The sequence below is a fragment of the Klenkia soli genome (assembly GCF_900103975.1).
Classification (GTDB): domain Bacteria; phylum Actinomycetota; class Actinomycetes; order Mycobacteriales; family Geodermatophilaceae; genus Klenkia; species Klenkia soli.
This window is the reverse complement of sequence record NZ_FNIR01000012.1, coordinates 109,887-167,091: the sequence shown is the minus strand read 5'-3', so window position 1 is coordinate 167,091 and position 57,205 is coordinate 109,887. Positions and strand designations below refer to the sequence as shown.

The following is a 57,205-nucleotide window of genomic DNA, read 5'->3' as shown; positions in this document are numbered from 1 at the left end:
CCGGCTGTGCCGTTCTCGGATCCGGGCCGATGGGAGGGGGAGACCCCGCCCTCCCGGGCCGGGCGTGCGGCGATGGGGAGCCACGTGCAGGGGACCGTCTGGGTGCTGGCGTTCGCCCTGGCCCCGGTCGTCACGGGTGCCGTGGCGGTCGCCGCCTGGCGGCACCGCCACGGCAACCCGCCGGCGCGCGCACTGGCCGTCGTGCTGCTGGGCATCAGCGGGTGGTGCCTGGCGGTCGGCGTCGTCCTGGCGCCGTCGGCCCCGGCGGTACGAGCCGCCGGGTTCCCGCTGATCTTCCTGTCGGTGGGGGCGACGGCGGCCGGCTTCCTCGCGCTGTCCCGCCTGCTCGCCGAGCCGACCTGGCGCCCCCGTCGCCACCTGGTGCTGCTGGCGTCGGTCGAACCGGTCCTCCTGGCGGTGACCAGCGTCCTCCCGGCGACGACGGACCTGGTCTTCGGGCGCACGGACCTCACGGCGCCGGCGGGCGCGGTGCAGATGGTCGGCGGCCCGCTGTTCCTGCTGCACTCGCTCTACAGCTACGCGTTCATCGCCTGGGCCCTCGTGCGGCTGGTCCGGCTCGGGCGCCGCGGCCAGCCGGTGGTGCGCCGGCAGGCCCGGGTGCTGCTGGTCTCCGCGCTGCCGCCGACCCTGGGCAACCTCGTCTTCACCCTCGGCATGCGGGGTGAGGGGGTCGTCGACCTGACGCCGCTGTTCTTCATCGTGACCGGTCTGGTCGCCGGGTGGGCGATCCTGCGCACGGGCCTGCTGGAGCTGGTGCCGGTCGCGCGGGACCAGGTGGTCGAGACGATGACCGACGGCGTGCTGGTCACCGACGAGGTCGGCCGGGTGATCGACCTCAACCCCGCCGCCCGCCGGATGCTCGCCGCGCTCCGCCCGGGCGCCGGCCCCGCCGTGCTGGGCCGTCCCCTGGCCGAGCTGGCCGGTGCGGACCTGCTGCGCACGGTCCTGCCCGACGGCCCGGCCGCCGACGGGACCTACGAGACCGGCCGCGCCGTGGTCGAGGCCGCCCCCGGGTGCTGGCTGGACGTCCAGTCCGTGCCGGTGGCCTCCGCCGGCCGTCGGATCGGGCGGGTCACCGTCGTCCGCGACGTCACCGAGGCGCAGCTGCGCGAGGCCGACCTGCGCCGGCTGGCCCAGCAGCTCGCCGAGCAGGTCGCCACGGTCGACCGGCTGCGGGCGGCCGTGGCAGAGGAGGCCGTCCGCGACCCGCTGACCGGGCTGCACAACCGCCGGCACCTGGACCGCACCCTCCTGCACGCGCTGGCCCGCTCGGTGGACGACGGGTTGCCCGTCGCCGTGGTCCTGGTCGACGTCGACCGGTTCAAGTCGGTCAACGACCGCTTCGGGCACGCGACCGGCGACGCCGTGCTGTGCGCCGTGGCGGCGGAGCTGAGGGCGGGCACCCGCTCGGGGGACACCGTGGCCCGGGCCGGCGGCGAGGAGTTCGTCCTGGTGCTGCCCGGGGCCGACGAGGCCGAGGCCCTGGCGCGGGCCGAGACCGTGCGCGCCCGGGTCGGTGCACTCGTGCACGTCGTCCCGGGCGGCGTCCTCACCGTCACGCTGAGCGCGGGGGTCGCGGTGGCCCGGTCCGGTGGCGACGGAGCTGCGGAGCTGCTGTCCCGGGCCGACCGCGCGCTGTACCGGGCGAAGAGCGGGGGCCGGGACCGCGTGGTGGCGGCCGGGGTCGCCGGTGCAGACGTCAGCGACGTCTTGTCGACCGCCTGACCTGCGAGGACGGGCAGCTCTCGCGTCGTCGGGACGGGCCGCTAGGGTTCGGGGTGAGGCGGTGTCGTGCGCCCTGCGCGACCCCCGGGAAGCACCACCACATTCCACCCACGGAGGTCCCAGTGACGGTACGGGTCGGCATCAACGGGTTCGGTCGCATCGGCCGCAACTTCTACCGCGCGGTCGCCGCCAGCGGCCAGGACATCGAGATCGTGGCGGTCAACGACCTCACGAGCAACGACGTCCTCGCGCACCTGCTCAAGTACGACTCGGTCCTCGGCAAGTTCCCCGAGGAGGTCTCCTCGACCGCCGACGGCATCGTCGTCGGCGGCAAGACCATCACCGCGCTCGCCGAGCGCGACCCGGCCAACCTGCCCTGGGGCGACCTGGGTGTCGACGTGGTCATCGAGTCCACCGGCTTCTTCACCAAGGCCGCCGACGCCCGCAAGCACGTCGAGGCCGGGGCAAAGAAGGTCATCATCTCCGCGCCCGCCACCGACGACGACATCACGATCGTCATGGGCGCCAACCACGAGCTGTACGACGGCTCGCAGACCATCATCAGCAACGCGTCCTGCACCACGAACTGCCTGGCCCCGCTGGCCAAGGTGCTCAACGACGCCTTCGGCATCGAGCGCGGTCTCATGACCACGATCCACGCCTACACCGCCGACCAGAACCTGCAGGACGGCCCGCACAAGGACCTCCGCCGCGCCCGCGCCGCCGCGCTGAACATCGTCCCCACCTCGACCGGTGCGGCCAAGGCCATCGGCCTGGTCCTCCCCGAGCTCAAGGGCAAGCTCGACGGCTACGCGCTGCGCGTCCCGGTCCCGACCGGCTCGGCCACCGACCTCACCGTCACGCTGTCCCGCGAGGTCACCGTCGACGAGGTCAACGCCGCCTACAAGGCCGCGGCCGACGGCCCGCTGGCCCCCTACCTGGTCTACACCGACGCCCCGATCGTCTCCTCGGACATCGTCACCGACCCGGCGTCGTGCATCTACGACTCGGGCCTGACCAAGGTCTTCGGCGACCAGGTCAAGGTCGTCGGCTGGTACGACAACGAGTGGGGTTACTCCAACCGCCTCGTCGACCTCACCTCGCTCGTCGGCTCGAAGCTCTGACCATGCGGACCGTCGACGAGCTGATCGCCGAGGGGGTCCGGGGGAAGCGCGTGTTCCTGCGCGCTGACCTGAACGTGCCCCTCGACGACACCACCGGCGAGCGGATCATCACCGACGACGGCCGGATCCGGGCCAGCCTGCCCACCCTGCAGGCGCTCCGCGACGCCGGGGCCCGCGTCGTCGTCGCGGCGCACCTGGGCCGGCCGAAGGGCGCGCCGGACGACCGGTACTCCCTGGCCCCGGTCGCCGCCCGGCTGGCCGAGCTGCTGGAGGTGCCGGTGCCGCTGGCGGCCGACACCGCCGGCCCCGGCGCCCAGGCCGCGGTCGCCGCCCTCTCCGACGGCGACGTCTGCCTGCTGGAGAACGTCCGCTTCGAGGCGGCCGAGACCAGCAAGGACGACGACGCCCGGGGCGCGCTGGCCGACCGGTTCGCCGCGCTGGCCGACCTGTTCGTGGACGACGCCTTCGGGGCCGTGCACCGCAGGCACGCCTCGGTCTACGACGTCGCCACCCGGCTCCCGCACGCGGCCGGCCGGCTGGTCGCCCGCGAGCTCGAGGTGCTCACCCGGCTGACGGGTGAGCCGGAGCGCCCCTACGTCGTCGTGCTCGGCGGCTCGAAGGTCAGCGACAAGCTGGCCGTCATCGAGTCGCTGCTGCCCACCGTCGACAAGCTCCTGGTCGGCGGCGGCATGTGCTTCACCTTCCTCGCGGCCCAGGGCCACGGGGTGGGCGACTCGCTGCTCGAGGCCGACCAGGTCGACACCTGCCGCCGGCTGCTGGCCGACGCCGGGGACAAGATCGTGCTGCCGGTCGACGTGGTCTGCGCCGAGGCGCTGGTCGCCGACGCCCAGGTCAAGGTCGTGCCCGTGCAGTCCATCCCCGACGGGCTCAAGGGCCTGGACGTCGGCCCGCACACCGTCGAGCTGTTCGCCGGTCACCTGGCCGACGCGCACACGGTGTTCTGGAACGGGCCGATGGGCGTGTTCGAGCTGGCCCCGTTCACCCACGGCACCCGCGGGGTGGCCCAGGCCGTCGCCGCCGTCGTCGGGTTGTCCGTCGTCGGCGGGGGCGACTCGGCCGCCGCCGTCCGGCAGCTGGGCCTGGACGAGGACGCCTACGGGCACATCTCCACCGGGGGCGGTGCGTCCCTGGAGTTCCTCGAGGGCCGCGAGCTCCCGGGGCTGGCCGTCCTCGCGGACGGGGCAGCCTGATGGCCCGCACGAAGTCCGGGAAGGTGTACGAGGGCCGGCGCCCGCTCATCGCGGGCAACTGGAAGATGAACCTGACCCACCTGGAGGCCATCGGCCTGGTCCAGAAGGTCGCGTTCGGCCTGAAGGAGCCCGAGCTGGAGGCGGCCGAGGTCGTCGTCGTCCCGCCGTTCACCGCGATCCGCAGCGTGCAGACGCTGGTGCAGGGCGACAAGATCGAGATCGGCTTCGGCGGGCAGGACCTCTCCGTCGCCGACTCCGGTGCCTACACCGGTGAGGTCAGCGGCGCGCAGCTGAAGGCGCTGGCCTGCACCTACGTCGTCGTCGGCCACTCCGAGCGGCGGGCGATGCACGCCGAGACCGACGAGGTCGTGGCGGCCAAGGTGCGCAAGGCGATCGAGCACGAGCTGGTGCCGATCCTGTGCGTGGGGGAGGGGCTCGACGTCCGCAAGGCCGGCGAGCACGTCCCGTACACCACCGCGCAGCTCGACGCCGCGCTCGAGGGCCTCGACGCAGCGACCGTGGCCGGCATCGTGATCGCCTACGAGCCGGTCTGGGCGATCGGCACCGGCGAGGTGGCCACCCCCGACGACGCGCAGGAGGTGTGCGGGGCGATCCGGGCCCGGCTCGCCGAGCGTTTCGGGCCGGAGACCGCCGACGTCGTCCGTATCCTCTACGGGGGTTCGGTGAAGGCCGGCAACACCGCGGGCATCCTCGCCGGATCCGACGTGGACGGGGCACTGGTGGGCGGCGCGAGCCTGGACGCCGACGAGTTCGTCTCCATCTGCCGCGCCGCAGCCGAGAGCCGCTGACCCGCAGGGGCGGCGGCCCACCCACCGGAGGACCGCCGCCCCCGTGAGGCCCCACCCGCGCCGCTCCCGCGCCGCCGTCCCCGCCCTGGTCCTGCTCGTGCTGGCCGCGCTGCTGGCCGGCTGCAGCGGAGGTGACCCCGCGGACACCGCGGTGCCCACCGTGGGCGGCACCGCCGACGGCGGTCTGGACGGCGTCCGGTCGCCCTCGGACGCCACCGGCGGCACGCTCCGGCTGGTCGCCGGGCAGCTGGACAGCCTCGACCCGCAGCGGTCGAGCCTGCCGGCGGTCTGGAACCTCATGCGGCTCTACACCCGCACTCTGGTCACCTACTCCAGCACCCCGGGCAGCACCGACCAGCTCGTGCCCGACCTGGCGAACGACCTGGGGACGACGCCGGACGGCGGCCGCACCTGGACCTTCACCCTCCGCCCGGGCGCCACGTTCGAGACCGGCCGGCCGATCACGAGCCGGGACGTCAAGTACGGCATCGAGCGGTCCTTCGCCGTCGACGTGCTCAGCGGCGGGCCGAACTACGTGCTGGACCTGCTCGACCCCGACAGCCTCTACGCCGGGCCGTACCAGGACGAGTCGCCCGACCGCCTGGGGCTGAGCACCATCGCCACCCCGGACGACACCACCATCACGTTCACCCTGTCCCGGGCGGACCCGGACTTCCCGTTCGTGCTGGCGCTGCCGTCGGCGTCCCCGGTCCCCGCGGAGAACGACACGGCCGCCGACTACGGCGCCGACCCGATCTCGTCCGGGCCCTACGCGATCACCTCGGTGGACCCCGAGACCGGGATCGTGCTGGACCGCAACCCCGCCTGGGCGGCCGACAGCGACCCCGTGCGCACGGCGCTGCCCGACCAGGTCGTCGTCCGCACCGGGCTGACCGGTCTGGACCGCGACCAGGCGCTGCTGGCCGGGTCCGCCGATGCCGACCTCTCCGGGAGCGGGGTGCAGGAGGCCACGGTCGCCCGGTTCGGCGCCGACGACGGGCTGGCCGGCCGGGCCGACGAGCTCACCACGGGCACGGTGCGCCTGCTCGCGCTGCCCACGACCGTAGCCCCGATGGACGTGCCGGACTGCCGGGCCGCGGTCGCCGCGGTGGTGGACCGCTCCGGCGTCCAGGAGGCGCTGGCCGAGACCGGTGACTCGGTGCGGAGCTCGGTGCTGTGGCCGAGGTCGCTGGCGGGTGGGCCCGACGACCCGGACCCGGCGGCCGACCCGGACGCCGCCCGCCAGGCCCTGGCCGCCTGCGGGCAGCCCGACGGGTTCCCCGTCACCATGGCCGCCCCCGACGTACCCTCCACCCTCGCCGTCGCCCAGGCGCTCGTCGACCAGTTCGCCGCGGTGGGCATCGTGGTCACCGTCGTCCCGCTGCCCGCGGCGACCTACTACACCGCGGGCATCGGCTCGCCGGCGGCGATCACCACCGGGGGCTACGGCATGGTGCTGGCCAACTACTCCAGGGACCTCCCGACGCCGGCCGCCTTCCTCGTCCCGCTGGTCGACAGCCGGTCGATCAGCGACGGGGCCGGCAACGCCAACTACGCCCTGCTCTCCGACCCCGGGGTGGACGCCGCCGTGGACGCCGCCGTCGGTGCCGGGGACGTCGCGGCGTGGGCGGCGGTGGCCGACACCGCCCTGGCCACGCACGCCTTCGTGCCGCTGGTCGAGAACCGGGTGCAGCTGCTGGCCGGTCAGCGGTTGCACAACGGGGTCGTGATGCTGCCCTACAACGGCTACGACGTGGCCACCGCCGGTGTCGCCGACGGCTGAGCGACGTCCCGTAGGCTGGTCCGTCGGCTGCCCGTACTGCTTGGAGAACCCGTGATCGAGATCGTCCTGAACGTGCTGCTGACGCTGACCAGCCTGCTGCTGATCGTGCTGATCCTGCTGCACCGCGGCAAGGGCGGCGGGCTCTCGTCGATGTTCGGCGGCGCCGCGTCGTCGTCGCTGTCCGGGTCGTCGGTCGTGGAGAAGAACCTCAACCGGCTCACGGTGTTCACCGCGGTCATCTGGGCCGTCTGCATCATCGGCCTCGGCATCCTCCTCAAGGTCTGACGCTCGCGATCTGGTCGCGCGATACCCATCTGACCAGCGGATTCGTCCCGGGATCGTGACCTGGGCGTCACCTGGGTGCGCCTAGACTCTGCCCCGCGGGGGTTCGGTCGGGGAACGTCGAGGGTGGGAGCGCACGTGGCTGGTGGGAGCGCGATCCGGGGCAGCCGGGTCGGGGCTGGTCCGATGGGTGAGTCCGAGCGCGGCGAGTCGGCGCCGCGGGTGCGGGTGGTCTTCTGGTGCGCCAGGCGGCACGACACCGCGATCGCCTTCGCGCACGACGTCGAGGTACCCGAGACGTGGGACTGCCCGCGCTGCGGGTTGCCGGCCGGTCAGGACGAGCAGAACCCGCCCCCGCCGCCGCGCAACGAGCCCTACAAGACCCACCTGGCCTACGTCCGCGAGCGGCGCACCGACGCCGACGGCGACGCCCTCCTCGAGGAGGCCCTCACCAAGCTCCGCGCCCGCCGCGGAGCCTGACGAACGGCCCTGTCGCCCCCCGACCCGCGCGGGCCGGGGGCGGCCACGGGGCCGTTCCAGCAGGTCAGGTCAGCTGCGAGGCGGCCTCGGCGTCGAGCAGCCAGCGGGTCGCGGTGCGGCCGACCGCACCGGCCGCCGGCAGCGTCGTCGCGGTCTCGCGGCCGGACAGCGCACGCGCGACGGCCTCGGCCTTGCCCTCGCCGGAGACCAGCAGCCAGACCTCCTCGGCGCCGGTGATGACCCCGTAGCCCAGGCTCACCCGGGTGGGCGGTGGCTTGGGGCAGTCGCGCACGGCGACCACCGGGCGCGGGTCGTCGACCGCGGGGGAGTCCGGGAAGATCGAGGCCACGTGCCCCTCGGGGCCGACCCCGAGCAGCAGGACGTCGATCCGCGGGAGCGCACCGTCCCCTACCCGGGTCAGCTCGGCCGCGTAGGCCGCCGCGGCGTCCTCGGGCTCGGCGAACCCGGCGTCCGACGCCGGGATGGGGTGCACCCGGTCGGCGGGGACGCCGACGACGTCCAGCAGTGCCTCGCGGGCGCCCTTCTCGTTCCGGTCGTCGTCGGCTGCGGGCACCCAGCGCTCGTCACCCCACCAGACGTCGACCCGGGTCCAGTCGAGGTCGCCGCCGTCGGCGGCCACCGCGCGCAGCACGGCCGTGCCGATGCCGCCGCCGGTCAGCACCACCGAGGCGGTGCCGTGCTCGGCCTGCGCGGCGGTCAACCGGGCCACCAGCTCGCGGGCCACCGTGGCGGCCAGGTCGTCGGCGTCGGGCCGGACGACCACCTCGGGGGCGGTCACCCCTGCTCCGGCGAGTCGTCGCCGCCGTCGTCGTCCCCGGGGCCGGTCTCCGCGACCTCGTCGTCCTCGACCGAGTCCGCGGGTACGTCCGGCGCCGCCGGCGCGGGCCGCATCGGGTCGAACCACACGTGCTCGCGCACGGGTGCGCGGTCGGCGAGACCGGTGACGCCGGTGGCGGCCTCGAGGGCCTCGCGGTAGGGCTCGTCGTTGTCCAGCCGCTTCATCTCCTCGCCGATCAGCTCGCCGAGGGTGCGCTTGGGCAGGGCGACCGTCGCGTCGGGCCGGTAGGGCTGGCTGATGACGGCGCCGCCCTTGCGGTCGTCGGTCAGCCGGACCTCCTCGTCCTGGTCGAGGGTCAGCACGACGGTGTCGATGCCCTTGGAGCCGGTGCTGCGCTGGCCGGCCTCGACGGTGACCGAGCAGCCGCAGCGGGCGCTGATCCAGCCGGCCACCAGCTGCGCGGTCGGGTTCTCGGGATCGCCGACCACCTGGCCGCCGAGCACCTGGACCGCCCCGCCGCGACGACCGACCACGGCGTCGAGGGTGGAGGCCAACGTCGAGCGCCAGGGGGTGCTGCGGGTCCAGGCCAGGTCGGTGTCGCCGGGGGCGAAGTCCTCGGCCCGGCGGCGGAGGGCGGCGACGCCGTCGGCGGCCATGAGGCTGTCGGTGACCCGCCGGTTGGCGATCACGCCCAGGGCGTCGGTCTCGATGCGGTCGGGTGCGGCGTCGAACCACCAGGTGACCACCGGCGCGTCGGCGGCGAGCAGGGGGAGGACGACGGACTCGGCGTGCAGCCCGAGACGGCCGTACATGCGCATGACGACGGCCTCACCGGGCCCGAGCCGGCCGCCGATGATGACCTCGGCGTCCAACCGCGGGCTGGGTGCCTCGACCTGACGACGGACCACGACCAGCAACCGGCAGGGGTGCACCTCGGCCGCGGCGGCCGCCGCGGCCTCGGCCTCGACGACGCGGTCCTCGTCGGCGATGACCACGAGGGTCAGCGCGACGCCGCTCATCACCGCACCGCCGGTGCGGCGCTGCTCGGTCAGCTCCTTCACGATCGCCGAGCCGTTGGTGTCCCACAACGTGCTCACTTCGGGTCCTCCGGGGATCGGCGGGATGGGTCGCAGGATGTCGTCACGGTCGGCGCCACGCCCGACCCTCGGATGCCAGCATCTCGTCGGCGGCGCGGGGCCCCCACTCGCCGGCCCGGTACGAGAACGGGGTGGTGCTGGCCCAGTACTCCTCCAGCGGGTCGATGACCGCCCAGGAGGCCTCGACCTCGGCGTTGCGGGGGAACAGCGTCGCGTCGCCCAGCAGGACGTCGAGCAGCAGCCGCTCGTAGGCCTCGGGCGAGGCCTCGGTGAACTGCTCGCCGTAGAGGAAGTCCATCGACACGTCGCGGACCTCCATGACGCTGCCCGGGACCTTCGACCCGAACTTGAGGGTGACCCCCTCGTCGGGCTGGACCCGCACGACGAGCTGGTTGTGACCGAGCTCCTCGGTGTCGGTCGGCGCGAAGGGCAGGTGCGGCGCCTTGCGGAACGACAGCGCGATCTCGGTGACCCGGCGGGGCAACCGCTTGCCGGTGCGCAGGTAGAACGGGACGCCGGCCCAGCGGCGGGTCTCGACGCCGAGGCGGACCGCGGCGTAGGTCTCGGTGCGCGAGTCGTCGGCGACCTTGTCCTCCTGCCGGTAGCCCTGGGCGCGCTGCCCGGCCAGCCAGCCCTGCTCGTACTGCCCGCGGACGGCGAACCGTGCCATGTCCTTCGGCACCGAGATGGCCCGCAGCACCTTGAGCTTCTCGGTGCGGATCTCCTCGGCCGAGAACTCGACCGGCTCCTCCATGGCGGTCAGCGCCAGCAGCTGGAGCAGGTGGTTCTGCAGGACGTCGCGGGCGGCACCGGTGCGCTCGTAGAACTCGGCGCGGCCACCGATGCCGACGTCCTCGGCCATGGTGATCTGCACGGAGTCGACGTGGGCGGAGTTCCAGACCGGCTCGAACAGGGTGTTGGCGAAGCGCAGGGCCAGCAGGTTCTGCACCGTCTCCTTGCCCAGGTAGTGGTCGATGCGGAAGACGTCGTCGGCGCCGAACACCGAGTCGACCAGGCCGTTGAGCTCACGGCTGGAGGGCAGGTCGGTGCCGAACGGCTTCTCGACGACCACCCGTCGCCAGCGCTCGGGGGTGCTCTCGGCCATGCCGGTGCGCTGCATCTGCTTGAGGACGACGGGGAACATGCTGGGCGGGATGGACAGGTAGAACGCCGCGTTGCCGCCGATGCCGTGGCTGCCCTCGAGCTCGCCGAGGGTGCGGGCCAGCTCGTCGAAGGCGTCGTCGTCGTCGAAGGAGCCCTGGATGAACCGGACGGAGTTCGACAGCCGCTCCCAGACCTCCTCGCGCCACGGGGTGCGGGCGTGCTCGCGGGCGGCGGTGCGGGAGAGCTCGGCGAAGTCGACGTCGTCCCAGTCGCGACGGGCGAAGCCCAGCAGCGCGAAGTTGGTCGGGAGCAGACCGCGGTTGGCCAGGTCGTACACCGCGGGGAGCAGCTTCTTGCGCGCCAGGTCGCCGGTGATGCCGAAGACGACGAGGGCGCAGGGTTCGGGGACCCGGGGCAACCGCCGGTCCCTCGGGTCGCGCAACGGGTTGGTGGTCATCCGTCCCTCAGGTGCTGTGGGTGTGCGGGGGACAACCGGGGGCCGACGCGGCGGTGCGCCGGCCCCCAGCTCTGCTAGCGCTTGTCCTTACTTCTTGTCACGGAGCTGTTCGGCCACCGACGTCGAGAGTTCATCCCAGGCGTCGTTGAACTTCTGCACGCCCTCGGTCTCGAGGACGGCGAACACGTCGTCCAGGTCGATGCCGGCGTCGGTCACCGACTGCATGACCGCGGCGGCCTCGGCGTAGACCTCGGTGATCGGGCGGCCGACCTGACCGTGGTCGGCGAAGGCCTGCATGGTCTTCTCCGGCATCGTGTTCACGGTGTCGGGGGCGACCAGCTCGGAGAGGTACATCGTGTCGCTGTAGTCGGGGTTCTTGACCCCGGTCGAGGCCCACAGCGGGCGCTGCTTGCTCGCGCCCCGGGCCTCCAGCGCCGCCCAGCGGTCGGAGGAGAAGACCTCCTCGTAGGCCTGGTAGGCCAGCTGGGCGTTGGCGATGCCGGCCTTGCCCTTGAGCGAGGCGTCGGCGCCGGCGTCGTCCAGCCGCTTGTCGATCTCGGTGTCCACGCGGGACACGAAGAACGACGCCACGCTCTCGATGCCCTCGAAGCCGGCCTCGGGGTCCTCGGCGCGCTTCTCCAGGCCCGCGACGTAGGCCTCCATGACGGCCTTGTAGCGGTCGAGGCTGAAGATCAGGGTGACGTTGACGCTGATGCCGTTGGCGATCGTCTCGGTGATGGCCGGCAGGCCCTCGACGGTGGCCGGGATCTTGATGAACAGGTTCGGCCGGTCGACCAGCCACCACAGGTGGGCGGCCTCGGCGGCGGTCGCGTCGGTCTCGTGGGCCAGCCCGGGGGCGACCTCGAGGGAGACGCGGCCGTCGCGGCCGGTGCTGGCCGCGACCGGCGCGAGCAGGTCGCAGGCGTCGCGGACGTCGGCGGCGGTGATGGTGCGCAGCGCCTCCTCGACGGAGACCCCGCGGACGGCCATGGCGTGCAGCTGGTCGTCGTAGGACTCCGAACCGCTGATCGCGGCCGCGAAGATCGAGGGATTGGTGGTCACGCCGACGACGGAGTGGTCGTCGACGAGCTGCTGCAGGTTGCCGCTGCGGATCCGGTCGCGGGACAGGTCGTCCAGCCACACGGCGACGCCGGCCTTCGACAGGCTCGCGAGGTTCTCGTTCTGGGTCATGGTGCTGCCTTCCTTACTGGTCGCCGGTGCGCTGGGTGAGGCCGCCGACGACGTCGCCGCCTGCGGCGAGGCCGGCACCCGAGGACGCGGCCTGGATGCTCTCGCGGGCCGCGGCCACGACCGCCTCGGCGGTCAGGCCGAACTCCTCGTAGAGCTTGGTGTACGCGGCGCTGGCGCCGTAGTGGTCCAGCCCGATGATCCGGCCGGCGTCGCCGACGAAGTCGCGCCAGCCCATGGCGATGGCCGCCTCGATGCTGACCCGGGCCTTGACCGCCGGCGGGAAGACCTCGTCGCGGTAGCTCTGGTCCTGCTCGGCGAACCACTCCTGGCAGGGGACCGACACGACCCGGGTGGGCGTGCCGGCGGCCTCGAGCTGCTCGCGGGCGGCGACGGCGATCTGCACCTCGGAGCCGGTGCTCATGAGGATGACCTCGGGGGTGCCGGTGCTGGCCTCGGCCAGGACGTAGGCGCCCTTCGCGGTGCCCTCGGCCGAGGCGAACTCGGTGCGGTCGACGACCGGGAGGTTCTGCCGGGACAGGATGATCCCGGCCGGTCGGTCGCTGTGCTCGAGGATGGTGCGCCAGGCGACGGCGGTCTCGTTGGCGTCCGCGGGGCGGACGACGTCCAGGCCGATGATCGCGCGCAGCGCGGCCAGGTGCTCGATCGGCTGGTGCGTCGGGCCGTCCTCGCCCAGGCCGATGGAGTCGTGGGTCCAGACGTAGGTGACCGGGAGCTGCATCAGGGCGGCGAGCCGGACGGCGGGGCGCATGTAGTCGGAGAACGTCAGGAACGTGCCGCCGTACACGCGGGTGCCGCCGTGCAGGGCGATGCCGTTCATGATCGAGCCCATGGCGTGCTCGCGGATGCCGAAGTGCAGCGTGCGGCCGAAGGGCCCACCGCTCCACGTCTTGGTCTGCCGGCTGGTCGGCAGGAACGACGGCTCGCCCTCGACGGCGGTGTTGTTGGACTCGGCCAGGTCGGCCGACCCGCCCCACAGCTCGGGGAGCTCGGGGTAGATCGCGGCCAGGACGGCGCCCGAGGCCTTGCGGGTGGCCATGCCCTTGGGGTCGGCGTCGAAGGTGGGCAGCGCGTCGGCCCAGCCCTCGGGCAGGGTGCGGGTGCGCATGCGGTCGAACAGTGCGGCCTGGTCGGCGTTCGCGGCCTGCCACGCGTCGAAGCGCGGCTGCCACTCGGCCCGGGCGGCCCGCCCGCGCTCGATGACCGTGCGGGTGTGCGCGATGACCTCGTCGGAGACCTCGAAGGTCTGCTCGGGGTCGAAGCCCAGCACGCGCTTGGTGGCGGCCACCTCGTCGTCGCCGAGGGCCGATCCGTGGGCGGCGCCGGTGTTCTGCTTGTTCGGGGAGGGCCAGCCGATGATCGTGCGGAGCACGACCAGGGAGGGGCGGCCGGTCTCGGCCTTGGCCGCGGCCAGGGCGGCGTCGACCGCAGCGAGGTCCTCGCCGTCGGACACGTGCTGCACGTGCCAGCCGTAGGCCTCGTAGCGCTTCGCGACGTCCTCGGTGAACGCGATCGTGGTGTCGTCCTCGATCGAGATCTTGTTGTCGTCGTAGACCAGGACCAGGTTGCCCAGCTGCTGGGTGCCGGCCAGGGAGGACGCCTCGCTGGAGATGCCCTCCTCGAGGTCGCCGTCGGAGGCGATCGCCCAGATGGTGTGGTCGAACAGGCTCTCGTCGCCGGCGGCGGTGGCGGGGTCCCAGATGCCGCGCTCGCGACGGGCGGCCATGGCCATGCCCACCGCGTTGCCGACGCCCTGGCCCAGCGGACCGGTGGTGGTCTCGACGCCGGTGGTGTGGCCGACCTCGGGGTGGCCGGGGGTCTTCGAGCCCCAGGTGCGCAGCGCCTTCAGGTCGTCGAGCTCCAGGCCGTAGCCCGAGAAGTAGAGCTGGGTGTAGAGGGTCAGCGCGGTGTGCCCGGGGGAGAGCACGAAGCGGTCGCGGGCCACCCAGTTCGGGTCGGACGGGTCGTGCTTGATCCACTTCTGGAACAGCAGGTAGGCCAGCGGGGCCAGGCTCATCGCCGTGCCGGGGTGGCCGTTGCCGACCTTCTGGACGGCGTCCATGGCCAGCACGCGGGCGGTGTCGATGGCCCGGCGGTCCAGCTCGGTGAAGCCCTCGGGGAGGGTCTGGGTCGGCTGGGCGGGCGAACCGGTGGGGCTGTCGGTCGCGGCCTCGGCCGGTGCTTCGGACTCGGTGCTCTGGTCTGCCATCTGGCGGGTGCTCCCTCGGGATAGGTCGTGGGTCGGGGGCGATGCCGGGGTGACTGCCGGTCGTCGTCGTTGCCGACCTGGGCACTACCCGCGAGGCGCGCACCATCAACGTGGCGAACCCTAGTGGTAGGGAGGTCTTCCCCACGGTCGCGGGGCTACAGTGGGCCGGACCTCCGCCCGCCCCGGTCTGAATGGTGTGGATCTGCCCGTGACCGCGATCGCCGAACGGCGTGCCGTCGGCCGGCGTACCCCGCTCCCGGCGCTGGTCGGTGCCTACGTCTCGCTGACCAAGCCCAAGCTGGTCGAGCTGCTGCTGGTGACCACCCTCCCGGCGATGATGCTGGCCGCGGGCGGCTGGCCGGGCACCGGCCTGGTGGTGGCCACGCTGGTCGGCGGCATGCTCGCCGCGGGCGCCGCGAACACCATCAACTGCTGGTACGACCGCGACATCGACCGGATCATGTCCCGCACCCGCGACCGGCCGATCGTCACCGGCGTCATCGCCCCGCGGTCCGCGCTGATCTTCGGCGTCCTGCTCGCCTGGGTGTCGCTGGTCGTGCTGGGTGTGTTCACCACGCCGCTGGCCACGGCCCTGGCCGCCGTCGCGATGCTGGCCTACTCGGTCTTCTACACGATGGTGCTCAAGCGCCGCACCCACCACAACACCGTGTTCGGCGGCCTGCCGGGTGCCGCCCCGGTGCTCATCGGCTGGGCCGCGGTCACCGGGTCGCTGGCCTGGCCGGCCGTGGTGTTCTTCGGCATCGTCTTCTGCTGGCAGATGCCGCACTTCTGGGCCCTGGCCAGCAGGTACCGCTACGACTACTTCCGCGCCGGCGTCCCCATGCTGTCGGTGGTGGCCGGTCCGGTCACCGTCGGCCGGCAGTCCGCCGCGTGGGCGTGGGGCACGCTGGCCGTCTCCGCCCTGATGGTGCCGGTCACCCCGGGGCTGGGCTGGATCTCCGGCGTCCCCGTCCTCGCCCTGGGTGCCTGGTACGTCTACGAGACGCACGCCTGGCTGGGCCGCATCCGCGGTGGGGGCGCCGACCGGCCGATGCGGCTGTTCTCGGTGTCCATCACCTACATGACCCTGCTGTCCATCGCCCTGGTCGTCGACGTCCTCGTCTGACGGTGCGCATGGCGATCCTCCGGATCGCACCGCGGCCAGCGGCCGTCCCCGGCGGTCGCCGAGCCGCTGCGGGTGATCCGATCAGCACCGGGCGTCTGCCGTCCCGGCTGCTGCGCCCGGCCGGCGGTCGACGAGCAGCGCGGCACCGTCGCAGGCGGTCCGGGGTCAGCGGGTGGTGGCGAAGGCCTCGGCGGGGGGTTCGACGTCGGCCTCGGTGCGGGGGCCGCGGACCGCCCAGAGCAGGCGCGCGGTGAACGCGGTGATGAGGACGGCGCCGGCCATGTGCAGCAGGACCAGCACGATCGGCAGCCCGGTGAAGTACTGCACGTAGCCGATCACGCCCTGGGCCAGCTCCACGACCAGCAGGTCGCGGGCGGCCCGGCGCACCCGGCCGGGGGAGTCGGTGGCGTACAGGGCCACCAGCAGCGCGACGGTCAGCCCGATGAGCAGGAACACGACGTCGGCGTGCAGCTGGCTGACCAGCTCGGGGTCGAAGCCGGTGCGCCCGGCGGCGGGGTCGCCCGAGTGCGGGCCCGACCCGGTGACGACGGTGCCGAAGACCTGGACGGCGCCCACCGCGACCGCGATGCCGGTGACCAGCAGCGCGATGGGACGGCGGACCAGCAGCTGGCCGACGCCCGGCTCGCGGGAGCGCAGCCACAGGGTGGTGGCGACCGCGACCAGCACCATCGACACGAGGAAGTGGGCGGCGACGGTCCACGGGTTGAGCCCGGTGAGCACCGTGACCCCGCCGAGCAGGGCCTGCGCCGGGATGCCCAGGAAGCTGCCGACCGCCCACCGCCGGAGCTCGCGGCGGGCCGACCGCCAGACCACCACGACGGTGGCGATCGCGATCACGGCCAGCGCGAAGGTGAGCAGCCGGTTGCCGAACTCGATCAGCCCGTGGCCGGCGAGCTCGGGGGTCGGGGTGATCGACCCGTCGGTGCACTCGGGCCAGGTCGGGCAGCCCAGACCGGAACCGGTCAGCCGGACGGCGCCGCCGGTGACGACGATGAGGCCGTTGGCGACGGCGTTGGCGAGCGCCACGCGGCGGACGACGGCAGAGGAGACCGGCACCGGTCCAGCGTAGGTGGCCGTCGGGGTCGTTCGCCGTGGGCGTAGGGCCGGCCGGAAGACCGGGCCCGGCCCGGGCGCTGGACGGGGCAGCGGACACACCGGTCCGCGGCGCCGGCGACGGTGCAGCCCCGACACCCGAGAGGTGCACGCGTGACCACTCCGTTCGACACCGACCCCACCGCCCGCCGCCGCCCCGACGTGACCGCCCTGCTGACCGACCAGGCCCGTGCCGCCGTCACCGAGGCGACCCGGCAGGCCGCCGGCTGGGGAGCCCCCGCCCTGGACACCGCCCACCTGCTCTGGGCGCTGGCCGCGGTGGAGCCCACCCGCACGCTGCTGACCCGCAGCGGCGCGGACCCCGACCTGCTGCGCACCGACCTGGCCGCCGGGCTCGACGGCGGCGCCGTCCGCGACAGCGCACCCCCGCTCGGCCCGGGCGCCGAGCGGGCGCTGCGGGAGGCCCACCAGATCTCCCGCGCCTTCGGCTCGCCGGCCATCGGCCCCGAGCACCTGCTCCTCGCGCTGTCGGCCCGGCCGGAGTCCGCGGCCGGCCGCCGGCTGGCCGAGCTCGGGGTGACCCCGCAGACCCTGCAGCTGGCCGCCGAGCAGGGACCGGCCGAGCCGTCCAGCTCGACCCCCACCCTCGACCGGTACGGCCGGGACCTCACCCAGGCCGCCCGCGACGGGCAGCTGGACCCGGTGATCGGTCGGGCCGCGGAGATCGAGCAGACCGTCGACGTGCTGGCCCGGCGGACCAAGAACAACCCGGTGCTGATCGGCGAGGCCGGGGTGGGCAAGACCGCCGTCGTCGAGGGCATCGCGCAGCTGGTCGTGGGCGACGAGGTCCCCGACGTCCTCCGCGGCCGACGGGTGGTCGAGCTGGACCTGACCGCGATGGTCGCCGGCACCAAGCACCGCGGCGACTTCGAGGAGCGGATGACCGCGGTGATCGCCGAGGTGCGCGCGCACGCCGACGAGGTGCTGCTGTTCGTCGACGAGCTGCACACCGTCGTGGGTGCCGGCGCCGCGCAGGGCTCCGCCGGGGCCGCCGACATGCTCAAGCCGGCCCTGGCCCGCGGCGAGCTGCACCTGATCGGCGCGACCACCCTGGACGAGTACCGCCGCGGCATCGAGGCCGACCCGGCCCTCGAGCGCCGGTTCCAGCCGGTGCACGTCGCCGAGCCCTCGACGGCCGACGCCGTCGCGATCCTGCACGGCCTGCGGGAGCGCTACGAGGACCACCACCACGTGCGGTTCACCGACGAGGCGCTGGTCGCCGCCGTCGAGCTGTCCGACCGGTACCTCGGCGACCGCCGGCTGCCGGACAAGGCCATCGACCTGGTCGACCAGGCCGGTGCCCGCCGTCGCCGCCGCGCCGGCGCGCCCACGGCGGACCGGGCCGGGCTCGAGCAGCAGGTCGCCCGGCTGACCGCGGAGAAGGACGCCGCCGTCGCCGCGGAGCAGTACGAGCGCGCCTCGGAGCTGCGCGACCAGGTCGTGGCGGCCCAGCAGCAGCTGGCGCAGGCGGGCGACGCCGTCCCGGAGGTCACCGTGGACGACGTCGCCGAGGTGCTCAGCCGGGCGACCGGCATCCCGGTCGCCCAGCTCACCGAGGCCGACCGCGAACGGCTGCTGCGGCTGGAGGACCTGCTGCACCGGCGGGTCGTCGGGCAGGACGACGCCGTCGAGGTCGTCGCCGAGGCCGTGCGCCGCTCCCGGGTGGGCCTGGGCGACCCGGACCGCCCGATCGGCAGCTTCCTGTTCCTGGGCCCCACCGGCGTCGGCAAGACCGAGCTGGCCAAGGCCCTCGCCGAGGCGCTGTTCGGCGACGAGGACCTGATGGTGCGGCTGGACATGAGCGAGTACCAGGAGCGCCACACGGTCTCCCGCCTGATCGGCTCGCCGCCCGGCTACGTCGGGTACGAGGACGCCGGCCAGCTCACCGAGGCCGTGCGGCGGCGTCCGTACTCGGTCGTGCTGCTCGACGAGGTCGAGAAGGCGCACCCCGACGTCTTCCACACCCTCCTGCAGGTGCTCGACGACGGTCGGCTGACCGACTCCCGGGGCCGCACCGTCGACTTCCGCAACACGGTCGTGGTGATGACCAGCAACCTGGGCTCGGACCTGGTGGCCGGCAACCGCGAGCCGCTGGGGTTCGGCAGCAGCACCCGGTCGCGCGACGACGGCCTGCGGACGGCGCTGCTGCGCCGGCTGAAGGACTCCTTCCGCCCCGAGTTCCTCAACCGGATCGACGAGATCGTGGTCTTCCGGCCGCTGGAGACCGAGCAGCTCGCCGAGATCACCGAGCTGCTGCTGGCGGGCACCCGCGACCGGCTGACCGCCCAGGGCATCGCGGTGGAGTTCTCCGCCGACGCGGTGCGCTGGTTGGCGCAGCGGGGGCACGAGCCGGAGTTCGGCGCCCGTCCGCTGCGGCGGGCGATCCAGCGCTCGGTCGACAACCCGGTCTCGCGCCTGGTCCTCGACGGTGCCCTCGCCGCGGGCGGACGGCTGCGGGTGGGCGTCGTCGACGGCGAGCTGGACCTCGCGGTGGAGGGAGCCGTCGAGGCGCCGGTGGGGGAGCCGGTCGCGGCCTGACCGGGGCGTTCGGGTTAGGGCGACCTTGCTTGCGGGCCCCGGGAAATAGCGCACACTCGTGTTGTGCAAATCCCCGCGGAGCAGTCCGCCCGCTCGTCGGCCCCGGCCGACGACGGGCGCACCCGCGACCGCGTGACCGGTCTGCTGCTCGAGCACGGCGCGCAGACCGCCACCGAGCTGGCCGCCCGGCTCGGGGTCTCGCCGGCCGCCGTCCGTCGGCACCTGGACTCCCTGGTCGCCGAGGGTCGCGTCGCCGAGCGGGCCCTGCCCGGGTCCGTCCGCGGCCGGGGCCGCCCGGCCCGGCACTTCGTGCTCACCGACGCCGGCCGCGCGGGCTTCCCGCACGCCTACGACGACCTGGCGCTCACCGCGCTCCGGTTCGTCGCGCTCCACGGCGGGGCCGACGCGGTCCGCGACGTCGCCGAGCAGCAGCTGGCCGGCCTGGAGCAGCGCTGCTCCGACGCCGTCGAGCGGGCCGGGAGCACGGCCGGCGACCAGCCGGCCGACCGCGCCCAGGTGCTCGCCGAGGCGCTGACGGCCGAGGGCTACGCTGCCTCGGCCTCGGCGATCTCCAGCGGCGGGCAGCTGTGCCAGCACCACTGCCCGGTCGCGCACGTCGCCGCGGAGTTCCCGCAGCTGTGCGAGGCCGAGACCGCGGTCATCGGCCGGCTGGTCGGCACCCACGTGCAGCGCCTGGCGACCATCGCCCACGGCGACGGGATCTGCACCACACACATCCCCGGTCGGCCCCCGGCCGGGAACACGACCCGCGGTCCGCGACCTGTACTGCAGGAGCGCGCCCCCGCACCGAGCCACACCCGTCAGACCGCCCGGGAGAGGACATCCGCATGACCACCACAGAGCAGCCGGTCACCCCCCTGACCCAGGACGAGCAGATCGACCAGCTCGGCCGCTACAAGTACGGCTGGGCGGACGCCGACGTCGCCGGTGCCTCGGCCCGCCGCGGCATCAACGAGGAGGTCGTGCGCGACATCTCCCGGCGCAAGAACGAGCCGGAGTGGATGCTCGACCGCCGCCTCAAGGCCCTCAAGCTGTTCGGCAAGAAGCCCATGCCCGACTGGGGTTCCGACCTGTCCGGCATCGACTTCGACAACATCAAGTACTTCGTGAAGTCGACCGAGAAGCAGGCCGCGACCTGGGACGACCTCCCGGCCGACATCAAGAGCACCTACGACAAGCTGGGCATCCCCGAGGCCGAGAAGCAGCGGCTGGTCTCCGGTGTCGCCGCCCAGTACGAGTCCGAGGTCGTCTACCACCAGATCCGCGAGGACCTCGAGGAGCAGGGCGTCCTGTTCCTGGACACCGACACCGCGCTGCGCGAGCACGAGGAGCTCTTCCGCGAGTACTTCGGCTCGGTCATCCCGTCGGGGGACAACAAGTTCTCCGCGCTGAACACCGCGGTGTGGTCCGGCGGCTCCTTCATCTACGTGCCCCCGGGCGTCAACGTGGAGATCCCGCTGCAGGCCTACTTCCGGATCAACACCGAGAACATGGGCCAGTTCGAGCGCACCCTGATGATCATCGACGAGGGCGCCTACGTGCACTACGTCGAGGGCTGCACCGCACCGATCTACAAGTCGGACTCCCTGCACTCCGCGGTCGTCGAGATCATCGTCAAGAAGAACGCGCGCTGCCGGTACACGACCATCCAGAACTGGTCGAACAACGTCTACAACCTGGTCACCAAGCGGGCCGTGGCCCACGAGGGCGCGACCATGGAGTGGGTCGACGGCAACATCGGCTCCAAGGTGACGATGAAGTACCCGGCCGTGTGGATGACCGGTGAGCACGCCAAGGGCGAGGTGCTCTCCATCGCCTTCGCCGGCGAGGGCCAGCACCAGGACGCCGGCGCCAAGATGGTGCACGCCGCCCCGCACACCTCGTCGAACATCATCAGCAAGTCCGTCGCCCGCGGCGGCGGCCGGACCTCCTACCGGGGCCTGGTGCAGGTCGACGAGGGTGCCCACGGCTCCCGCTCCACGGTGAAGTGCGACGCGCTGCTGGTCGACACGATCAGCCGCTCCGACACCTACCCCTACGTCGACGTCCGCGAGGACGACGTGTCCATGGGCCACGAGGCCACGGTCTCCCGGGTCAGCGAGGACCAGCTCTTCTACCTGATGAGCCGCGGTCTGTCCGAGGACGAGGCGATGGCGATGGTCGTGCGCGGCTTCGTCGAGCCGATCGCCCGGGAGCTGCCGATGGAGTACGCCCTCGAGCTCAACCGCCTGATCGAGCTGCAGATGGAAGGTGCCGTCGGCTGATGCCGGAGAACACTGACACCCCCGACACGATCGCCGGGCCGGCCGAGTCCGCCGCGCTGGCCAGCGAGCTGTTCGCCCCCGGCGTCGGCGCGCAGGCCGGTCCGCCGACCACCCCCGCGTCCGACACCGGCACCGCCGGTGCCGGGCCGGGCTCGCACAGCCACGGCGGCCCGACCCCGACCGGCTCGCCGGCCGAGCGGTTCTCCTCCGCCGACCCCGACGACTTCGCCGTCGTCACGGGCCGCGAGGAGCAGTGGCGCTTCACCCCGATGAAGCGGGTCCGCCCGCTGCTCGAGGGCGCCGGGTCCGACGCCCGGCTGGAGCTGACCACCGACCTGCCCGACGGCGTCGAGCTGACCACCGTCGGCGCCGACGACCCGCTGCTCGCCGGGCTGCCCGAGCCGGTCGACCGGCTGGCGGCCCTGACCCGGGTGAACGCCGGGGGCGCCACCGTCGTCCGGATCCCCGCCGAGGCGCAGCTGGACCGCCCGGTCACGCTGTCGCTGCGCGGCACCGGGTCCGCCGACGTCGTCTGGGGCCAGACCGTGGTCGAGGTCGGCCGCCACGCTGCGGCGACGATCGTCCTGGACCACTCCGGCGAGGCGAAGTACTCCGGTGGCGTGGTCGTGCTGGTCGGCGACGGCGCGCACGTCGAGCTGGTCAGCGTGCAGGAGTGGGCCCCGGGCACCGCGCACGGCGGGCAGTACGACGCCGTCGTCGGCCGCGACGCCACCTTCCGCCAGGCCGTGGTCACCCTGGGCGGCGACCTGGTCCGCCTGGTCAGCAACGTGCACTACACGGGGCCCGGCGGCACCGCCGAGCTCTCGGGCGTGTACTTCGCCGACGAGACCCAGCACCAGGAGCACCGGCTCTGGGTCGACCACTCCACGCCCAACTGCACCAGCAACGTGGTCTACAAGGGCGCGCTGCAGGGCGAGCAGGCGCACACGGTGTGGGTCGGCGACGTCCGCATCCGCCCCGCGGCGACCGGCACCGAGACCTACGAGCTCAACCGCAACCTGGTGCTCACCGACGGTGCCCGCGCCGACTCGGTGCCCAACCTGGAGATCGAGACCGGCGAGATCGTCAGCGCCGGCCACGCCAGCGCCACCGGCCGGTTCGACGACGAGCAGCTGTTCTACCTCTGCTCCCGCGGCATCGACGCCGAGACCGCCCGTCGCCTGGTCGTGCGCGGCTTCTTCGCCGACGTGGTGCAGAAGATCGCCGTCCCCGAGCTGGCCGACCGCCTGATGGGCACCATCGAGCAGCGGCTGGGGGCCCTGCCGGGCCTCGAGGAGCAGGACGTCGAGGTCGAGTCGGAGCTGCAGCCGGCATGAGCTACCAGCGGGTCTGCGGGCTCTCCGACGTCGCCGACGGCGAGGCCCTCCCGGTCTCCGTCGGCGATCTCGAGCTGGTCGTGGCCCGGTGGGACGGCGAGGTCTACGCGCTGACCGACCTGTGCTCCCACCAGGACTACCCGCTGTCCGACGGCGACGTCGAGCTCGTCGACGGCGTCCCCACCATCGAGTGCACCTGGCACGGGTCGTGCTTCGACCTGCGCAGCGGTGCACCCACCAACCTGCCGGCGAACAAGCCGGTCACCACCCACCCGGTCCGCGTCGAGGGCGACGACATCTACGTCGACGTCCTCGTCGACACCTCCGCGGCCGAGAAGTAGAGAGGCACACCCATGAGCGAGACCACCGGCAGCGTGCTGGAGATCCGCGACCTGCACGTCACGGTCGGGGAGGGCGACGAGACCAAGGAGATCCTCCGCGGCGTCGACCTCACCATCCGCAGCGGCGAGACCCACGCGATCATGGGCCCCAACGGCTCGGGCAAGTCCACCCTGGCCTACTCGATCGCCGGGCACCCGAAGTACACGATCACCGGCGGCACCGTGACCCTCGACGGCGAGGACGTCCTGGCGATGACCGTCGACGAGCGCGCCCGGGCCGGCCTGTTCCTGGCCATGCAGTACCCGGTCGAGGTCCCCGGCGTCTCGGTGTCGAACTTCCTGCGCACCGCGGCCACCGCCGTCACCGGCACCGCGCCCAAGCTGCGCACCTGGGTCAAGGACGTCCGCACCGAGATGGAGGCGCTCGAGATGGACGCCGCCTTCGCCGAGCGCAACGTCAACGAGGGCTTCTCCGGCGGTGAGAAGAAGCGCCACGAGATCCTGCAGATGGGCCTGCTCAAGCCCAAGATGGCGATCCTCGACGAGACCGACTCGGGGCTGGACGTCGACGCCCTGCGGGTGGTCTCCGAGGGCGTGAACCGGGCCAAGGCCAACAGCTCGGTCGGCGTCCTGCTGATCACGCACTACACCCGGATCCTGCGCTACATCGAGCCCGACTTCGTGCACGTGTTCGTCGCCGGCCGGGTCGTCGAGGAGGGCGGCAAGGAGCTGGCCGACAAGCTCGAGGCCGAGGGCTACGCCTCCTACCTCAAGGCCGACGCGGACGCGGCAGCGGCGATCGCATGACCGCGACCGCCACGACGCCCGCGACCGGGCGCACGCCGCTCCCGCTGGACGTCGAGGCGGTCCGCGCCGACTTCCCGATCCTGGGCCGCACGGTCCGGGACGGGAAGCGGCTGGTCTACCTGGACTCCGGCGCCACCTCGCAGAAGCCGCGCCAGGTGCTGGACGCCGAGCGCTGGTTCTACGAGAACGTCAACGCCGCCCCGCACCGCGGTGCGCACCAGCTGGCCGAGGAGGCCACCGAGGCCTACGAGGCCGCCCGGGCGACCATCGCCGCGTTCATCGGCGCCCAGCCCGACGAGGTGGTGTTCACCCGCAACACCACCGAGGCGATCAACCTGGTGGCCTACGCCTTCTCCAACGCGGTGACCGCCAAGGAGCCCGAGTTCCGTCGGTACGCCGTGGGCCAGGGCGACGAGATCGTGGTCACCGAGATGGAGCACCACGCCAACCTGATCCCGTGGCAGCAGCTCTGCGAGCGCACGGGGGCGACCCTGCGCTGGCTGGGGCTCACCGACGAGGGCCGGCTGGACCTCTCGGACCTGGACACCGTCGTCAACGAGCGCACGAAGTTCGTCACGGTGACCCAGCAGTCCAACATCCTGGGCACGATGCCGCCGCTGGCCCCGATCATCGCCCGGGCCCACGAGGTCGGTGCGCTGGTCATGGTCGACGGCGCGCAGTCGGTGCCGCACCAGCCGGTCGACGTGGCCGCCCTGGGCGCGGACTTCCTGGTCTTCTCCGGGCACAAGATGCTGGGCCCCACCGGGGTCGGCGTGCTGTGGGGCCGGGCCGAGGTGCTCGACGCGCTGCCGCCGTTCCTGACCGGTGGCTCGATGATCGAGGTCGTGCGCATGGAGGGCAGCACCTTCGCCCCGCCGCCGCAGCGGTTCGAGGCCGGGGTGCCGATGACCGCGCAGGTGATCGGGCTGGCCGCGGCCGCCGACTACCTGACGGCGCTGGGCATGGAGGCCGTGCAGGCCCACGAGGAGGCCCTCACCGGCTACGCCCTCGAGCAGCTGCAGGCCATCCCCGGCGTGCGGGTCGTCGGCCCGGCCGACACCGTGGCCCGCGGCGGGGCGATCAGCTTCGTCGTCGACGGCATCCACCCGCACGACGTGGGGCAGGTGCTCGACGACCAGGGCATCGCCGTCCGGGTCGGCCACCACTGCGCCTGGCCCGTCGTCCGCCGCATGGGCGTGCCGGCGACCACCCGGGCCACGTTCTACGTGCACACCGGCTACGACGACGTCGACGCCCTGGTGGAGGGCGTGCGGCATGCGCAGCGCTTCTTCGGCGTTGACGGTGGGGAGGAGGTCCGATGAAGCTGCAGGACATGTACCAGGAGATCATCCTGGACCACTACCGGAACCCGCACGGCCGCGGTCTGCGCGACCCGTTCGACGCCGAGGTGCACCACGTCAACCCCACGTGCGGTGACGAGGTCACCCTGCGCGTGAAGGTCGACGGCGACACCCTGACCGACGTCTCCTACCAGGGTCAGGGCTGCTCGATCAGCCAGGCCTCGGTGTCGGCGATGTACGACCTGGTGGTCGGCAAGAGCGTGCCCGAGGCCCTGGCCACGGGTGAGGACTTCATGCGGTTGATGCAGGCCAAGGGCGACACGTCCGTGGCCGACGAGCTCGAGGACACCCTGGAGGACGCCGTGGCGTTCGCCGGGGTGTCGAAGTACCCCGCGCGCATCAAGTGCGCGCTGATGAGCTGGATGGCACTCAAGGACGCCAGCGCCCGAGCCTGGGGAGGACCCGCAGCATGACCGAGAGCACCCCCGCCGCACCCTTCATCAAGCCCGACATGGAGGAGCTCGAGGAGGCCATGCGCGACGTGGTCGACCCCGAGCTGGGCGTCAACGTCGTCGACCTCGGCCTGGTCTACGGCATCGAGGTGGACGACGCCAACGTCGCCGTGATCGACATGACCCTCACCTCGGCGGCCTGCCCGCTGACCGACGTGATCGAGGACCAGGCTCGCCAGGCCCTCACCGGCGGCCCCGGCCCCGGCCTGGTCGAGGACATCCGGATCAACTGGGTCTGGATGCCCCCGTGGGGCCCGGACAAGATCACCGACGACGGTCGGGAGCAGCTGCGCGCCCTGGGCTTCCGGGTCTGAACGAGCTCCTGGCCAGGCTGGTGGCGGGCGACCCGCCACCGGCCGACGGCACCGTCACGACACGGCCGGCACCCCTCGGGGCGCCGGCCGTCGTCGTGGGCGGCACCGCCTGGGCGTGCGTGGCCGCCGACGTCGACCCCGGCTGGGTGACCGCGTGGATCGCCGCCTCGCCCGACCCGGTGGCCGCGCCGCTGTCCGCCCGGTTCCTGGCGGCGCTGGCCGACGAGACCGGCGTCGAACCCGGCGTGGTCGACGCCGTGCTGGTCGCCCCGCACGTCCCGGTAGCGCCGGGCCTCCCGGTGCAGCCGCTGGAGGCCGCCGACCACCCGCGGGTGCAGCGGGCGCACCGGCACCGCACCGACGTCCGCGTGCTCGGCACCCCCGACGGGTCGGCGCTGCTGTCGGTCGGCCGCGGGCTGGCCGGCCGGTGGGAGGTCAGCGTCGAGGTCGACCCGGCGGCCCGCCGCCGCGGTCTGGGGACGGCGCTGGCCGCGGCGGCACCCGCCCTGGTCGACGGCCCGCTGTGGGCCCAGGTGGCGCCGGCCAACGTGGCGTCGCTGCGGTCGTTCCTCGCCGCCGGCTACCGGGTGGTCTGCGCGGAGTCCCTCTTCGGCAGCTGACGGCGGGGTCGGGTCACCGCAACGACCGCAGCCGGGCGGGCACCGGGTCCCCCCGCCGGCGCTGCCGTTCGCGGACCGTGCCCACCCCGACCAGCACCGCCCCGACGACACCGAGCACGACCACCCACCCCGTCGGCGCCCCGTCGAGCAGCCAGCCGGCCGTCACGCCCAGCACACCCACCAGGCCGAGGACGAAGGGCGCCCGCACCGCCCAGCCGAGCCCGGTCAGCACGAGGACGAGCGCGGCCACCAGGGCGAGGACCTGGCGCAGCGGGGTGGGGTCGAGCACCGTCAGCAACACCGACGGCAGCAGCGCGACGGCCAGCCCCGGCCCCCAGGTGCGCTGCGAGGGACCGTGCGCCAGCGACCGCCACCGGCCGGCCAGCAGCACCAGCCCGCCCGGCACCGTCACGACCTCGGGAGCACCCCAGCCCAGCTGTGCGGCCCCCACGGCGCAGGCGGCGACGAGGGCCAGGCCGCCGAGGGTGCGGGTGCCGCGGCCGCGCACCTCCTGCTCGTCCAGGGGCACCCCGGGCAGCCGTGTCCCGCGGGTGACGTCGCCGTGGCCCATGAGGGCCAGCCCGAGGACGGCGAGCAGTGCCGCGGTCACCCCCCACGCCCCCGCGGCGGCCGCCGTCGCGACCCCCAGCAGCCCGACGACGGTGCCGGTGCCGGCGGTGGAGGTGGCGGCCTTCTCGTCCGGGGAGTCCGCGGGCTCCTCCAGCGGCACCACGGGGTCGGGCTCCTCCACCGGTACGGCGGCCCGGCCGGTGTCGACCGGCGCGAAGGCGTCGCGCACGTCGGTGACCGGCCCGCGCGGGACGCCCGGGTCGGCCCGGCCGACCCGGGCGAGCACCCAGCGGCGGACCCGGTCGCCGGCCCGGCGGGGCAGCACCACGGCCAGCACCACGGCCTGGGCCAGTGCGGTGACCGCGACGGCCACCAGCGCCGCGCCGACCCCCGCGGCGGGCAGCGGGCCGCCGGACGCCAGCGCGAGGACGGCGAGCGCTCCCGCGCCCACCGCGATCGGCGCCGCGGAGGGCCGGGAGTCCCGGTCGCGCACCGACAGCAGGACGGCGGCCGCGGCGGTGGTGACCAGCAGCAGGCCGAGGTCACCCCAGCGACCGGCCCGCCCCGTGCCGACGGCGGCCAAACCGGTCAGGGTCACCGCGGCGGTCAGCCCGGCGTCGCGGGGCACCCACTCGGGGCCCCGCGCGGCCGCCACGGCGACCACCGCGGCCAGGCCCAGCCCGACGAACCCCGAGCCGAGCACCCAGTCCGGGCCCGAGGACGCCGCCGCCCCGGCCAGCACGGAGCCGGCGGTGAGCCCGGCCAGCACGGGCACCCCGGCGGGCGGGCCGGGCAGGTCGGGCACCCGGTGGTGGGTGGTGACCAGCAGTCCCAGTCCTGCGCCGACCCCGAGGGCGGCCGCGAGCACCGGGCCTTCTCCGGCCCAGGCAGCCCGTTCGACGATCCACACCCCGGCGGCCCACCACGGCACCGAGAGCAGCAGCCCCGACCGGCTCACCGGCCCGTGCCCGGTGCCCTCGCCCAGCCAGGCGATGGCCAGCCCGAGCGACGCCGTCCCCAGCAGGACGCCGGGGAGCAGCGGCGCCGGCACCGCGCCGGACCGGACGACGACCAGCACCGTGACCTGCAGCGCGACCCAGGAGGCGACCGGCCAGGTGCGCAGCTCCGGGCCGACCAGCCGCAGGGCGGCGGCCGCCGCGGCCACGAACGCGGCCAGCGTGCCGGCGGCCAGCGCGGGCCGCGGGGCGGTCGCGGCGCCGACCGCGACGAGGGTGCCGGCGGCGGCCACCGCGCCCAGCGCGAGGGCCTCGCCGGCCGTCCGGCTGCCCACGTGGCCGGCCAGCACGGCCAGCCCACCGGCCACCAGCAGCAGCGCCGAGACCGCCACGACACCCACCGGTGTGCCGACGGTGAAGGCCGACAGCGCCGTGCCGAGGACGGCGACCACCCCGGCCCCCAGCAGCAGCTGCTGCGGGGTGAGCCGGTCGGCCAGCGACGCCGGTCCGACCGGGGGCGGGTAGCCGCCCGCGACCGGCGGCGGGTACTCCGCCGTCTCCGCCCGCGCCTCCACGGGGCCACGGTAGGCGGGAGGGGGGTCCGCGGGCAGGGGCTAGCGTCGGTGTCCGTGACCGGCAGCCCGCAGCCCGACCCGCAGCCCGACCCGCAGCCCGACCCGCGGCACCGACCGCTCCCGCGGTCGACGCCCTCGGCGCAGGGGGTCGACGCCCGCGGTGTCCTGGGCCTCCTCGACGCCCTCGAGGCGCACCCCCTGGTCGACCCGCACAGCGTGGTGCTGGTGCGGCACGGGCACGTGGTCGCCCAGGGGTGGTGGGCACCGTTCACCGCGGCGCAGCCGCACCTGCTCTACAGCCTGTCCAAGTCCTTCACCGCCACCGCGCTGGGGTTCGCGGTCGCCGAGGGCCTGCTGTCCCTGGAGGATCGGCTGGTCGACGTGCTCCCGGAGCTGGCCGACGCGGCGACCGGCGAGCGGGCGGCCGGGCTGCGGCTGCGCGACCTGGTGACGATGAGCAGCGGCCACCTGGCCGAGACCTGGGACGACGCGGTGCGGGCCGACCGCGACGAGCCGCTGCGCGGGTTCCTCGGAATCGAACCCGACCGCGACCCGGGCAGCGTGTTCGCCTACAACCAGCCCTGCACCTACGGGGTGGCCGCCGCTGTCCAGCGGGTGACCGGCCAGACGCTGCTGGACTACCTCCGGCCCCGGTTGCTCGAGCCGCTCGGGGTGCAGGCGTCGGACGCGTTCGGCTGGCAGCAGCACCCGGCCGGGCGCGACCTGGGTTTCACCGGGCTGCACGCCACCACCGACGCCGTCGCCAAGCTGGGCCTGCTGCACCTGCAGCGCGGCGCGTGGGAGGGCCGGCAGCTGCTGCCCGCGGCCTGGGTGGACGAGGCCGTGCGCCCGCACGTGGCCACGCCGCACCAGGAGGAGGTCGACTGGCGCCAGGGCTACGGGTTCCAGTTCTGGACCCAGCGGCACGGCTACCGCGGCGACGGCGCCTACGGCCAGTTCTGCGTGGTGCTGCCCGACCAGGACGCCGTCCTCGCGATCACCTGCGACACCCCCGACATGCAGGCCGTCCTCGCGGCGGTCTGGACCCACCTGCTGCCCGCGCTGGGCGACGGCGGTGCCGACGACGGTGCTGTTGACGGTGCCGACGACGAGCTCGCCGCCCGACTGGCCGCCCTGGCGGTCCCGCGGGCGCCGGGTGCCCCCGACCCGCGGGACGCCGGGGCGTGGGACGGCGTCCTTCTCACGCCCTCCCCGCGGCCCCGCCCGGGCGAGCCCGCCGTGCAGGACGTGCGGGTCGTGCAGCGCGCGGACGGCTGGTACCTGCTGGTCCGCGAGCCCGGCTGGGAGCTGGACGCCCGGATCGGGGCGGGGGAGTGGGCGCTGACCGACGTGCCGGTCGCCGGGGGCGGGGTCGTGCCCGTGGCGGTGGTCGGCGGGTGGGCCGCGGCGGCCGGCCGGGAGTCGCTGCGCGTCGAGGTGCGGTTCCTGCAGACCCCGCACCGCCTGGTGGTCACCGGCGAGGCCGCCAGCGGCAGCGCCCGAGCCCGGTGGGTCACGGCGCCGCTGCGGGCCGGTGCGCTGGCCGACCTGCGCAGCCCCGTGCGCGGCTGACCCCGGGAGTGCCGCCGACGTCACCCCGGCCAACCCTCGGACCGGCGGGTCCGCGCCGGTACCATCGACGCGGTGATCACGACCACCGGACTCGAGCTGCGCGCAGGCGCCCGCATCCTGATCAGCGATGCGAACCTGCGGGTGCAGCCCGGTGACCGGATCGGGCTGGTCGGGCGCAACGGCGCCGGCAAGACCACCACGCTGACCACGCTGGCCGGTGAGCGGGTGCCGCACGCCGGCTCGGTCGACCAGGTCGGCGAGCTGGGCTACCTGCCGCAGGACCCCCGCAGCGGCGACCTGTCCATCACCGCCAGCGACCGGGTGCTCTCCGGGCGGGGCCTCGACGAGCTCAAGGCCAAGCTCACCAAGGCCCAGATCGCGATGGCCGAGCCCGCCGACGACGCCGAGCGGGACAAGGCCGTGCGCCGCTACGGCCGGCTCGAGGACCAGTTCGCCGCCATGGGCGGGTACGCCGCCGAGTCCGACGCCGCCCGCATCTGCACCAACCTCGGCCTGCCCGACCGGGTGCTCGCCCAGCCGCTGAGCACGCTGTCCGGTGGTCAGCGCCGCCGCGTCGAGCTGGCCCGCATCCTGTTCTCCGACGCCGAGACGCTGCTGCTCGACGAGCCCACCAACCACCTGGACGCCGACTCCATCGCCTGGCTGAAGAGCTTCCTGGCCAGCCACCGCAGCGGGCTCATCGTGATCAGCCACGACGTCGAGCTGCTGGCCGCCGTCGTCAACAAGGTCTGGCACCTCGACGCCAACCGGGCCACGGTCGACGTCTACAACCTGGGCTGGAAGCGGTACCTGGAGGCGCGCGAGACCGACGAGCGCCGCCGCCGCTCCGAGCGGGCCAACGCCGAGAAGAAGATCGGCGCGCTCACCGCGCAGGCGGACAAGATGCGGGCCAAGGCCACCAAGGCCAAGGCCGCGCAGTCCATGGACAAGCGCGCGCAGCGCCTGGCTGCGGGCCTGGAGCAGGTGCGGGTGCAGGACCGGGTGGCCAAGCTGCGCTTCCCGACCCCCGCCCCCTGCGGCAAGACCCCGCTGACCGCCGAGCGGCTCTCGAAGTCCTACGGGTCGCTGGAGATCTTCACCGGGGTGGACCTGGCCATCGACCGCGGCACCCGGGTCGTCGTGCTCGGCCTGAACGGTGCCGGCAAGACGACCCTGCTGCGCATGCTGGCCGGCACCGAGACCCCCGACACCGGCGAGGTCAAGCCCGGGCACGGGCTGCGGCTGGGCTACTACGCCCAGGAGCACGAGACCCTGGACATGGACCGCTCGCTGCTGGAGGTCATGCGCTCGGCCGCCCCCGACCAGACCGACACCGAGCTGCGCCGCATCCTCGGCGCGTTCCTGTTCTCCGGCGAGGCGGTCGACCAGCGGGCCGGCACGCTGTCCGGCGGTGAGAAGACCCGGCTGGCCATGGCCGCGCTGGTCTGCTCGGCGGCGAACGTGCTGCTCCTCGACGAGCCCACCAACAACCTCGACCCCGCCAGCCGCGAGCAGGTGCTCGAGGCGCTGCGCACCTACCAGGGCGCGATCGTGCTGGTCACGCACGACGAGGGTGCCGTCACCGCGCTGGACCCCGACAAGGTGATCCTGCTGCCCGACGGCACCGAGGACACCTGGTCGGCCGACTTCGCCGAGCTCGTCGAGCTCGCGTAGTTCCAGCGCGCGGCGGTCGCGCGCCTGGGTGATCATTCGGTCTGAGGCCGACGTCACCGGGACGGCGGTCCAGGCGACCAGTGGGGGACCTCGGCGCAGCCGGGGTGGACGCTGGCACGGAGGGGAGTCATGGCCGACTCGAACGCAGCCGACGGCACCGCTGACCTGACCAAGGGCAAGCGGATCACCGGCGACGACCGCAGCACGCTCGCCGACGAGCTGCGCAAGCGCTACGACAAGGGCGACAGCATCCGCGTGCTGGCCGCCGAGACCGGGCGCTCCTACGGATTCGTGCACCGCCTGCTCAGCGAGAACGGGGCCACCCTGCGCAGCCGCGGCGGCGCCAACCGGCCCAGCACCCCCGACGCGAAGAAGTGAGCGGCGACCCGGCCCGCGGCTGGGTCACCTCGTCGCAGGACGGCCCGGTCCTCACCGTCACCCTGGACCGGGCCGACCAGCTGAACGCGCAGGTCCCGGCCACCTGGCACGCCCTGGCCGACATCGGCGCCACGCTGCCCGACGAGGTCCGGGTGGTCGTCGTCCGCGGCGCGGGCCGGGCGTTCTCGGCGGGGTTGGACCGGTCGCTGTTCTCCGCCGATCCGTCGCTGCCCGGGGGCCTGGGCGAGCTCGTCGGTCTCGGTCCCGAGGGCGCCCAGGAGCGCATCCGCAGCTACCAGGACGGCTTCCGCTGGCTGCGCCGGCCGGGCGTCGTCTCGGTCGCGGTCGTCCAGGGCCACGCCATCGGCGCCGGCGCCCAGCTGGCGCTGGCCTGCGACCTGCGGGTGTGCGCCGAGGAGGCCACGTTCTCGCTGCCCGAGGCCGTGCTGGGGCTCGTGCCCGACCTCACCGGCACGTCGACGCTCGTGCAGGCCGTCGGCTACAGCCGCGCGTTGGAGATGTGCCTGACCGGCCGGCGCATCGGTGCGGCCGAGGCGCACGCCACCGGGTTGGCCAACGCCGTCGTCCCGGCGGCCGCGCTCGAGACCACCGTGACCGAGCTGGTGGGGGCGATCCTGGGCCCCGACGTCGGCGCCAGCCGCGAGACCGCCGCCCTGGTGCGGCGGGCCGCCGCGACCGACACCGAGGGCCAGGACGCCGCCGAGCGGGCCGCCCAGGTCCGCCGGCTGCACGCGTTCGCGGAACAGGGCACGTCGACGTCGGGTTGAGGTCGTCGTGGACGGACCGATGACCTCGATGGCCGCGATGCGGTCCTTCCGCCGCGACGCCACCCCTGCCCGCGAGATCCCGAAGGGGACCGTCCGCCGCATCCTGGGCGTGGCCGGGCCCTACCGGCGCGATCTCACGTTCTTCCTGGCGCTGGTGGTGCTGTCGGCGGTCATCGGCGTCGCCACCCCGCTGCTGGCCGGCGACATCGTCAACCGCATCGCCGGGCTGACCGGCACGGCCGGGGACATCGTGCGGATCGCGCTGCTGATCGCCGGGCTGGCGCTGGTCGACGCCGGCAGCTCGCTGGCGCAGCGCTGGTACTCCTCGCGCATCGGCGAGGGCGTGATCTACGACCTGCGCGCCCGGGTGTTCGCCCACGTGCAGCGCATGCCGGTCGCGTTCTTCACCCGCACCCAGACCGGCGCGCTGGTCAGCCGGCTCAACAACGACGTGATCGGCGCCCAGCAGGCGTTCACCTCGACGCTCTCGGGGGTGGTCTCCAACGCGATCGGCCTGGTGCTCACCGCGGGCGTCATGCTCACGCTGTCCTGGCAGATCACCCTGCTGTCGATCGTGCTGGTCCCGCTGTTCGTGCTGCCGGCCAAGCGGATCGGGGCCCGGCTGCAGGAGATCACCCGGGAGTCCTACGGCCTCAACGCCTCGATGAACGCCACGATGACCGAGCGGTTCAACGTCGCCGGCGCGCTGCTGGTCAAGCTGTTCGGCCGGCCCGAGGCCGAGGTCGAGTCCTTCCGGGCCCGCGCCGCCCGGGTGCGCGACATCGGCGTCCTGTCGGCCATGTACGGCCGCACGTTCTTCACCGCGCTCACCCTCGTCGCCGCGCTCGCCACCGCGCTCGTCTACGGCCTGGGCGGGTCGCTGGCCTTCGACGGCTCGCTGACGCCGGGCGCCGTCGTCTCCCTGGCGCTGCTGCTGTCCCGGCTGTACGGGCCGCTGACGGCGCTGTCCAACGTCCGGGTCGACGTCATGAGCGCGATGGTCAGCTTCGACCGGGTCTTCGAGGTGCTCGACCTCGCGCCGATGATCGACGAGGCGCCCGACGCCCGCCCGGTGCCGGCAGGTGACCGCTCGGTGGAGTTCGACCACGTCTCGTTCAGCTACCCCACGGCCGAGCAGGTGTCGCTGGCCTCCCTCGAGGACCTCTCGCTGCCCGAGCACGGCGAGCAGGCCGAGGTGCTGCACGACGTCAGCTTCCGGGCCGAGGCGGGCCAGCTGGTCGCCCTCGTCGGGTTCTCCGGCGCCGGCAAGTCGACCGTCGCCAACCTGGTCCCGCGGCTCTACGACGTCACCGCCGGCGCCGTGCGCGTGGGCGGGCTCGACGTCCGGCAGGCCACGGCGGCATCGTTGCGGGACGCGATCGGCGTGGTCAGCCAGGACGCCCACCTGTTCCACGACACCATCCGGGCCAACCTGGTCTACGCCCGGCCCGAGGCCACCGAGGACGAGCTGTGGGCCGCGATGACCGGGGCGCGGATCGCCGCCCTGGTGGCCTCGCTCCCCGACGGGCTGGACACCGTCGTCGGCGACCGCGGCTACCGCATGTCGGGCGGGGAGAAGCAGCGGCTGGCCATCGCCCGCGTGCTGCTGAAGGGCCCCGGCGTCGTCATCCTGGACGAGGCGACCGCGCACCTGGACAGCCAGAGCGAGGCCGCCGTGCAGAAGGCGCTGGACACCGCGCTGACCGGCCGCACGTCGCTGGTCATCGCCCACCGCCTGTCCACCATCCGCAGTGCCGACCTCATCCTGGTGCTCGACGAGGGCCGGATCGTCGAGCAGGGCACCCACGAGGAGCTGATCGAGCGCGGGGAGCGCTACGCCGACCTGTACCGCACGCAGTTCGCCGCCGCCCCCGTGTCGGACGCCGCCACCCGGGCCTGAGCACTACCGTCACTGGGGTCCCACCCGCACCACCCCAGGAGTTCCGTTGTCCGTCGTGCACCCCGAGGACGCGGACATCCGCGCCGTCTACGCCGAGTACCTGGCCGGCTGGAACGCGCACAGTGCCGCCCGCCAGGCCGCGACCCTCGCCGACGACGCCGACGTGGTCGGCTTCGACGGCACCCAGCACCACGGCCGGCTGCAGTTCGCCGCCGATCTCCGCCGGATCTTCGCCGACCACGCGCCCCCGCCCTACGCGGGCACCGTCCGCTCGGTGCGGGCGATGGGCGAGGAGGCCGCCGTCCTGGTGGCGATCGCCGGCATGCCCGCGGCCGACGGCACGCTGCACCCGGACCTGCTGGCGGTGCACACCGTGGTGCTGGTGAAGGACGGCCGCCGTTGGAAGATCGGCGTCTTCGCCGCCACCCCGGCCTCGGGCACGTCGCCGCCGGACGCGGTGGCTGCGCTGCGCGCGGAGTTCGGCGGGTGAGCCCGGCAGGGTGGAACCGAGTGGGGCCGGGACGGTCCCGCGCAGGCTCGACGGTCCTGCTCGGCGTGGACGAGTGGGCACGTGGCCGCGGTGGGAGCCCGGAGGGCGACGGTGTGCACAGCCTCGTCCTCGACGTGCGCTGGGCGCTCGGCCGGACCGACGGGCACGAGCAGTACCTGGGCGGTCACCTGCCCGGTGCGGTGTACGTCGACCTGGACACCGAGCTGGCCGCCCCGCCGTCGTCCGCCGGACGGCACCCGCTCCCGTCGGTCGAGGACCTGCAGGCGGCCGCCCGCCGTGGGGTGTCCGCGCCGGGTCGCGGGTCGTCGTGATGGACGCGGGACCGGGCACGGCGGCGGCCCGGGCCTGGTGGCTGCTGCGCTGGGGTGGACATGTCGACGTGTCGATCCTGGACGGTGGCCTGGCCGCCTGGACCGGGCCGCTGGAGACCGGCGAGGTGCTGCCGGAGCCCGGTGACGTCGTCCTCACCGGTGGTGGGATGCCCGTGCTGACCGCCGACGAGGCCGCCGCGCTGCCGGCGTCGGGCGGCGTGCTGCTGGACGCCCGGGCGGGGGAGCGGTACCGCGGTGAGGTCGAACCGGTCGATCCGGTGGCCGGCCACGTGCCCGGCGCGGTGAGCGCCCCCACCACCGACACCCTGGTCGACGGCCGTTTCCGCCCCGACCTGCCCGCGCACTTCGCGGCTCTCGGCGTCACCCCGGGGACGAGCGTCGGCGTCTACTGCGGCTCGGGGATCACCGCCGCCCACGAGATCGCGGCGCTGGCGGAGGCCGGCATCGACGCCGCCCTCTGGCCCGGCTCGTGGTCCGAGTGGTCCGCCGACCCGTCCCGCCCGGTCGCCACCGGCCCCTGACAGTTCCCGGGAACCGCGGTTTCCGGGAGTCAGGCGTCGTCGGGGCCGGGCCAGAAGTCGAGGGTGTCGACCCGGTGCGGGCCGCGGACCTCGGCCTCGCGGCGAGCGGTGCTGATGGCCGCGTCGTAGCGGTCCAGCAGCACGCCGGCGATGCGCTCGTCGGGCAGCAGCGGCGCGGTGACCAGGTCGGCCCCGGCGGCGTCCAGCTTGTCGCGGAAGTGCCCGGGCGCCAGCAGGTAGGCCGCCACCACCACCCGCTCGGCGCCGGCCCCGCGGGCGGTCACGACGGCGTCGGGGACGGTCGGCTGCGCCGCCGAGCCGTAGCCGGTGGTGACCGGGCCGGCCCAGGTGCGCTGCAGCAGGTCGGCGGTGTCCTCGACGTCGGCGGTGGCCCGCGGGTCGCTGGACCCGGCTGCGGCCACCACGACCGCCGTCGTGGGGTCGGTGGGGTCGGCACCGGCCGCCACGAGCCGGTCGTGCAGCACCTGGGCCAGGCGCAGGTCCGGGCCCAGCGGACGGGCCGCGAGGACGTCGGGGTGCGCTTCCACGGCACCGGCGATGTCGACGTGCACGTGGTAGCCGCCGGACAGCAGCACCGGGACCACCACGGCGGACCCCTGCAGCCCGGCGACGACGTCCACCACCGTCGGCGGCTGCACGTCGACGAACGCGGCGGTGGTCTCCAGACCCGGGCGCAGCTCACGCGCGGCCAGTGCCAGCTCGGCGATCAGCCGTCGACCGGTCGGGTTGCGGGTGCCGTGCGCGCACGCCACCAGCACGGGATCGCTCACAGCGCCCTCGTGATGCCGCCGTCGACGGCGATCATGGTGCCGGTGACGTAGCTGGCCGCGGGGGAGAGGGCGAAGGCGGCGACCTTCCCGAACTCCTCGGGCCGGCCCACCCGGCGCAGCGGGATGCCGGCCTCGGTGCGCGCCCGCATGGCCTCGGCGTCGCCGGAGGCGGTCTCGATGTCGGTGATGCGATCGGTGGCGATGGTGCCGGGGAGCAGGCCGAACACCCGGATGCCGCGCGGCCCGAGCTCGTCGGCCAGTGCCTTCGCGGTCATCGCCAGCCCGGGCCGCAGGCCGTTGGAGATGGCCAGGTGACCGATCGGCTGGCGGACCGACGAGGACAGCACCAGCCCGATCGCCGCACCTTCGCCCAGCACGGGGATGACGGCCTTCACCAGCCGGATCGTGCCCAGCAGGACGGAGTCGACCGCGGACCGCCAGGCGTCCTCGGCGGTGTCGAGCACCGTGCCGGGGGCCGGGCCGCCGACGGAGACCAGCACCCCGTCGACGTGGCCCAACGCCGAGCCGGCCGCCTCGACGAGCTGCGCGGCCGCGGTGGGGTCGGCCAGGTCGGCGGCCAGCCCGTACGCCGCCGGCGCCCCGCCCAGCGAGGCGACGGCGGCGTCCACGGACTCCCGGGAGCGCGAGCTGACCAGCACCCGCGCTCCGTCGTCGACCAGGGCCCGGGCGGTCGCGAACCCCAGCCCCCGGCTCGCGCCGGTGAGCAGGTACCCGCGACCGCCCAGCCCCAGGTCCATCGATCAGGCGGAGACGGACCCGCGGAGGGACCGCAGCACGTACTGCATGATCCCGCCGTTGCGGTAGTAGTTCGCCTCACCGGGGGTGTCGATGCGGACCCGCGCGTCGAACTCGACGTCGCCGGCCTGCACCTTCACCGTCCGCGGGGTCGACCCGTCGTTCAGCGCGGTGATGCCGGTGATCGTGAACTCCTCGTCACCGGTCAGGCCGAGCGACTCGCGGTTCTGGCCCTCGGGGTACTGCAGCGGCAGCACGCCCATGCCGATGAGGTTGGAGCGGTGGATGCGCTCGTAGCTCTCGGCGATGACGGCCTTGACGCCCAGCAGCGCGGTGCCCTTGGCGGCCCAGTCGCGGGAGGACCCGGAGCCGTACTCCTTGCCGGCCAGCACGACCAGCGGGATGCCGGCGTCGATGTAGCCGCGCGAGGCGTCGTAGATCGTCGTCGTCTCACCGGTCAGGTGGTTCTTGGTGACCCCGCCCTCGGTGCCGGGCGCCAGCTGGTTGCGCAGCCGGATGTTGGCGAAGGTGCCGCGGATCATGACCTCGTGGTTCCCGCGGCGGGAACCGTAGGAGTTGAAGTCGCGGCGCTCGATGCCGTGCTCGGACAGGTACTTCCCGGCGGGGGAGTCGGCCTTGATCGACCCGGCCGGGCTGATGTGGTCGGTGGTCACCGAGTCGCCGAGCACGGCGAGGGTGCGGGCCCCGGTGATGTCCTCGACGGGGGACGGCTCGGCCGGCATGCCGTCGAAGTACGGGGGCTTGCGGACGTAGGTGCTCTCGGCGTCCCAGTCGAAGGTCTTGCCCTCGGGGGTGGGCAGCGAGCGCCACTGCTCGTCACCGGCGAAGACGTCGGCGTAGTCGTCGACGAACATCTCCTTGGTGATCGACTCGTCGATCGTGCGCTGCACGTCGATCGGCGAGGGCCAGATGTCGCGCAGGAAGACGTCGACGCCGTCCTGGTCCTGGCCCAGCGGGTCGTTGTTGAGGTCGACGTCCATCGAGCCGGCCAGCGCGTAGGCGATGACCAGCGGCGGGGAGGCCAGGTAGTTCATCTTGACGTCGGGGTTGATCCGGCCCTCGAAGTTGCGGTTGCCCGACAGCACCGAGACGACGGCCAGGTCGGCCTCGTTGACGGCCTCGCTGATGGCCGGGGGCAGCGGCCCGGAGTTGCCGATGCAGGTCACGCAGCCGTAGCCGACGAGGTAGAAGCCGAGCTTCTCCAGGTACGGGGTGAGCTGGGCCTTCTCGTAGTAGTCCATGACGACCTTGGACCCCGGCGCCAGCGTGGTCTTCACCCACGGCTTGCTCGTCAGCCCGCGCTCGACGGCGTTCTTGGCCAGCAGCGCCGCGCCGATCATCACCGAGGGGTTCGAGGTGTTGGTGCACGAGGTGATCGAGGCGATCGTCACGTGACCGTGGTCGACGTAGGTCTCGGTGCCGTCCTCGAGCACGACCTTGGTCGGCTTGGAGGCGCGGTCGGGTACCCGGGCGGGGACGACGGTGTGCGGCTCGGCGCCGACGTTGCCGTTGCTGGCCGAGACGGGGTCGGAGGCCGGGAAGGTCTCCTCGACGCCCTCGTCGGAGACGGAGGCGGCGGTGGGGGCGTCGTCCACGCTGTCGTCGGCGGAGCCGGCGTAGGTGGGGAGCACCTCGCGGAACGCGGCCTTGGCGTCGGAGAGCTGCACGCGGTCCTGCGGCCGCTTCGGGCCGGCGATCGAGGGCACGATCGTGGCCAGGTCGAGCTCGAGGTACTCGGAGAAGACCGGCTCGCGGGTCTCGTCGTGCCACAGGCCCTGGGTCTTGGCGTAGGCCTCGACCAGGGCGACCTGGGCGTCGCTGCGGCCGGTGAGCTGCAGGTAGCGGATCGTCTCGCCGTCGATCGGGAAGATCGCCGCGGTCGAGCCGAACTCGGGGCTCATGTTGCCGATGGTGGCGCGGTTGGCCAGCGGGACGGCGGAGACGCCGGCGCCGTAGAACTCGACGAACTTGCCGACGACGCCGTGCTTGCGCAGCATCTCGGTGATCGTGAGCACGAGGTCGGTGGCGGTGGCGCCGTCGGGGAGCTGGCCGGTGAGCTTGAAGCCGACGACGCGGGGGATCAGCATCGAGACCGGCTGGCCGAGCATCGCGGCCTCGGCCTCGATGCCGCCGACGCCCCAGCCCAGCACGCCCAGGCCGTTGACCATGGTGGTGTGGCTGTCGGTGCCCACGCACGTGTCGGGGTAGGCGAGGGTCGCACCCGACTCGTCGCGGGAGAAGACCACGCGGGCCAGGTGCTCGATGTTGACCTGGTGCACGATGCCGGTGCCCGGGGGGACGACCTTGAAGTCGTCGAACGCGCCCTGGCCCCAGCGGAGGAACTGGTAGCGCTCGCCGTTGCGCTGGTACTCGATCTCGACGTTGCGCTCGAAGGACTCGGGCGTGCCGAAGACGTCGGAGATGACGGAGTGGTCGATGACCAGCTCGGCCGGCGCCAGGGGGTTGATCTTCGTGGGGTCGCCGCCGAGGTCGGCCATGGCCTCGCGCATGGTGGCCAGGTCGACGATGCAGGGCACACCGGTGAAGTCCTGCATGACCACGCGGGCCGGGGTGAACTGGATCTCCTGGTCGGGCTCGGCCGCCGGGTCCCAGTTCGCGATCGCCCGCACGTGGTCGGCGGTGATGTCCGCGCCGTCCTCGGTGCGGAGCAGGTTCTCCAGCAGGACCTTGAGGCTGAAGGGGAGCTTCTCCGAGCCCTCCACCGCGTCGAGCCGGAAGATGTCGTAGTCGGTGCCGTCGACGCTCAACGTCGCCCGCGCCCCGAAGCTGTCCTTGCTGGCTGCCACTGCTTGCGCCTCACCCTCGATGGTCCGTCGCGCTCCTTGCCACCGGCCATCATCCCAGCCCCGCGGCGGACGTGCGGGGTCAGGCAACCCTTCCCTCACGGACGTGGGCCTGGTCACCACCGCGCGGGGTGTCGGGGACGAGAACCTCCCACGAACGGGCCGCGAACCCCTACGGTCTTCGCCGTGACCACGACGGCGGTGCCCGCGACCGAGGTCGTCGCCCCGGTCGCGACGACCACCGACCGTGGGCGGTGGGTGCGCACCGCCCTGTCGCTGGCCCACGTGGCCGCGTTCCTCGCGGTCTGCGTCGAGGTCGGCCTGCCCACCGACCGGCTGAGCATCCTGCTGTGGGTGCTCAGCGGGCTGGCCTGCCGGTGCGTCGGTCGCGGGTGGCGGTCGGGGGTGCGGCTGCTGGCCGACTGGGTGCCGCTGGGTGCGGTGCTGCTGCTCTACGACGCCAGCCGGGGGATCGCCAACACGCTGGGCGCTCCGGTGCACGTGACCGAACCCGCCGCGGTCGACGCCGCGGTGTTCGGCGCCGTCCCCACCGTCTGGCTGCAGGCGCACCTGACCGCACCGGGGTGGTTGGCGGTGGTGGTGACGCTGGTCTACAGCTCCCACTTCGTGGTGACGCCGTTGGTGCTCGCCGTCCTCTGGATGCGCGACCGGGCCCGCTGGGGCCGGTACGCCCGGCTGGTGGTCGCCCTCTCGCTGGCCGGGCTGGCCACCTACGTGCTGTACCCCGCCGCACCGCCGTGGCTGGCGGCCCGCGAGGGCGTGGTCGGCGAGGTGCACCGGATCAGCGGCGACGGCTGGGCGGTGCTCGGGCTCCCGCGGGCCCAGGCGCTGCTGCACGCCGGCCAGGGCCAGGTGAACCCGGTCGCGGCGGTGCCGTCGCTGCACACCGCCTTCGCCGTCCTGCTGTGCCTGTTCGCCGTCCGGCTGGTCCGCCACCGCTGGCAGCGCGTGCTGCTGGTGGCCTACGCGCTGGCCATGCCGCTCGTGCTGGTCTGGTCGGGCGAGCACTACGTCGTCGACACCGTGCTGGGGGCGGTCTACGCCGCCGGGATGTGCCTCGTGGTGCCGCAGCTGGAGAGGGTTGCGCGTGGGCTGCGACGCCGCGTGTCGGGCCCCGGCGCTAGCGTGACGGCGACCACTCTCCGCGGCTGACCCGGGTCGGCCCCGACCTCCCGGAGCCGGCATGCGCGTACCCCTGACCACCCGCGACTTCATCGACCGCGCCGAGCTCGTCTACGGCGACCGCATCGGCGTCGTCGACGAGCCCACCCAGCCCGCGCCGTCGCTGGGCGAGGTGACCTACCGCGAGATCGCCCGGCGCGGCCGGGCGCTGGCCGCCGGTCTCGACGCCCTGGGCGTGGGCGAGGGCGAGCGGGTCGCCGTCGTCAGCCACAACTCGGCCCGGTTGCTGGAGATGCTGCTGTCGGTGCCCTCCCACGGGCGGGTCTGCGTGCCGGTCAACTTCCGGCTCTCGGCCGAGGAGGTGCGCTACATCGTCGAGCACTCGGGCGCCTCGGTGCTGCTGGTCGACCCCGAGGTCGACGCCGCGTTGGCCGGGGTGAGCGCCCCGCACCGGTTCGTCCTGGGCGAGGAGTACGAGCAGCTGCTGGACTTCGACGCCGCCCCGCGGGAGTGGGCGCAGCCCGACGAGGACGCCACCGCCACCATCAACTACACCTCGGGGACGACGGCCCGCCCCAAGGGCGTGCAGATCACCCACCGCAACATCTGGATCAACGCCGTCACCTTCGGGCTGCACATGCAGCTGTCCGACCGCGACGCCTACCTGCACACGCTGCCGATGTTCCACTGCAACGGGTGGGGGCTGCTCTACGCCGCCGCCGGCCTGGGCGTGAAGCAGGTGGCGCTGCGCAAGGTCGACGGCCCCGAGATCCTGCGCCGGGTCGACCAGCACGGCCTGACCTTCGCCGCCGGGGCGCCCGCGGTCTGGAACGCGGTGCTGGACGCGGCCGGGGACCTCGAGGGTCCCGTGCCCGGCCGCGACCGCATGCGCATCGTGGTCGCCGGCGCCCCGCCGCCCTCCCGCACGATCGCCCGGGTGGAGGCCGAGCTGGGCTGGGAGTTCAACCAGATCTACGGCCTCACCGAGACCTCGCCGCTGCTCACGGTGAACCGCTCGCGGGCCGAGGACGACGGCCTGGACCCCCTCGACCGGGCGAAGAACCTGTCGCGGGCCGGGGTCCCGGCGCTGGGCACCCGCATCGCGGTGAGCGAGTCCGGCGAGGTGCTCGCGCAGGGCAACACCGTGCTGGCCGGGTACTGGGACAACCCGGAGGCCACCGGCGAGGCGCTGGACGGCGGCTGGTTCCACACCGGTGACGGCGGCACGGTCGACGAGGGCGGATACCTCACGATCTCCGACCGCAAGAAGGACGTGATCATCACCGGCGGCGAGAACGTGTCCTCGATCGAGGTCGAGGACGCCGTCTTCAGCCACCCCGCCGTCGCGGAGGTCGCCGTCATCGGCGTCCCCGACGAGAAGTGGGGCGAGATGGTCACCGCGCTGGTCGTCCTGGCCGAGGGCGAGACCGTGACCGAGGCCGACCTGATCGCGCACTGCCGCACCCGGCTGGCCGGCTACAAGCTGCCCAAGAAGGTCGAGTTCCGCGAGGCCATCCCGCGCACCGCGACCGGCAAGATCCAGAAGTTCAAGCTCCGCGAGACCTACTGGGAGGGGCAGGAGCGGCAGATCAACTGACCGGGACCGGGTCTCACCCACCTGGGTGAGACCCGGTCAAGGCCTCCCACGACCTGGACGACGGGAGACGTGGCACCGCTGCGAGGTGGTGCACCCGTCAGGTCGAGGAGCGCTGCACGGGAGCTGCCCACGAGGCGGCTCCGGGCAGCACATGGAGGTCGTGCACCGTGCGTCAGCAGTTGAACCCGCGTCGTCTGGCCCTGCGGTCGGGCGGGCTCCTGGTAGCCGCCGCCCTGGTCGTCGGCATCGGGCCGGGCACCGCCTCCGCCGCCCCCACGAACCCCACCGACAGCCAGATCGCCGGGGCGCAGTCCGCCCGCGACCAGGCCGCCGCCGCCGTCGGGTCCATCTCGGCGCAGCTGGCCGCCGCGCAGGCCTCGGCCGACACGGCCCACCAGCAGGCCCAGATCGCCCTGCAGGACTACGAGGACAAGCAGGCCGCCGCGCAGCAGGCCCAGGCCGACTCCGACGCCGCCGTCGCGGCGTCCGACGCCGCCGACGCCGCGCGGGACCAGGGCCAGACCGCCGTCGACGACTTCGCCCGCAGCAGCTACATGGGCGGCACCACGAACCCGGGCTTCGCCTCCCTGCTCACCTCCGGCAGCCCCAGCGAGTTCGTCGAGCGGGCCGCCCTGCTCGAGGCCGCCGGGGCCGGGCGGTCGGACGTCCTCGACCAGCTGACGGTGCTGCAGGGGCAGGCCGAGGACGCCCAGACCCAGGCCGCCGGAGCGTTGTCCACCGCCACGACGCTGCAGGCCGAGGCCGAGCAGTCGCTGGCCTCGGCGCAGGCGCAGGAGTCCTCCGCCCGGGCCCAGGCCGACACGCTGTCCGCCCAGTCCGCGGACCTGCAGGCCCAGCTCACCGCCGCCCAGCAGACCCTCTACGGCCTGCAGGGGGCCCGCGAGGTCGCCCGGCAGCAGGCCGCGGCCGCCGCTGCGGCCGCTGCGGCGGTCCCGGCCCGGTCGACGCCGGTGGCCACCGGCTCGTCGTCCAGCCGACCCAGCTCGTCGTCCGGGGGTGGTGCCACGACGCCGGTGGCCCCGGCGCCGACCGGCGGTTCGGCCGGCGCGCCGTCGGCGTCGGCCGCGGCCACCGCGATCGCCGCGGCCCGGTCGCAGCTGGGGGTCCTGTACTCCTGGGGTGGGGGGAACGCCTCCGGCCCGACCCTGGGCATCTCCCCGGACGAGGCGCTCGTCGGCTTCGACTGCTCCGGGCTGATGGAGTACGCCTATGCCCAGGCCGGGATCCGGGTGGGTGGCACCAGCCGCGCCCAGTGGTCGAACAACAGCGACAAGCAGGTGGACGCCGCTGACCTGCAGCCCGGCGACATGATGTTCTGGGCCTCGGGCTCGGCCTCGAGCTCGATCTACCACGTGGCCATGTACATCGGTGGCAACCAGATGATCGAGGCGCCCGACCGCGGCCAGCGGGTGAAGATCAGCTCGGTCCGCTTCGGCGGCGACTACTTCGGGGCCGTGCGCCCCAGCGCCTGAGGAACGACGAAGGCCCGGTACCTGTCGGTACCGGGCCTTCGTTCGTCAGGGCGTCGGGCAGCCACGGGGGGAGCTGCCCGACGCGATCATCACGGTAGCAGCAGATGGGGCAGGTGGGACACCAGGTGACGTCGCGTTCTGCGGCGGTGGTGGACACTGGTGCCGGGGTCGCGACGGCCCTGGCCGTGCCGCGAGGGCAGTGGCCGTCTCGACCAGGGAGCTCCGTGACCAGCGCTGCCAGCACGCCCGTCCCGTCCGCCCAGCAGCACACGCCGCCCTCCAGCGACGCCGCCCTGCTGGAGCGCGTGCAGTTCGAGGTCAAGCGGGTCATCGTCGGCCAGGACCGGTTGGTCGAGCGCATGCTCGTCGGTCTGCTGGCCCGCGGGCACGTGCTGCTCGAGGGCGTGCCCGGTGTCGCGAAGACCCTGGCGGTCGAGACGCTGGCCACCGCGGTGGGCGGGTCGTTCGCCCGCCTGCAGTTCACCCCCGACCTCGTGCCGGCCGACATCATCGGCACGCGCATCTACAAGGCCGGGCACGACGCCTTCGACACCGAGCTCGGCCCGGTGTTCGCCAACTTCGTGCTCACCGACGAGATCAACCGCGCGCCGGCCAAGGTGCAGTCGGCGCTGCTGGAGGTCATGGCCGAGCGGCAGGTCTCGATCGGCGGGGTCACCCACCCGCTGCCCGACCCCTTCCTCGTGCTGGCCACGCAGAACCCCATCGAGAGCGAGGGCGTCTACCAGCTGCCCGAGGCCCAGCGGGACCGCTTCCTCATGAAGGTGCTGGTCGACTACCCGACGCCCGAGGAGGAGCGCGAGATCGTCTACCGCATGGGCGCGAACCCGCCGCACGCCGAGACGGTGCTGGGCATCGACGACCTCCGCCGCCTGCAGCGCACCGCGTCCGGGGTGTTCGTCCACCACGCGCTCGTCGACTACGTCGTCCGGCTGGTCGTGGCCACCCGCTCCCCGCGCGAGCACGGCATGGCCGACGTCGCCGGCTGGGTCACCTACGGCGCCAGCCCGCGCGCCACGCTCGGCCTGGTGTCGGCCAGCCGCGCGCTGGCCCTGGTCCGCGGGCGGGACTACGTGCTCCCGCAGGACGTCCTCGACATCACCGCCGACGTGCTGCGGCACCGGCTGGTGCTCTCCTACGACGCCCTGGCCGACGGCGTCCCCGCCGACCACGTGGTGAAGCGGATCGTGCAGAGCGTTCCACTGCCCCAGGTGTCGCCCCGCCAGCGGGCCGGCGGATTCGGGCCCTCGGCGCCGGGCGGCCCGCAGGTTCCCCAGGGTCCCCAAGCGCCGCAGGGTCCGCAGGGGCCGTGGGGTGGCCCGCAGCAGCAGGGTCCGCAGCCCGCGTGACCTCCGTCGACCCCGTCCGGTTCGGCGAGGGCGGTGACGCCGCCGTCCTGCTCCGCCGTCTCGAGCTGACCGTGCGCCGTCGGCTGGACGGCCTGCTCCAGGGTGACCACCTCGGCCTCGTCCCGGGATCGGGCACCGAGGCGGGCGACTCGCGCACCTACCACCCCGGCGACGACGTCCGCCGCATGGACTGGTTCGTCACCGCCCGCACCCAGACCCCGCACGTGCGCGAGACGATCGCCGACCGCGAGCTCGAGACCTGGGTCGTGCTGGACCTGTCGGCGTCCCTCGACTTCGGGACGGCGGCCTGCGAGAAGCGCGACCTGGCCATCGCCGGGTTGGCCGCGGTGGGCCACCTGACGGTGCGGGACGGCAACCGGCTGGGCGCCGTCGTCACCACCGGTGAGCGGGTCGACCGCTACCCGGCGCTGCCCGGCCGGCTGGCCGCCGACCGCATGCTGCGGCAGGTCGTGCAGACCCCGCGGGCGCAGGGTGGCCGCCGAGGTGACCTGGCTGCGGCGCTGGAGTCGCTGCGCCGTCCGCCCCGCCGCCGCGGCCTGGTCTGCGTGGTGTCGGACTTCCTGGGCGACCCGGACTGGGAGCAGCCGCTGCGCGGGTTGTCCGTGCGCCACGAGGTGCTGGCCGTCGAGGTCGTCGACCCCCGCGAGCTGGAGCTGGCCGACGTCGGTCTGCTCACCGTCGTCGACCCCGAGACCGGTCAGACCCTCGAGGTGCCCACGGGCAACGAGGAGGTACGTCGCCGGTTCGCCGCCGGCGCCGCCGCCCAGCGCGCCCAGATCGCCCGCACGCTGCGCCGCCTGGGGGCCGGCCACCTGCAGCTGCGCACCGACCGCGACTGGGTGTCCGACGTCGCCCGGTTCGTCGCCGACCGCCGCCGCGCCGGGGTCGGGGGTGCGTCGCGATGACCTTCCAGGCCCCGTGGTGGCTGCTGGCCCTGCTCGCCGTCCTCGCGCTGGCGGTGTTCTACGTGCTGCTCCAGCGACGCCGGCAGAAGTACGCGGCCCGGTTCACCAACGTCGCGCTGCTGGGCGCCCTGGTGCCCAAGCGCCCCGGGTGGCGGCGGCACCTGGCGTTCGGGCTGGTCGTGGGCGGCCTCGGTGCGTTCGTGCTGTCGCTGGCCCAGCCCTCGACCGAGGTGCGCGTGCCGCGGGAGCGGGCCACGGTGGTGCTGGCGCTGGACGTCTCGCTGTCGATGCAGGCCACCGATGTCGAACCCAGCCGGTTCGAGGCGATGAAGACCGCCGCCAAGGAGTTCGTCGACATCCTGCCGGCGCGGATCAACCTCGGTCTGGTGTCGTTCTCCGGCCGGGCGACCACGCTGGTGCCGCCGACCACCGACCGCGAGCAGGTCAGCGTGGCCATCGACAACCTGCAGCTGGACGAGGCGACCGCGATCGGCGACGCGATCCTGACGTCGCTGACCGCCGTGCAGAACTTCACCTCGACGCTGCAGGACGCCGGCGAGGCCGCACCGCCGGCCCGGGTCGTGCTGCTCTCGGACGGCTTCAGCACGGTCGGCGCCGACCCGGTCGAGGCGATCGCGTCGGCCAACGCCGCCGAGGTGCCGGTGTCGACCATCGCGTTCGGCACCGACTTCGGCACGGTCGAGATCGAGGGCCAGTCCCAGCCGGTGCCGGTCGACCGCGCCACCCTGGAGCAGATCGCCGACGAGACCGGCGGCAGCTACTCCGAGGCGGCCAGCGCGTCCGAGCTGGAGCAGGTGTACGCCGACCTGGGCAGCCAGATCGGGTACACCACCGAGCCGCAGGACATCAGCCCGTGGTTCGTGCGCGGCGGCATCCTGTTCGCCTTCCTCGGCGTCGTCCTGTCCCTGCTCTGGACCAACAGGTTGTTGTAGGTCCAGCGTCGATCAGGGGGTGCACGGAGGACGTCAGCGGGCGGGGTCCAGGACCAGCTTGCCGGTGCTGCGGCGCGAGCGGAGGTCCTGGTGGGCCTCGCGGACGGCGGTCATCGGGTACCGGCCGCCGATGACCGGGCGCAGGTCGCCGGCCGCGGTGAGCGAGAGCAGGTCGGTCATCGCCTCGTCCAGCATCTCCGGCCGGGCGGTGCAGTGCGCCAGCCAGAACCCGACGACGGCCCGGCTGGTGCCCATGAGGGACGCCGGGGCCACGGCCGAGGCGGCCTGCCGGGAGGCCATGCCGTAGGCGGCGATCCGCCCGAACGGGGCCAGCGCCGACAGCGCGCCGTCGAACACGGTGCCGCCGGTCATCTCCAGGACGACGTCGACCCGCGCGCCGCCGTTGGCCTCGCGCAGGGCGGCGGTGAACGCCTTCGGGTCGTCGTCGGCCAGGGCCGGGTCGACGGTGGCGTCGGCCCCCAGCTCCTCGGCGAGTTCACGCTTCTCCGGGGAGGACGCGGTGGCGATCACCCGGGCGGCACCCCACCGCTTCGCGAGCTGGATGGCCAGCGTGCCCACCCCACCCGCGCCGGCCATCACGACCACGGACTCGCCGGCCGCCAGGTGGGTGGAGGTGCGCAGCAGGTGCCACGCGGTGGTGCCCTGCAGCACGAGCGCGAGGGCCTGCTCGTCGGTCACGCCCTCCGGCAGGGCCCAGGTCGTCCGGGGATCGTGGACGACGGTGTCCGCGTAGCCCCCACCGCCCAGCAGCAGCCCGACGACGCGGTCGCCACCGCCCGCAGGCCGCCCCACGAACTCGGCGCCCGGGACCAGCGGGAGCTGCTGCTTCGCCAGGTAGGAGTCCTCGACCTGGTGGGTGTCGGCGTAGTTCACCCCCGCCGCGCTCACCCGGTAGAGCTGCTGGCCCTCGCCGGGCGTCGGGTCGGGGAGGTCGACGACGTCGAGGACCTCGGGGCCGCCGAAGCGGGTGATCTGCACGGCACGCATGCGCCCGAGGCTAGGGCCCGCCGGTAGCGTGCCCGCTCGTGCCTGCCCCCGCCGACCTCCTGCCCACCGCGACCCGCATCGCCGACGCCCTGCTGGAGGTCCAGCAGCGGGTCAACGAGCAGGTCGACGCCACCCACGCGCAGCTGCTCCCCGGTGTGCAGGCGCTGCTGGGCGTCGAGCCGGACGGTGCCGTCGACCCCGGGGACCTGGTCGACCAGCGGATCACCGGCGCCAGCGCCGTCGTCACCCCGGCCGCGGTGGCCGCGCTGGTCCCGCTGACGGCGGCGTCGGCGGCCACCACCCGCGCCGGGCGCCGCGCGGTGGGTGCCGTCGTCCGCGGGGACGACGACCGGCTGGCCGTCATCGCGGGGCCCTGCTCGATCCACGACCCGGTGGCGGCGCTGGAGTACGCGGCGTTCCTGGCCGCGATGCGCGAGCGGCACGGCGCCGACCTCGAGATCGTCATGCGGACCTACACCGAGAAGCCGCGCACCGAGGTGGACTGGAAGGGCTTCGCCTACGACCCGTTCCTGGACGGGTCCAGCCGGATCAGCGTCGGCCTGGTCGCCACCCGCATGCTGATGGCCGAGATCACCGCGCTGGGCGTCCCGGTCGCCGCCGAGCCGCTGAACGCCCTGACCCCGCAGTACGTCGACGGCCTGGTCACCTACAACGGGGTCGGCGCCCGCAACGTCACCGACCAGACCGCGCGCGAGCGGGTCTCCGGGTTCTCCTCCGTCATCGGGTTCAAGAACTCCCCGGAGGGCAGCGTCGACGTCGCCGTGTCGGCGGTCATCTCGGCCCGCTCGGGGCACGACTTCCTCGGCGTCGACCGGCACGGGGTCTCCGCCCAGCTGGGGACGACGGGGAACGACACCGGCCACGTCATCCTCCGGGGGGACGCCGCCGGTCCGAACTACTCGGCCGAGCACGTCGCGGACACCAAGCGCCGGCTGGCCGCCCGCGGGCTGCCCGAGGTGCTGGTGGTCGACGCCTCCCACGGCAACAGCCAGAAGGACCACGTGCGGCAGGTCCAGGTCGTCCGCGACCTCGCCGGGCAGATCGCCGGCGGCGAGCAGGGGATCCGCGGGGTGATGGTCGAGAGCAACCTGGTCGCCGGTCGGCAGGACCTCGACCGCACCGCCCCGGGCTCGCTGACCTACGGGCAGAGCGTCACCGACGCCTGCGTCGACCTGCCCACCACCGAGCAGCTCCTCGCCGACCTGGCGGCTGCCGTCCGCGCCCGCCGGGCCGGCTGACGTGGACGGTCATCGGCCCAGTCGGAGCCCCTGCGCCACCAGCTGCATGTAGCGGTCCCGCTCGGCCGGCCGGTGCCGGTCGGGGGCCTGCACCATCACCAGGAACAGGTCGGCCAGGTCCACGTCGGGTCGCACCAGACCGGCGTCCCGGGACGCCGCCAGCGTCTCCGCCAGGGCCCGCACGGCCCGGTCCGCGGCCGGGTCGACGGGCCCGGTGTCGTCGTCGGCGACGCCGAGCGCCCGGGCGGCCTCGGCCACGGTCCGGCTCGCACTGGGCCCCTGCGCGATCGTCACGAAGAAGTCGACCAGCTGCTGCCACGGGTCGGCGCCGTCCCGCACCCGGTCCCGGGCGGCCTCGGCCAGGTCGGCGAGCTCGGTGACGGTCTCGGCCAGCACGGCCTGCACCAGGTCGGTCTTGGTGGGGAAGTGCCGGTAGAGCGTGCCGACGGCGACCCCGGCCCGGACGGCGATGCCGTCCATCGTCAGCTCGGAACCGGGGTCACCCAGCAGCTCGCGGGCGGCGGCCACGATCGCGCCGCGGTTGCGGATCCGGTCGGCACGCACCACGGGAACATGAACCATCGTTCATGCTGTTGTCAAAGGTGAACGGGAGTTCATCCTCCATCCGGGTCTCACCGACGAGAGCAGGTCCCATGCCCAGCCCCAGCCGCCACCGCGTCGTCGTCATCGGGTCCGGCGTCGCCGGCATCCTCACCGCGATCAAGCTGCGCGAGCGGGGGATCACCGACTTCGTCGTGCTGGAGAAGGCCGACACCCTCGGCGGCACCTGGCGGGACAACCGCTACCCGGGCGCGGCCTGCGACGTCCCGGCGCACCTGTACAGCTACTCGTTCGCGCCCAACGCCTCCTGGACGCACCGTTTCGCCACCGCCCCCGACCTGTGGGCCTACTTCCACGGTGTCGCCGAGGAGCACGGCGTGCTGCCGCACGTGCGCTACCGCACCGAGGTCGCCGACGCCCGGTACGACGCGGGCACCTGGCACCTGACCACCACCGCGGGCGACCAGCTGGACGCCGACGTCGTGATCAGCGCGGTGGGTCGGCTGCACCAGCCCCGGTACCCCGACATCGCCGGCCTCGACGACTTCGCCGGCCCGGTCTTCCACTCGGCCCGCTGGCCCGCCGACCTCGACATCGCGGGGAAGCGGGTCGGGCTGATCGGCACCGGCAGCTCGGCCACCCAGATCACCGCGGCGGTCGTGGGGCAGGTCGACCGGCTGACCCTCTTCCAGCGCACCGCGCAGTGGGTGTGGCCGATGGACAACACCCCGATCCCGCTGTGGCGCAAGGCGCTGCTGCACCTGTCGAAGCGGTACGGCACCCGCTACTACTGGTCGCTCAAGGAGCAGATCGACTTCATCGGCCGCGCCGCGAAGGGCGACCCGGCCGCCGTCGAGGCCCGCAACCAGACCGTGCGGGACGCCCTGGGCACCGTCCGCGACCCCGAGCTGCGGGCCAAGCTCACGCCGGACTACGAGATCGGCTGCAAGCGGCTGGTCATCTCGGGCACCTTCTACGACGCCGTGCAGCAGCCGAACGTCGACGTCGTCACCACCGGGATCCAGCAGGTCGAGGCCGGCGGGCTCCGGACGACGGACGGCGAGCTGCACGAGCTCGACGTGCTGGTGCTGGCCACCGGCTTCCACGCCGACGCCTACGTGCGCCCGATGACCGTCACCGGCGAGGACGGCGTCACCCTCGACGACGTCTGGGCCGACGTCCCGATGAACTACAAGTCCGTCGCGATCCCGCACATGCCGGACTTCTTCCTGATCAACGGCCCGTTCTCACCCGGCGGCAGCTCCTCGGTGCTGGGCATCATCGAGACCCACGTGGACTACGTGCTGCAGCTGGTCGACCGGGTGCTCGCCGAGGACGTCGCGCTGGCCCCGGACCCCGACCGCAGCGCCGAGCTGCTGGCGGAGATCCGCCAGCGGGCGTCGCAGACGGTGTGGGGGACCGGCGGCTGCACCAGCTGGTACCTGGACGAGGACGGCGTGCCGCTGGTCAACCCGGTGCTGCTCGACGAGCTCGCCGCGGACATGGCCACCCCGGTGCCGGAGGACTTCGTGGTCAGCGCCCGGGCCGGGTCCAGCGCAGGCTGAGCCCGGCGGCCTGCCGACGTCCGGCCTGCGCGCTCGCGGTCCGGACGGCGGGGTCCAGCGGGTCCGGGCCGATCGCGACGACGGAGGCCTCGTCGGGGTGCACCACCTCGACGTCCGCCCCGGTGTCCCGCAGCCGGGCGACCTCGTCGGCCAGCTCGGGGGCGCGGTCGGGCTGCATGGGCGACAGCACCAGCACGGCTGTCGCCCCGGCGGCCAGGTCGGCGTGGTTGGTCGAGGCCGCGCCGCCGTCGACGTAGCGGCGGCCCTCGATCTCCACCGGTGACCAGATGCCGGGCACCGCGCAGCTGGCGGCCACCGCGTCGACCAGGTCCACGCCGTCGGCGGCGGTGAACACCCGCACGTCGCCGGAGACGGCGTCCACCGCGGTGATCCGCAGGTCGTCGGCCGGCCACCCGGCCCCGGCCAGCCGCGCGGCGATCACGGCGCGCCGGGCCGCGGGGCTCGGGGTGTCGGCGGCCAGGGCCAGCGCCCCGATCGCCCGACGACGGTCGGCCGGGTCGACCAGGCCGTCGGTGCGGGCGGTGATCTCGTCGAGCAGGGCCATCAGCGACACCGTCGGCACCAGCTCGGCGACCTGGGCAGCCGGGTCGCTCTGCCGGCGGTGCAGCTCGGGCAGGCCGACGCCGGAGGTCAGCTGGGCGGCGGTCGTGGCACCCGCGGAGGTGCCGACGACGACGTCGGCGGCCAGCTCGCCACCGGCCTCGGCCAGGCCCAGGAGCAGGCCGGTCTCCCAGGCGACGCCGGCGACGCCACCACCACCGAGGACGAGGGCGCGGGTCACCACCCCAGTCTGCGGCACGATCGGCCCGGGGCTGCGGTCCGTCCGGCGGAGGCATCCGGTACCTCAGGATGATCCGCCGGGGCACCCGACCGGAGATGCTCGATGCGTGCGTCCCCACCACCGTCCGGCCCCGTCGTGATCACGAACTGGGTGCTCGACCACCCGTGGGCCAACGCGGTCGGCATGGCCCTGCTGCTGCTCCTCGGCCCGACGGTCGGGGCATGGCTGGCCGACCAGCCGCGTCGGGCCTGGTGGGCAGCCGCGCTCTCGACGGTCCCGGTCGCCGTCCTCACGATGGCCCCGACGGGTCGCCGGTCACCCGCCGTCGGGTGCACGGTGCAGTGGTCGCTGCCGGACTTCGGCACCCCCGAGCTGATGGCGAACGTGCTGCTGTTCGCCCTCCCCGCGGTGCTGGTCACCGTGGCCTCGCGCAGGCCGGCGACGACGCTGGTCGGCGCGACCGTGCTGTCGGTCGGCATCGAGGCGGTGCAGGCCGTCGCCGTCGACCTCGGCCGGGCCTGCGACACCACCGACTGGCTGTGCAACACCCTGGGCGCCGGGCTCGGCGTGGCCCTGGGCTGCTGCGCCCTGCTGCTGCACCGCCGGGTCGTCACATCTGGGGCTGGCGGTAGGGGTCGTGCTCGGCGAGCAGGCGCTCCAGGCGCGCCTCGTCCAGGCGGGACAGCACCGTCGAGCCCTCCTGCGCGTCGCGGATGACCTTCGCGAGCGTGAACGACGACGTGATGACGAACAGCCCGGTCATGCCGAGGAACAGCCGCTGCCAGATGTCGATGGGCAGGTAGGCGATCCCGATCATCATGCCGACGGCGCTGACGCCGAAGGCGATCGCGGCCTGGGCGAAGAAGGCGGCGGTGTTCTTGTTCTTCATCGGGTTCGTGCTGTTCACGGTGGTCCTCCTCGGTGCCCGGACGCCCGGTGCGTCCGCCGAGGACGACGGTGCCCGGTCGCGGTCGCCCGGCACTCCGTAGTGCTACCCGACTCGGGGCGCGTACTGCCCGCCGGTCGTGTTGGGTAGGGGGCAACGCCGTCGACCCCCGGGAGACCACTCCGTGCCTGCTCTGACCACGCTCACCGGGGCGGCCACCGTGGCCTACTCGGCCGCGATCCTCGTCAAGCCCGACCTGATGCTGAAGCCCGGCGGCATGGGCCGCGGCCAGGACCACCCCCTGCTCACGCGGATGGTCGGGGTTCGCGACGCCGCCGTCGGCCTGGCGATGGTGCTGGCACCGGCCGGGCCGGTCCGCCGCGCCGTGGTCGGTGCCCGGGTGGCCAGCGACTGGGGCGACGCCCTCGTCATGGGCATCGGGCTGCGCGGCCGCGACAGCCGCGGCAAGGCGGTCGGCGTCGGGGTGGTCTGGGGCGCGCTGTGCCTGGCCGCCCTCAGGTACGACGAGCGGTAGCCAGCAGCCGGACGACGGCGGGGGAGCGGCGGACGGTGATGACCCGCCCCTGCCGGGCCGCGGCGTCCAGGTGGTCCAGCACGAGGTCCAGCGCAGCCGGTGACGGCGCGGTCACCGAGCCGGCGTCGACGGCGTCCACCGGGTGCGGTTCGCGGCCGTGGTCGGTGTGGAACTCCGCGACCACCTGCTCGGTGACGTCGCCGGCCAGGCACAGCACTCCCCGGCCGGAGGTGTTCACCAGCCGGACCACCCCGCGCGCGCCGGCCAGACCCATGTCCCGAGTGTGCGCCCTACCGGCGGGTAGCCCGGGCGGCCCCGACGACGTCGGTGGGCACCGCTAGGTTTCTCGCGACGGACGGCGGACGAGCGCGGGAGTGGCAGTGGGCAGATCGGTGCTGGTGACCGGCGGCAACCGGGGGATCGGGTTGGCGATCGCCCGGTCGTTCGCCGAGCAGGGCGACTCCGTGGCGGTCACCCACCGGGGCAGCGGTGCGCCCGAGGGGCTGTTCGGCGTGCAGTGCGACGTGACCTCGAGCGAGGACGTCGACGCCGCCTTCACCGCGGTCGAGGAGCACCAGGGCCCGGTCGAGGTGCTGGTCAGCAACGCCGGCATCACCCGTGACGGTCTCCTGATGCGCATGGGCGAGGACGCCTTCACCGACGTCATCGACGCCAACCTCACCGCCGCCTACCGGGTGGCCAAGCGGGCCAGCGCCAAGATGGTGCGGGCCCGCAGCGGCCGCATGGTCTTCGTCTCGAGCGTCGTCGGGCTGCTCGGCTCGGCCGGCCAGGTGAACTACGCCGCCTCGAAGTCCGGGCTCGTCGGGTTGGCCCGGTCGATCGCCCGCGAGCTCGGCGGGCGCGGCATCACCGCGAACGTGGTGGCGCCCGGTTTCGTGCGCACCGACATGACCGCGGAGCTCCCGGAGAAGCGCCAGCAGGAGATCCTCGCGCAGGTGCCGCTGGGTCGGCTGGCCGAGGCCGACGAGATCGCGAGCGTCGTGCGCTTCCTGGCGTCCGAGCAGGCGGGGTACATCACCGGGGCCGTCGTCCCGGTGGACGGCGGACTGGGAATGGGGCACTGAGCATGGGAATCCTCGAGGGCAAGACGGTCCTGATCGCCGGGGTGCTGACCGAGGCGTCGATCGCCTTCTCGGCGGCCCGCATCGCGCAGGAGCAGGGCGCCACCGTCGTCCTGTCGAACTTCGGGCGGGCGCTGAGCCTGTGCCAGCGGATCGCCAAGCGGCTCCCGCACGAGGCCGCCGTCGTCGAGCTCGACGTCACGAACACCGAGCACCTGGCCACCCTGGCCGACCGGCTCCGCGAGGTGCTGCCCGAGGGCGCGAAGCTCGACGGCGTCGTGCACTCCATCGGGTTCGCGCCGCAGGAGGCCATGGGCGAGGGGTTCCCCGAGGTCGCCTGGGAGCACGCGGCCACCGCCTTCCAGGTCTCCACCTGGTCGCTGGCCTCGCTCACCCAGGCCTGCCGACCGCTGTTCGCCGACAAGGCCTCGGTGGTCGGGCTGACCTTCGACGCGACGGTCGCGTGGCCGGTCTACGGCTGGATGGGTGCGGCCAAGGCCGCCCTGGAGTCCACCTCCCGCTACCTGGCCCGCGAGCTGGGCCCCGAGGGCGTGCGGGTGAACCTGGTCGCGGCCGGCCCCCTGCGCACCATGGCCATGAAGTCGATCCCGGGCAGCGCGCAGTTCGAGGAGGCATGGGAGGGCAAGGCGCCGCTGGGCTGGTCGGTCACCGACACCGAGCCCTCGGGCAAGGCCATCGTGGCGCTGCTCAGCGAGTGGTTCCCGGCGACGACGGGTGAGATCGTGCACGTGGACGGCGGGTTCCACGCCGTCGGGGTATGACTGGGCGGTGACCGAACAGCTCCTGCCCGCACGGCCCGCCCACCCGCTGCCCGACGGGGTGTCCATCACCCCCGAGGGCCAGCGTCCCGACCAGGAGCCCTCCCTCGCCGCCCGCAACAACGGCGGCGTCGTCCCCGGGGCCGCCCCGGCACCGGCCGGACGCCGCGAGGCGCTGCTGGTGCTCGGGTTCGGCGGCCCCGAGGGGCACGAGCAGGTGATGCCGTTCCTGGAGAACGTCACCCGGGGTCGTGGCATCCCGCGTGAGCGGCTGGAGTCGGTCGCCGAGCACTACCACCACTTCGACGGCGTCAGCCCGATCAACGACCAGAACAAGGCGCTGGTCGCCGCGCTGCGCGGCGCCGGCGTCGACCTGCCGGTCTACTGGGGCAACCGCAACTGGGCGCCCTACGTCGAGGACGTCTGGCGCGAGATGGCCACCGACGGCGTCGAGCACGCCTACGTGCTGGCCACC

General features: G+C 74.0%; 54 protein-coding genes (1 of these 54 running past the window's edge). 39 read left to right on the top strand and 15 right to left on the bottom strand.

The features are described 5' to 3' along the window. Positions 1–84 precede the first annotated feature (84 nt). The 7 genes from BLS67_RS18695 to BLS67_RS18665 all read left to right on the top strand — a co-directional run bounded on the left by BLS67_RS18695 (position 85) and on the right by BLS67_RS18665 (position 7,435). Entirely contained in the window at positions 85–1,746 is a 1,662-nt protein-coding gene (locus BLS67_RS18695) for a GGDEF domain-containing protein (protein ID WP_165617659.1), read from the top strand. 122 nt (positions 1,747–1,868) lie between these two features. Beyond that, positions 1,869–2,870 carry a type I glyceraldehyde-3-phosphate dehydrogenase gene (gene gap, locus BLS67_RS18690; RefSeq protein ID WP_091248038.1) on the top strand — a complete coding sequence of 334 codons (1,002 nt, stop codon included), beginning with the start codon at positions 1,869–1,871 and terminating at the stop codon, positions 2,868–2,870. Between the two features lie 2 nt (positions 2,871–2,872). After that, entirely contained in the window at positions 2,873–4,081 is a 1,209-nt protein-coding gene (locus BLS67_RS18685) for a phosphoglycerate kinase (protein ID WP_207500723.1), read from the top strand. Beyond that, positions 4,081–4,890, top strand: coding sequence for a triose-phosphate isomerase (gene tpiA / locus BLS67_RS18680; RefSeq protein ID WP_091248035.1), 810 nt, complete (start codon positions 4,081–4,083; stop codon positions 4,888–4,890). The genes BLS67_RS18685 and tpiA overlap by 1 nt, the downstream gene beginning before the upstream one ends. Before the next feature lie 43 nt (positions 4,891–4,933). Beyond that, on the top strand, positions 4,934–6,673 hold the full coding sequence (locus tag BLS67_RS18675; RefSeq protein WP_242654194.1) for an ABC transporter substrate-binding protein: 1,740 nt from the start codon (positions 4,934–4,936) through the stop codon (positions 6,671–6,673). Between the two features lie 51 nt (positions 6,674–6,724). Continuing rightward, positions 6,725–6,958, top strand: a complete 234-nt coding sequence (gene secG / locus BLS67_RS18670; RefSeq protein WP_278247149.1) for a preprotein translocase subunit SecG — start codon at positions 6,725–6,727, stop codon at positions 6,956–6,958. Between the two features lie 75 nt (positions 6,959–7,033). Continuing rightward, positions 7,034–7,435, top strand: a complete 402-nt coding sequence (locus BLS67_RS18665; RefSeq protein ID WP_479723816.1) for an RNA polymerase-binding protein RbpA — start codon at positions 7,034–7,036, stop codon at positions 7,433–7,435. A 64-nt stretch (positions 7,436–7,499) separates the two neighbouring features. Here BLS67_RS18665 and pgl read toward each other — a convergent pair whose 3' ends face one another. From pgl to tkt, 5 genes are all read right to left on the bottom strand, one after another. Then, the gene (gene pgl, locus BLS67_RS18660; RefSeq protein ID WP_091248026.1) at positions 7,500–8,234 is read right to left on the bottom strand and encodes a 6-phosphogluconolactonase; all 735 of its coding nucleotides are present in this window, start codon (positions 8,232–8,234) and stop codon (positions 7,500–7,502) included. Next, positions 8,231–9,331, bottom strand: a complete 1,101-nt coding sequence (locus tag BLS67_RS18655) for a glucose-6-phosphate dehydrogenase assembly protein OpcA (protein WP_091248020.1) — start codon at positions 9,329–9,331, stop codon at positions 8,231–8,233. The genes pgl and BLS67_RS18655 overlap by 4 nt, the downstream gene beginning before the upstream one ends. Positions 9,332–9,374: 43 nt before the next feature. Beyond that, positions 9,375–10,892: a glucose-6-phosphate dehydrogenase gene (gene zwf, locus BLS67_RS18650; protein WP_091248001.1), complete on the bottom strand. Its 1,518-nt coding sequence runs from the start codon at positions 10,890–10,892 to the stop codon at positions 9,375–9,377. Between the two features lie 87 nt (positions 10,893–10,979). Then, the gene (tal, locus tag BLS67_RS18645; protein ID WP_091248000.1) at positions 10,980–12,083 is read right to left on the bottom strand and encodes a transaldolase; all 1,104 of its coding nucleotides are present in this window, start codon (positions 12,081–12,083) and stop codon (positions 10,980–10,982) included. 13 nt (positions 12,084–12,096) lie between these two features. Continuing rightward, positions 12,097–14,310 (bottom strand): transketolase, encoded by a 2,214-nt coding sequence (tkt, locus tag BLS67_RS18640; RefSeq protein ID WP_091247997.1) that lies wholly within the window; start codon positions 14,308–14,310, stop codon positions 12,097–12,099. 208 nt (positions 14,311–14,518) lie between these two features. Here tkt and BLS67_RS18635 point away from each other — a divergent pair, with 208 nt between their 5' ends. Further along, positions 14,519–15,436 (top strand): heme o synthase, encoded by a 918-nt coding sequence (locus BLS67_RS18635; RefSeq protein ID WP_091247994.1) that lies wholly within the window; start codon positions 14,519–14,521, stop codon positions 15,434–15,436. A 165-nt stretch (positions 15,437–15,601) separates the two neighbouring features. On the opposite strand, the gene BLS67_RS18630 is transcribed toward BLS67_RS18635, so the two are convergent. Beyond that, a complete protein-coding gene (locus tag BLS67_RS18630) occupies positions 15,602–16,513 on the bottom strand; it encodes a COX15/CtaA family protein (protein ID WP_165617658.1) in 912 nt (303 codons plus the stop codon). A gap of 150 nt (positions 16,514–16,663) precedes the next feature. On the opposite strand from BLS67_RS18630, the gene BLS67_RS24810 reads away from it, so the two are divergent. The 10 genes from BLS67_RS24810 (at position 16,664) to BLS67_RS18580 (ending at position 26,625) form a co-directional block, all read left to right on the top strand. Continuing rightward, positions 16,664–19,108, top strand: coding sequence for an ATP-dependent Clp protease ATP-binding subunit (locus BLS67_RS24810; protein ID WP_278247148.1), 2,445 nt, complete (start codon positions 16,664–16,666; stop codon positions 19,106–19,108). Positions 19,109–19,171: 63 nt separating this feature from the next. Continuing rightward, positions 19,172–19,960: a helix-turn-helix transcriptional regulator gene (locus tag BLS67_RS18620; RefSeq protein WP_242654192.1), complete on the top strand. Its 789-nt coding sequence runs from the start codon at positions 19,172–19,174 to the stop codon at positions 19,958–19,960. Next, complete coding sequence (gene sufB / locus BLS67_RS18615) at positions 19,957–21,393, top strand: Fe-S cluster assembly protein SufB (protein WP_091247985.1); 1,437 nt, start codon at positions 19,957–19,959, stop codon at positions 21,391–21,393. The genes BLS67_RS18620 and sufB overlap by 4 nt, the downstream gene beginning before the upstream one ends. Continuing rightward, entirely contained in the window at positions 21,393–22,730 is a 1,338-nt protein-coding gene (sufD, locus tag BLS67_RS18610; RefSeq protein WP_091247983.1) for a Fe-S cluster assembly protein SufD, read from the top strand. Before sufB ends, sufD begins: the two co-directional genes overlap by 1 nt. Beyond that, positions 22,727–23,071, top strand: a complete 345-nt coding sequence (locus BLS67_RS18605) for a Rieske (2Fe-2S) protein (RefSeq protein ID WP_091247980.1) — start codon at positions 22,727–22,729, stop codon at positions 23,069–23,071. Before sufD ends, BLS67_RS18605 begins: the two co-directional genes overlap by 4 nt. 12 nt (positions 23,072–23,083) lie before the next feature. Beyond that, entirely contained in the window at positions 23,084–23,878 is a 795-nt protein-coding gene (gene sufC / locus BLS67_RS18600; RefSeq protein WP_091247978.1) for a Fe-S cluster assembly ATPase SufC, read from the top strand. Continuing rightward, positions 23,875–25,200, top strand: a complete 1,326-nt coding sequence (locus tag BLS67_RS18595; protein ID WP_091247969.1) for a cysteine desulfurase — start codon at positions 23,875–23,877, stop codon at positions 25,198–25,200. Before sufC ends, BLS67_RS18595 begins: the two co-directional genes overlap by 4 nt. Then, complete coding sequence (gene sufU / locus BLS67_RS18590; protein ID WP_091247966.1) at positions 25,197–25,652, top strand: Fe-S cluster assembly sulfur transfer protein SufU; 456 nt, start codon at positions 25,197–25,199, stop codon at positions 25,650–25,652. Before BLS67_RS18595 ends, sufU begins: the two co-directional genes overlap by 4 nt. Next, positions 25,649–26,005 carry a metal-sulfur cluster assembly factor gene (locus tag BLS67_RS18585; RefSeq protein ID WP_091247963.1) on the top strand — a complete coding sequence of 119 codons (357 nt, stop codon included), beginning with the start codon at positions 25,649–25,651 and terminating at the stop codon, positions 26,003–26,005. The genes sufU and BLS67_RS18585 overlap by 4 nt, the downstream gene beginning before the upstream one ends. 20 nt (positions 26,006–26,025) lie before the next feature. Beyond that, positions 26,026–26,625, top strand: a complete 600-nt coding sequence (locus BLS67_RS18580) for a GNAT family N-acetyltransferase (protein WP_091247961.1) — start codon at positions 26,026–26,028, stop codon at positions 26,623–26,625. Positions 26,626–26,638: 13 nt separating this feature from the next. Here BLS67_RS18580 and BLS67_RS18575 read toward each other — a convergent pair whose 3' ends face one another. After that, positions 26,639–28,726, bottom strand: coding sequence for an SCO7613 C-terminal domain-containing membrane protein (locus BLS67_RS18575; protein WP_091247958.1), 2,088 nt, complete (start codon positions 28,724–28,726; stop codon positions 26,639–26,641). Positions 28,727–28,780: 54 nt separating this feature from the next. Between BLS67_RS18575 and BLS67_RS18570 the strand changes: the two genes are divergently transcribed. The 8 genes from BLS67_RS18570 to BLS67_RS18540 all read left to right on the top strand — a co-directional run bounded on the left by BLS67_RS18570 (position 28,781) and on the right by BLS67_RS18540 (position 36,402). Further along, positions 28,781–30,298, top strand: coding sequence for a serine hydrolase domain-containing protein (locus tag BLS67_RS18570; protein WP_091248142.1), 1,518 nt, complete (start codon positions 28,781–28,783; stop codon positions 30,296–30,298). 72 nt (positions 30,299–30,370) lie between these two features. Further along, on the top strand, positions 30,371–31,972 hold the full coding sequence (locus BLS67_RS18565; RefSeq protein ID WP_091247956.1) for an ABC-F family ATP-binding cassette domain-containing protein: 1,602 nt from the start codon (positions 30,371–30,373) through the stop codon (positions 31,970–31,972). Positions 31,973–32,101: 129 nt separating this feature from the next. Next, positions 32,102–32,350 (top strand): helix-turn-helix domain-containing protein, encoded by a 249-nt coding sequence (locus BLS67_RS18560; RefSeq protein ID WP_091247953.1) that lies wholly within the window; start codon positions 32,102–32,104, stop codon positions 32,348–32,350. Continuing rightward, complete coding sequence (locus tag BLS67_RS18555; protein ID WP_091247950.1) at positions 32,347–33,138, top strand: enoyl-CoA hydratase/isomerase family protein; 792 nt, start codon at positions 32,347–32,349, stop codon at positions 33,136–33,138. The genes BLS67_RS18560 and BLS67_RS18555 overlap by 4 nt, the downstream gene beginning before the upstream one ends. A gap of 7 nt (positions 33,139–33,145) precedes the next feature. Further along, complete coding sequence (locus BLS67_RS18550; RefSeq protein WP_207500722.1) at positions 33,146–35,038, top strand: ABC transporter ATP-binding protein; 1,893 nt, start codon at positions 33,146–33,148, stop codon at positions 35,036–35,038. Between the two features lie 55 nt (positions 35,039–35,093). Then, positions 35,094–35,528: an SgcJ/EcaC family oxidoreductase gene (locus tag BLS67_RS18545; RefSeq protein WP_242654196.1), complete on the top strand. Its 435-nt coding sequence runs from the start codon at positions 35,094–35,096 to the stop codon at positions 35,526–35,528. 65 nt (positions 35,529–35,593) lie between these two features. After that, positions 35,594–35,860 (top strand): rhodanese-like domain-containing protein, encoded by a 267-nt coding sequence (locus BLS67_RS24550; protein WP_242654191.1) that lies wholly within the window; start codon positions 35,594–35,596, stop codon positions 35,858–35,860. Further along, positions 35,860–36,402 carry a sulfurtransferase gene (locus BLS67_RS18540; protein WP_242654190.1) on the top strand — a complete coding sequence of 181 codons (543 nt, stop codon included), beginning with the start codon at positions 35,860–35,862 and terminating at the stop codon, positions 36,400–36,402. Before BLS67_RS24550 ends, BLS67_RS18540 begins: the two co-directional genes overlap by 1 nt. 29 nt (positions 36,403–36,431) lie before the next feature. On the opposite strand, the gene BLS67_RS18535 is transcribed toward BLS67_RS18540, so the two are convergent. The 3 genes from BLS67_RS18535 to acnA are packed head-to-tail and all read right to left on the bottom strand — an operon-like array spanning position 36,432 to position 40,777. Continuing rightward, positions 36,432–37,193, bottom strand: a complete 762-nt coding sequence (locus BLS67_RS18535) for a sirohydrochlorin chelatase (protein ID WP_242654189.1) — start codon at positions 37,191–37,193, stop codon at positions 36,432–36,434. Beyond that, positions 37,190–37,951, bottom strand: coding sequence for an SDR family oxidoreductase (locus BLS67_RS18530; RefSeq protein WP_091247940.1), 762 nt, complete (start codon positions 37,949–37,951; stop codon positions 37,190–37,192). The genes BLS67_RS18535 and BLS67_RS18530 overlap by 4 nt, the downstream gene beginning before the upstream one ends. A gap of 3 nt (positions 37,952–37,954) precedes the next feature. After that, on the bottom strand, positions 37,955–40,777 hold the full coding sequence (acnA, locus tag BLS67_RS18525; protein WP_091247936.1) for an aconitate hydratase AcnA: 2,823 nt from the start codon (positions 40,775–40,777) through the stop codon (positions 37,955–37,957). Positions 40,778–40,960: 183 nt separating this feature from the next. Between acnA and BLS67_RS18520 the strand changes: the two genes are divergently transcribed. The 6 genes from BLS67_RS18520 (at position 40,961) to BLS67_RS18495 (ending at position 48,253) form a co-directional block, all read left to right on the top strand. Further along, a complete protein-coding gene (locus BLS67_RS18520; RefSeq protein ID WP_091247934.1) occupies positions 40,961–41,947 on the top strand; it encodes a phosphatase PAP2 family protein in 987 nt (328 codons plus the stop codon). A gap of 31 nt (positions 41,948–41,978) precedes the next feature. Beyond that, entirely contained in the window at positions 41,979–43,514 is a 1,536-nt protein-coding gene (locus BLS67_RS18515) for an AMP-binding protein (protein ID WP_091247932.1), read from the top strand. Positions 43,515–43,681: 167 nt separating this feature from the next. Beyond that, a complete protein-coding gene (locus BLS67_RS18510; protein ID WP_242654188.1) occupies positions 43,682–45,007 on the top strand; it encodes a C40 family peptidase in 1,326 nt (441 codons plus the stop codon). 224 nt (positions 45,008–45,231) lie between these two features. Next, complete coding sequence (locus tag BLS67_RS18505; RefSeq protein WP_242654187.1) at positions 45,232–46,374, top strand: AAA family ATPase; 1,143 nt, start codon at positions 45,232–45,234, stop codon at positions 46,372–46,374. Further along, a complete protein-coding gene (locus BLS67_RS18500) occupies positions 46,371–47,300 on the top strand; it encodes a DUF58 domain-containing protein (RefSeq protein ID WP_091247929.1) in 930 nt (309 codons plus the stop codon). The genes BLS67_RS18505 and BLS67_RS18500 overlap by 4 nt, the downstream gene beginning before the upstream one ends. Further along, positions 47,297–48,253, top strand: coding sequence for a VWA domain-containing protein (locus BLS67_RS18495; protein ID WP_091247927.1), 957 nt, complete (start codon positions 47,297–47,299; stop codon positions 48,251–48,253). Before BLS67_RS18500 ends, BLS67_RS18495 begins: the two co-directional genes overlap by 4 nt. Before the next feature lie 33 nt (positions 48,254–48,286). On the opposite strand, the gene BLS67_RS18490 is transcribed toward BLS67_RS18495, so the two are convergent. Further along, positions 48,287–49,261, bottom strand: a complete 975-nt coding sequence (locus BLS67_RS18490; RefSeq protein ID WP_091247925.1) for a quinone oxidoreductase family protein — start codon at positions 49,259–49,261, stop codon at positions 48,287–48,289. A 38-nt stretch (positions 49,262–49,299) separates the two neighbouring features. Between BLS67_RS18490 and BLS67_RS18485 the strand changes: the two genes are divergently transcribed. Next, the gene (locus BLS67_RS18485; protein ID WP_207500720.1) at positions 49,300–50,520 is read left to right on the top strand and encodes a 3-deoxy-7-phosphoheptulonate synthase; all 1,221 of its coding nucleotides are present in this window, start codon (positions 49,300–49,302) and stop codon (positions 50,518–50,520) included. Positions 50,521–50,529: 9 nt separating this feature from the next. Here BLS67_RS18485 and BLS67_RS18480 read toward each other — a convergent pair whose 3' ends face one another. After that, positions 50,530–51,084, bottom strand: coding sequence for a TetR/AcrR family transcriptional regulator (locus BLS67_RS18480; RefSeq protein WP_165617657.1), 555 nt, complete (start codon positions 51,082–51,084; stop codon positions 50,530–50,532). Between the two features lie 89 nt (positions 51,085–51,173). Here BLS67_RS18480 and BLS67_RS18475 point away from each other — a divergent pair, with 89 nt between their 5' ends. After that, positions 51,174–52,646 carry a flavin-containing monooxygenase gene (locus BLS67_RS18475; protein WP_165617656.1) on the top strand — a complete coding sequence of 491 codons (1,473 nt, stop codon included), beginning with the start codon at positions 51,174–51,176 and terminating at the stop codon, positions 52,644–52,646. On the opposite strand, the gene BLS67_RS18470 is transcribed toward BLS67_RS18475, so the two are convergent. Further along, a complete protein-coding gene (locus BLS67_RS18470) occupies positions 52,615–53,448 on the bottom strand; it encodes a patatin-like phospholipase family protein (RefSeq protein ID WP_091248127.1) in 834 nt (277 codons plus the stop codon). The genes BLS67_RS18475 and BLS67_RS18470 overlap by 32 nt on opposite strands. Positions 53,449–53,583: 135 nt before the next feature. Here BLS67_RS18470 and BLS67_RS18465 point away from each other — a divergent pair, with 135 nt between their 5' ends. Then, positions 53,584–54,165 (top strand): VanZ family protein, encoded by a 582-nt coding sequence (locus tag BLS67_RS18465; protein ID WP_165617655.1) that lies wholly within the window; start codon positions 53,584–53,586, stop codon positions 54,163–54,165. Here the strand turns inward: BLS67_RS18465 and BLS67_RS18460 are convergent. Beyond that, positions 54,059–54,355, bottom strand: a complete 297-nt coding sequence (locus BLS67_RS18460; protein WP_207500718.1) for a YiaA/YiaB family inner membrane protein — start codon at positions 54,353–54,355, stop codon at positions 54,059–54,061. The two genes, BLS67_RS18465 and BLS67_RS18460, sit on opposite strands and share 107 nt — an antisense overlap. A 163-nt stretch (positions 54,356–54,518) precedes the next feature. Between BLS67_RS18460 and BLS67_RS18455 the strand changes: the two genes are divergently transcribed. Beyond that, entirely contained in the window at positions 54,519–54,869 is a 351-nt protein-coding gene (locus tag BLS67_RS18455) for a hypothetical protein (protein ID WP_091247912.1), read from the top strand. Here BLS67_RS18455 and BLS67_RS18450 read toward each other — a convergent pair. Continuing rightward, positions 54,850–55,143: a hypothetical protein gene (locus BLS67_RS18450; RefSeq protein ID WP_091247909.1), complete on the bottom strand. Its 294-nt coding sequence runs from the start codon at positions 55,141–55,143 to the stop codon at positions 54,850–54,852. The genes BLS67_RS18455 and BLS67_RS18450 overlap by 20 nt on opposite strands. A 106-nt stretch (positions 55,144–55,249) precedes the next feature. Here BLS67_RS18450 and fabG point away from each other — a divergent pair, with 106 nt between their 5' ends. The 3 genes in view from fabG to BLS67_RS18435 are tightly spaced (at most 7 nt apart) and all read left to right on the top strand, a layout consistent with a single transcriptional unit that may run on beyond the window. Next, positions 55,250–55,954, top strand: a complete 705-nt coding sequence (fabG, locus tag BLS67_RS18445) for a beta-ketoacyl-ACP reductase (protein WP_091247907.1) — start codon at positions 55,250–55,252, stop codon at positions 55,952–55,954. Positions 55,955–55,956: 2 nt separating this feature from the next. Further along, the gene (gene fabI / locus BLS67_RS18440; protein ID WP_165617654.1) at positions 55,957–56,733 is read left to right on the top strand and encodes an enoyl-ACP reductase FabI; all 777 of its coding nucleotides are present in this window, start codon (positions 55,957–55,959) and stop codon (positions 56,731–56,733) included. Between the two features lie 7 nt (positions 56,734–56,740). Then, positions 56,741–57,205: the 5' end (the start) of a ferrochelatase gene (locus BLS67_RS18435; RefSeq protein WP_242654186.1), read on the top strand. 717 nt of this gene lie beyond the right edge of the window; only the first 465 of its 1,182 coding nucleotides appear in the window; its start codon is at positions 56,741–56,743; the stop codon falls past the right edge of the window.

What these genes read in the sequence shown, in the direction of transcription:
- BLS67_RS18475 (WP_165617656.1), top strand. Translation starts at nt 51,174, where the DNA reads ATGCCCAGCCCCAGCCGCCACCGCGTCGTCGTCATCGGGTCCGGCGTC.
- BLS67_RS18515 (WP_091247932.1), top strand. Translation starts at nt 41,979, where the DNA reads ATGCGCGTACCCCTGACCACCCGCGACTTCATCGACCGCGCCGAGCTC.
- zwf (WP_091248001.1), bottom strand. Translation starts at nt 10,892, where the DNA reads ATGACCACCAACCCGTTGCGCGACCCGAGGGACCGGCGGTTGCCCCGG.
- BLS67_RS18490 (WP_091247925.1), bottom strand. Translation starts at nt 49,261, where the DNA reads ATGCGTGCCGTGCAGATCACCCGCTTCGGCGGCCCCGAGGTCCTCGAC.
- tkt (WP_091247997.1), bottom strand. Translation starts at nt 14,310, where the DNA reads ATGGCAGACCAGAGCACCGAGTCCGAAGCACCGGCCGAGGCCGCGACC.
- sufD (WP_091247983.1), top strand. Translation starts at nt 21,393, where the DNA reads ATGCCGGAGAACACTGACACCCCCGACACGATCGCCGGGCCGGCCGAG.
- BLS67_RS18450 (WP_091247909.1), bottom strand. Translation starts at nt 55,143, where the DNA reads ATGGGTCTGGCCGGCGCGCGCGGGGTGGTCCGGCTGGTGAACACCTCC.
- BLS67_RS18605 (WP_091247980.1), top strand. Translation starts at nt 22,727, where the DNA reads ATGAGCTACCAGCGGGTCTGCGGGCTCTCCGACGTCGCCGACGGCGAG.
- BLS67_RS18560 (WP_091247953.1), top strand. Translation starts at nt 32,102, where the DNA reads ATGGCCGACTCGAACGCAGCCGACGGCACCGCTGACCTGACCAAGGGC.
- BLS67_RS18540 (WP_242654190.1), top strand. Translation starts at nt 35,860, where the DNA reads ATGGACGCGGGACCGGGCACGGCGGCGGCCCGGGCCTGGTGGCTGCTG.
- tpiA (WP_091248035.1), top strand. Translation starts at nt 4,081, where the DNA reads ATGGCCCGCACGAAGTCCGGGAAGGTGTACGAGGGCCGGCGCCCGCTC.
- fabI (WP_165617654.1), top strand. Translation starts at nt 55,957, where the DNA reads ATGGGAATCCTCGAGGGCAAGACGGTCCTGATCGCCGGGGTGCTGACC.
- BLS67_RS18495 (WP_091247927.1), top strand. Translation starts at nt 47,297, where the DNA reads ATGACCTTCCAGGCCCCGTGGTGGCTGCTGGCCCTGCTCGCCGTCCTC.
- BLS67_RS18530 (WP_091247940.1), bottom strand. Translation starts at nt 37,951, where the DNA reads ATGGACCTGGGGCTGGGCGGTCGCGGGTACCTGCTCACCGGCGCGAGC.
- BLS67_RS18685 (WP_207500723.1), top strand. Translation starts at nt 2,873, where the DNA reads ATGCGGACCGTCGACGAGCTGATCGCCGAGGGGGTCCGGGGGAAGCGC.
- BLS67_RS18585 (WP_091247963.1), top strand. Translation starts at nt 25,649, where the DNA reads ATGACCGAGAGCACCCCCGCCGCACCCTTCATCAAGCCCGACATGGAG.
- BLS67_RS18595 (WP_091247969.1), top strand. Translation starts at nt 23,875, where the DNA reads ATGACCGCGACCGCCACGACGCCCGCGACCGGGCGCACGCCGCTCCCG.
- sufB (WP_091247985.1), top strand. Translation starts at nt 19,957, where the DNA reads ATGACCACCACAGAGCAGCCGGTCACCCCCCTGACCCAGGACGAGCAG.
- sufC (WP_091247978.1), top strand. Translation starts at nt 23,084, where the DNA reads ATGAGCGAGACCACCGGCAGCGTGCTGGAGATCCGCGACCTGCACGTC.
- sufU (WP_091247966.1), top strand. Translation starts at nt 25,197, where the DNA reads ATGAAGCTGCAGGACATGTACCAGGAGATCATCCTGGACCACTACCGG.
- tal (WP_091248000.1), bottom strand. Translation starts at nt 12,083, where the DNA reads ATGACCCAGAACGAGAACCTCGCGAGCCTGTCGAAGGCCGGCGTCGCC.